The organism is Cupriavidus phytorum (assembly GCF_003254285.1).
GTDB lineage: Bacteria > Pseudomonadota > Gammaproteobacteria > Burkholderiales > Burkholderiaceae > Cupriavidus > Cupriavidus phytorum.
This window is the reverse complement of sequence record NZ_QKZN01000001.1, coordinates 1,013,582-1,071,252: the sequence shown is the minus strand read 5'-3', so window position 1 is coordinate 1,071,252 and position 57,671 is coordinate 1,013,582. Positions and strand designations below refer to the sequence as shown.

Annotated in this window: 44 protein-coding genes and 2 tRNA genes (1 of these 46 cut by a window edge); 16 read left to right on the top strand and 30 right to left on the bottom strand. The window is 69.5% G+C overall.

Annotated elements, in window-relative coordinates; all coding sequences use genetic code 11:
- From treS to treY, 7 genes are all read left to right on the top strand, one after another.
- Positions 1-2,476, top strand: partial view of a maltose alpha-D-glucosyltransferase gene (gene treS, locus C7416_RS04590; protein ID WP_111517311.1) — the 3' portion only. The gene continues 878 nt to the left of window position 1, outside the view; only the last 2,476 of its 3,354 coding nucleotides appear in the window; its start codon lies off the left edge, out of view; its stop codon occupies positions 2,474-2,476.
- Complete coding sequence (glgB, locus tag C7416_RS04585) at positions 2,473-4,776, top strand: 1,4-alpha-glucan branching protein GlgB (RefSeq protein WP_240988289.1); 2,304 nt, start codon at positions 2,473-2,475, stop codon at positions 4,774-4,776. The genes treS and glgB overlap by 4 nt, the downstream gene beginning before the upstream one ends.
- Positions 4,773-6,968 (top strand): glycogen debranching protein GlgX, encoded by a 2,196-nt coding sequence (gene glgX, locus C7416_RS04580; protein WP_111517310.1) that lies wholly within the window; start codon positions 4,773-4,775, stop codon positions 6,966-6,968. The genes glgB and glgX overlap by 4 nt, the downstream gene beginning before the upstream one ends.
- Positions 6,965-9,217, top strand: a complete 2,253-nt coding sequence (gene malQ / locus C7416_RS04575) for a 4-alpha-glucanotransferase (protein WP_111517309.1) — start codon at positions 6,965-6,967, stop codon at positions 9,215-9,217. The genes glgX and malQ overlap by 4 nt, the downstream gene beginning before the upstream one ends.
- Positions 9,218-9,337: 120 nt before the next feature.
- A complete protein-coding gene (locus C7416_RS04570; RefSeq protein WP_111517308.1) occupies positions 9,338-11,881 on the top strand; it encodes a glycogen/starch/alpha-glucan phosphorylase in 2,544 nt (847 codons plus the stop codon).
- Between the two features lie 198 nt (positions 11,882-12,079).
- A complete protein-coding gene (locus tag C7416_RS04565) occupies positions 12,080-14,092 on the top strand; it encodes a malto-oligosyltrehalose trehalohydrolase (protein ID WP_111517307.1) in 2,013 nt (670 codons plus the stop codon).
- Positions 14,089-16,758 carry a malto-oligosyltrehalose synthase gene (gene treY, locus C7416_RS04560; protein ID WP_111517502.1) on the top strand — a complete coding sequence of 890 codons (2,670 nt, stop codon included), beginning with the start codon at positions 14,089-14,091 and terminating at the stop codon, positions 16,756-16,758. The genes C7416_RS04565 and treY overlap by 4 nt, the downstream gene beginning before the upstream one ends.
- Before the next feature lie 8 nt (positions 16,759-16,766).
- Here treY and C7416_RS04555 read toward each other — a convergent pair whose 3' ends face one another.
- Complete coding sequence (locus C7416_RS04555; protein ID WP_111517306.1) at positions 16,767-17,333, bottom strand: malto-oligosyltrehalose synthase; 567 nt, start codon at positions 17,331-17,333, stop codon at positions 16,767-16,769.
- Between the two features lie 469 nt (positions 17,334-17,802).
- Here C7416_RS04555 and C7416_RS04550 point away from each other — a divergent pair, with 469 nt between their 5' ends.
- The 3 genes from C7416_RS04550 to C7416_RS04540 are packed head-to-tail and all read left to right on the top strand — an operon-like array spanning position 17,803 to position 18,893.
- A complete protein-coding gene (locus C7416_RS04550; protein ID WP_111517305.1) occupies positions 17,803-18,174 on the top strand; it encodes a BON domain-containing protein in 372 nt (123 codons plus the stop codon).
- A 47-nt stretch (positions 18,175-18,221) separates the two neighbouring features.
- Positions 18,222-18,452, top strand: a complete 231-nt coding sequence (locus C7416_RS04545) for a hypothetical protein (RefSeq protein WP_025585081.1) — start codon at positions 18,222-18,224, stop codon at positions 18,450-18,452.
- Positions 18,453-18,494: 42 nt separating this feature from the next.
- Positions 18,495-18,893: a hypothetical protein gene (locus C7416_RS04540; RefSeq protein WP_111517304.1), complete on the top strand. Its 399-nt coding sequence runs from the start codon at positions 18,495-18,497 to the stop codon at positions 18,891-18,893.
- A gap of 71 nt (positions 18,894-18,964) precedes the next feature.
- Here C7416_RS04540 and C7416_RS04535 read toward each other — a convergent pair whose 3' ends face one another.
- From C7416_RS04535 to ribA, 15 genes are all read right to left on the bottom strand, one after another.
- Complete coding sequence (locus tag C7416_RS04535) at positions 18,965-19,648, bottom strand: BON domain-containing protein (RefSeq protein WP_111517303.1); 684 nt, start codon at positions 19,646-19,648, stop codon at positions 18,965-18,967.
- Positions 19,635-20,522, bottom strand: a complete 888-nt coding sequence (locus C7416_RS04530) for an endonuclease/exonuclease/phosphatase family protein (RefSeq protein ID WP_111517302.1) — start codon at positions 20,520-20,522, stop codon at positions 19,635-19,637. Before C7416_RS04530 ends, C7416_RS04535 begins: the two co-directional genes overlap by 14 nt.
- A 35-nt stretch (positions 20,523-20,557) precedes the next feature.
- On the bottom strand, positions 20,558-20,926 hold the full coding sequence (locus C7416_RS04525; RefSeq protein WP_111517301.1) for an endonuclease: 369 nt from the start codon (positions 20,924-20,926) through the stop codon (positions 20,558-20,560).
- Between the two features lie 102 nt (positions 20,927-21,028).
- Positions 21,029-26,899, bottom strand: coding sequence for an excinuclease ABC subunit UvrA (gene uvrA, locus C7416_RS04520; RefSeq protein WP_111517300.1), 5,871 nt, complete (start codon positions 26,897-26,899; stop codon positions 21,029-21,031).
- Between the two features lie 163 nt (positions 26,900-27,062).
- Positions 27,063-28,094: a LacI family DNA-binding transcriptional regulator gene (locus tag C7416_RS04515; protein ID WP_373425119.1), complete on the bottom strand. Its 1,032-nt coding sequence runs from the start codon at positions 28,092-28,094 to the stop codon at positions 27,063-27,065.
- Between the two features lie 85 nt (positions 28,095-28,179).
- Complete coding sequence (locus tag C7416_RS04510; protein WP_111517298.1) at positions 28,180-29,163, bottom strand: tripartite tricarboxylate transporter substrate binding protein; 984 nt, start codon at positions 29,161-29,163, stop codon at positions 28,180-28,182.
- 39 nt (positions 29,164-29,202) lie between these two features.
- Positions 29,203-30,297 carry a porin gene (locus C7416_RS04505; RefSeq protein WP_111517297.1) on the bottom strand — a complete coding sequence of 365 codons (1,095 nt, stop codon included), beginning with the start codon at positions 30,295-30,297 and terminating at the stop codon, positions 29,203-29,205.
- 114 nt (positions 30,298-30,411) lie between these two features.
- Complete coding sequence (locus C7416_RS04500; RefSeq protein ID WP_111517296.1) at positions 30,412-30,753, bottom strand: cupin domain-containing protein; 342 nt, start codon at positions 30,751-30,753, stop codon at positions 30,412-30,414.
- On the bottom strand, positions 30,750-31,727 hold the full coding sequence (locus tag C7416_RS04495; RefSeq protein WP_111517501.1) for a quinone oxidoreductase family protein: 978 nt from the start codon (positions 31,725-31,727) through the stop codon (positions 30,750-30,752). The genes C7416_RS04500 and C7416_RS04495 overlap by 4 nt, the downstream gene beginning before the upstream one ends.
- A gap of 42 nt (positions 31,728-31,769) precedes the next feature.
- Positions 31,770-32,654, bottom strand: coding sequence for a beta-keto acid cleavage family enzyme (locus tag C7416_RS04490; protein ID WP_111517295.1), 885 nt, complete (start codon positions 32,652-32,654; stop codon positions 31,770-31,772).
- Positions 32,655-32,692: 38 nt separating this feature from the next.
- The gene (locus C7416_RS04485; RefSeq protein WP_111517294.1) at positions 32,693-33,442 is read right to left on the bottom strand and encodes an SDR family NAD(P)-dependent oxidoreductase; all 750 of its coding nucleotides are present in this window, start codon (positions 33,440-33,442) and stop codon (positions 32,693-32,695) included.
- Between the two features lie 41 nt (positions 33,443-33,483).
- Positions 33,484-34,422, bottom strand: a complete 939-nt coding sequence (locus C7416_RS04480; RefSeq protein WP_111517293.1) for a dioxygenase family protein — start codon at positions 34,420-34,422, stop codon at positions 33,484-33,486.
- Positions 34,423-34,760: 338 nt separating this feature from the next.
- On the bottom strand, positions 34,761-36,131 hold the full coding sequence (locus C7416_RS04475; protein ID WP_111517292.1) for a serine hydrolase domain-containing protein: 1,371 nt from the start codon (positions 36,129-36,131) through the stop codon (positions 34,761-34,763).
- Positions 36,132-36,176: 45 nt separating this feature from the next.
- The gene (locus tag C7416_RS04470; protein WP_111517291.1) at positions 36,177-36,656 is read right to left on the bottom strand and encodes a MarR family winged helix-turn-helix transcriptional regulator; all 480 of its coding nucleotides are present in this window, start codon (positions 36,654-36,656) and stop codon (positions 36,177-36,179) included.
- Between the two features lie 107 nt (positions 36,657-36,763).
- On the bottom strand, positions 36,764-37,360 hold the full coding sequence (ribA, locus tag C7416_RS04465) for a GTP cyclohydrolase II (RefSeq protein ID WP_111517290.1): 597 nt from the start codon (positions 37,358-37,360) through the stop codon (positions 36,764-36,766).
- Positions 37,361-37,623: 263 nt separating this feature from the next.
- On the opposite strand from ribA, the gene C7416_RS04460 reads away from it, so the two are divergent.
- Positions 37,624-38,154, top strand: coding sequence for a riboflavin biosynthesis protein RibA (locus tag C7416_RS04460; RefSeq protein ID WP_111517500.1), 531 nt, complete (start codon positions 37,624-37,626; stop codon positions 38,152-38,154).
- Here the strand turns inward: C7416_RS04460 and C7416_RS04455 are convergent, their stop codons facing one another.
- Positions 38,155-38,625: an Lrp/AsnC family transcriptional regulator gene (locus C7416_RS04455; protein ID WP_012356231.1), complete on the bottom strand. Its 471-nt coding sequence runs from the start codon at positions 38,623-38,625 to the stop codon at positions 38,155-38,157. It lies immediately after the preceding gene.
- Positions 38,626-38,776: 151 nt separating this feature from the next.
- On the opposite strand from C7416_RS04455, the gene C7416_RS04450 reads away from it, so the two are divergent.
- Positions 38,777-39,118 (top strand): AsnC family transcriptional regulator, encoded by a 342-nt coding sequence (locus C7416_RS04450; RefSeq protein WP_111517289.1) that lies wholly within the window; start codon positions 38,777-38,779, stop codon positions 39,116-39,118.
- A 16-nt stretch (positions 39,119-39,134) separates the two neighbouring features.
- Here C7416_RS04450 and C7416_RS04445 read toward each other — a convergent pair whose 3' ends face one another.
- Entirely contained in the window at positions 39,135-40,058 is a 924-nt protein-coding gene (locus C7416_RS04445) for a LysR family transcriptional regulator (RefSeq protein ID WP_111517288.1), read from the bottom strand.
- Positions 40,059-40,187: 129 nt separating this feature from the next.
- Between C7416_RS04445 and metE the strand changes: the two genes are divergently transcribed.
- Positions 40,188-42,578, top strand: a complete 2,391-nt coding sequence (gene metE, locus C7416_RS04440) for a 5-methyltetrahydropteroyltriglutamate--homocysteine S-methyltransferase (protein WP_111517287.1) — start codon at positions 40,188-40,190, stop codon at positions 42,576-42,578.
- Between the two features lie 90 nt (positions 42,579-42,668).
- Here metE and C7416_RS04435 read toward each other — a convergent pair whose 3' ends face one another.
- The 4 genes from C7416_RS04435 to C7416_RS04420 all read right to left on the bottom strand — a co-directional run bounded on the left by C7416_RS04435 (position 42,669) and on the right by C7416_RS04420 (position 45,394).
- Positions 42,669-44,081 carry a DUF1254 domain-containing protein gene (locus tag C7416_RS04435; RefSeq protein WP_111517286.1) on the bottom strand — a complete coding sequence of 471 codons (1,413 nt, stop codon included), beginning with the start codon at positions 44,079-44,081 and terminating at the stop codon, positions 42,669-42,671.
- Positions 44,082-44,302: 221 nt separating this feature from the next.
- Positions 44,303-44,587 carry a muconolactone Delta-isomerase gene (gene catC, locus C7416_RS04430; protein WP_062802966.1) on the bottom strand — a complete coding sequence of 95 codons (285 nt, stop codon included), beginning with the start codon at positions 44,585-44,587 and terminating at the stop codon, positions 44,303-44,305.
- A 47-nt stretch (positions 44,588-44,634) separates the two neighbouring features.
- A complete protein-coding gene (locus C7416_RS04425; protein WP_092315624.1) occupies positions 44,635-44,931 on the bottom strand; it encodes a YciI family protein in 297 nt (98 codons plus the stop codon).
- An 85-nt stretch (positions 44,932-45,016) separates the two neighbouring features.
- Positions 45,017-45,394: a short-chain fatty acid transporter gene (locus C7416_RS04420; RefSeq protein WP_111517285.1), complete on the bottom strand. Its 378-nt coding sequence runs from the start codon at positions 45,392-45,394 to the stop codon at positions 45,017-45,019.
- A gap of 259 nt (positions 45,395-45,653) precedes the next feature.
- Here C7416_RS04420 and C7416_RS04415 point away from each other — a divergent pair, with 259 nt between their 5' ends.
- Entirely contained in the window at positions 45,654-47,351 is a 1,698-nt protein-coding gene (locus tag C7416_RS04415) for an MBL fold metallo-hydrolase (RefSeq protein ID WP_111517284.1), read from the top strand.
- An 80-nt stretch (positions 47,352-47,431) separates the two neighbouring features.
- Positions 47,432-47,508 (top strand) — tRNA-Arg (locus C7416_RS04410).
- An 84-nt stretch (positions 47,509-47,592) separates the two neighbouring features.
- On the opposite strand, the gene C7416_RS04405 is transcribed toward C7416_RS04410, so the two are convergent.
- Positions 47,593-48,513, bottom strand: a complete 921-nt coding sequence (locus tag C7416_RS04405; RefSeq protein WP_111517283.1) for a hydrolase — start codon at positions 48,511-48,513, stop codon at positions 47,593-47,595.
- A gap of 251 nt (positions 48,514-48,764) precedes the next feature.
- On the opposite strand from C7416_RS04405, the gene C7416_RS04400 reads away from it, so the two are divergent.
- Complete coding sequence (locus C7416_RS04400) at positions 48,765-50,591, top strand: GGDEF domain-containing protein (RefSeq protein ID WP_111517282.1); 1,827 nt, start codon at positions 48,765-48,767, stop codon at positions 50,589-50,591.
- Positions 50,592-50,712: 121 nt separating this feature from the next.
- On the opposite strand, the gene C7416_RS04395 is transcribed toward C7416_RS04400, so the two are convergent.
- From C7416_RS04395 to C7416_RS04365, 7 genes are all read right to left on the bottom strand, one after another.
- Positions 50,713-50,799, bottom strand: a tRNA-Leu gene (locus C7416_RS04395).
- Positions 50,800-50,895: 96 nt separating this feature from the next.
- Positions 50,896-52,182: an amidohydrolase family protein gene (locus C7416_RS04390; RefSeq protein ID WP_111517281.1), complete on the bottom strand. Its 1,287-nt coding sequence runs from the start codon at positions 52,180-52,182 to the stop codon at positions 50,896-50,898.
- A 32-nt stretch (positions 52,183-52,214) separates the two neighbouring features.
- A complete protein-coding gene (locus tag C7416_RS04385; protein WP_111517280.1) occupies positions 52,215-52,895 on the bottom strand; it encodes a TetR/AcrR family transcriptional regulator in 681 nt (226 codons plus the stop codon).
- Entirely contained in the window at positions 52,895-53,590 is a 696-nt protein-coding gene (upp, locus tag C7416_RS04380) for a uracil phosphoribosyltransferase (RefSeq protein WP_111517279.1), read from the bottom strand. The genes C7416_RS04385 and upp overlap by 1 nt, the downstream gene beginning before the upstream one ends.
- A gap of 72 nt (positions 53,591-53,662) precedes the next feature.
- Positions 53,663-54,955 (bottom strand): URC4/urg3 family protein, encoded by a 1,293-nt coding sequence (locus C7416_RS04375; RefSeq protein ID WP_111517278.1) that lies wholly within the window; start codon positions 54,953-54,955, stop codon positions 53,663-53,665.
- Entirely contained in the window at positions 54,952-56,190 is a 1,239-nt protein-coding gene (locus C7416_RS04370) for a GTP cyclohydrolase II (RefSeq protein ID WP_111517277.1), read from the bottom strand. Before C7416_RS04370 ends, C7416_RS04375 begins: the two co-directional genes overlap by 4 nt.
- Positions 56,191-56,455: 265 nt before the next feature.
- Positions 56,456-57,580, bottom strand: a complete 1,125-nt coding sequence (locus C7416_RS04365) for an acyltransferase family protein (protein WP_111517276.1) — start codon at positions 57,578-57,580, stop codon at positions 56,456-56,458.
- Positions 57,581-57,671 lie beyond the last annotated feature (91 nt).

Below are 57,671 nucleotides of genomic sequence, written 5' to 3'. Positions count from 1 at the left end.
GTACATGGCGATCGCGCGCGAGGACCGCTTCCCGATCACCGACATCATGCGCCAGACGCCGGAGGTGCCGCCCAACTGCCAGTGGGCGATCTTCCTGCGCAACCATGACGAGCTGACGCTGGAGATGGTGACCAGCAGCGAGCGCGACTACCTGTGGGAGGTCTACGCCACCGACCGGCGCGCGCGCATCAACCTGGGCATCCGCCGCCGCCTGGCGCCGCTGATGGAACGCGACCGCCGCCGCATCGAGCTGATGAACAGCCTGCTGTTCTCGATGCCGGGCACGCCGGTGATCTACTACGGCGACGAGATCGGCATGGGCGACAACATCCACCTGGGCGACCGCGACGGCGTGCGCACGCCGATGCAGTGGTCGCCCGACCGCAACGGCGGCTTCTCGCATGCCGATCCCGAGCGCCTGGTGCTGCCACCGCTGCAGGGCCCGCTGTACGGCTACGAGGCGGTCAATGTCGAGGCCCAGGCACGCGATCCGCATTCGCTGCTGAACTGGATGCGGCGCATGCTGGCGCTGCGGCGCAAGCACCGCGCCTTCGGCCGCGGCACGCTGCGCTTCCTGTTTCCCGGCAACCGCAAGATCCTGGCGTACCTGCGCGAGTTCGAAGGCGAGCACATCCTGTGCGTGGCCAACCTGTCGCGCGCGCCGCAGGCGGTGGAGCTGGACCTGTCGGCGTTCAACGGCCGCGTGCCGGTGGAGATGATGGGCGCGACGCCGTTCCCGGCGATCGGCACGCTGACCTACCTGCTGACGCTGCCACCCTATGGCTTCTACTGGTTCGTGCTGAGCGACGAGGCGCAGCCGCCGTCGTGGCACGTGGAGGCGCCCGAACAAATGCCAGACCAGATCACCCTTGTGATGCAGAACACCGGCCGGCCCGAACTGACCGAGGCCTCGCGCCGGCTGATGGCCAGCGAGGTGCTGCCGCACTACATCGGCAGGCGCCGCTGGTTCGGCGGCAAGCACGAGCGCATCGAACGCGTCGCGCTGGCCTACCTGCTGCCGTTCGCGCGCGGCAGCGGCGGCGAGGACATCTACCTGGGCGAGGTCGAGGTGGGCCTGCCCGGGCGCACCGAGCGCTACCAGCTGCCGGTGGGCATCCTGTGGGACCGCGAAAGCGCCGACGGGGTCTCGCAGCTGGCGCATGGCCTGTCGATGGCGCGCGTGCGCCAGGGCAGCCGCGTCGGGCTCGCCACCGACGGCTTCGTGGTCGAGCCGTTCGCGCGCGAGGTGGTGCGCGCGCTGCGCAACGGCCTGCAGGTCCACGCCGGGCACGACCTGATCCAGTTCCGCGCCGAGCCCGGTCTGGCCGCGCTGGAACTGGAGCGCGACCCGATCGAGTACATGTCGGCCGAGCAGTCCAACAGCTCGCTGTCGTACAACAACACCGCCGTGCTCAAGCTGGTGCGCCGGCTCTCGGGCGGCATCCACCCCGAAGCCGAGATGACGCGCTACCTGACCGCGCAGGGCTATGCCCACGCCGCCGCGCTGCTGGGCGAGGTGGTGCGCACCGGGCCTGACGGCGTGCCGCATACCATGATGCTGCTGCAGGGCTATATCCTGAACCAGGGCAACGGCTGGGACTGGACCCTCGATTACCTGGGCCGCGCCATCGACGATGCGCTGCCGTCGCAGGACAGCGAGGACGAGTTCGCCGAGGCCTTGAACGGCTACGCCGCGCTGGCCGGAACGCTGGGGCGCCGGCTGGCCGAACTGCACGCGGTGCTGGCGCGTCCCACCGACGATGACGCCTTCACGCCGCTGCCCGCCACCGACGACGATGCGCGCGCCTGGGCCGGACAGGCGATGGAGGCGCTGCAGCGCGCGCTGAGCCGCCTTCAGGCACGGCCCGCCGCAGAGACCGCAACCCCGGCCTTCGAGGCCGATGTGCAAACCCTGATGGCGGCGCGCGATGCGCTGCCCGGGCTGGTCGACAAGCTCGCCGCCGCCGCGCCCGGCAGCCTGCAGACCCGCATCCACGGCGACTTCCACCTGGGCCAGGTGCTGATCGCGCAGAACGACACCTACCTGGTCGACTTCGAAGGCGAGCCCGGCCTGCCGCTCGACTGGCGCCGGCGCAAGACCTCGCCGCTGCGCGACGTGGCGGGACTGCTGCGCTCGCTCGACTATGCCGCGGCCACGGTCGGCACCGACCGCCGCGAACGCACCCACAGCGAGCTGCCGCCGCAGCTGGCGGAACGGCGCGCGGTGCTGCTGGAGCGCTTCCGCACCACCGCCAATGAAGCCTTCCTGAACTGCTACCGCCAGCACATGGAGGCCGCGCCCGTGCCATGGGTCGCGCCCGACCAGCTGCAACCGCTGCTCGACCTGTTCCTGCTGGAGCGCGCGGCGTATGAAGTCGATTACGAAGCCGCCAACCGGGTCGCGTGGATCGACCTGCCGGCCAGCGGGCTGGCGCGCCTGCTGCGCAAGCTGGCGCCGCAGGGAGATCAGCCATGAGCCCCTCCGCCAGTACCGGCAGCACCGGTACCACCACGCGCGCTGGCAAGCAGGCCGCAGTGCTGCCTGGCCATGAACTCGACGCCCTGCTGGGCGGCCGCCATCCCGATCCGTTCGGCGTGCTGGGACCGCATCCGGATGGCGACGCCACGCTGGTGCGCGCCTGCCTGCCCGGGGCGGCGTCGGTGCAGCTGGCCGATGCCGGCGGCGCGCCGCTGGCGGAGATGGAACGGCTGCATGGCGGCGGCGTGTTCGCCGCGCGCTTGCCGCAGGCAACAGGCGCCGGCGCGGCGGCCTACCGGCTGCGCGTGCAATGGTCCGACGGCACCGAGCAGTGCAGCGCCGACCCCTACGCCTTCGGCCTGCTGCTGGGCGAGCTGGACCTGCACCTGATCGCCGAGGGCCGGCACTTCGAGCTGGGCGCGTGCCTGGGCGCGCAATGCCAGCGCGTGGACGGCATCGACGGCGTGCGCTTCGCGGTGTGGGCGCCCAATGCGCGGCGGGTCTCGGTGATCGGGGACTTCAACGGTTGGCACCCGGCGCGGCATCCGATGCGGCTGCGCCATCCCAGCGGCATCTGGGAGCTGTTCGTCCCGGCCGCGCTGGGGGCGCAGCCGGGCAGCCGCTACAAGTACGACCTGCTCGACCCGCATGGCACCGAGCTGCCCGACAAGGCCGACCCGCTGGCGCTTGCCGCCGAGCCGCCGCCCGCCACCGCCTCGGTGGTGACCGGTCCCGGCCAGGGGGCGCCGCCGTTCACCTGGCACGATGACGACTGGATGGCCCGCCGCCGGGAACGCGACCCGTACCGCACGCCGATGTCGGTGTATGAAGTCCACGTGCTGTCGTGGCTGCGCGCGGCCAACGACGCGCAGCATGGCTGGAACATCCTGGCCGACCGGCTGGTGCCCTACGTGCAGGAGCTGGGCTTCACCCATATCGAGCTGCTGCCCATCACCGAGCACCCGTTCGGCGGCTCGTGGGGCTACCAGCCGCTGTCGCTGTACGCCCCCACCGCGCGGCTGGGACCGCCGCAAGCCTTTGCCGCCTTCATCGACCGCTGCCACCAGGCCGGCATCGGCGTGATCCTGGACTGGGTGCCGGCGCACTTCCCCACCGATCCGCACGGGCTGGCGCAGTTCGACGGCACCGCGCTGTACGAGCACCAGGATCCGCGCGAAGGCTTCCACCAGGACTGGAACACGCTGATCTACAACCTGGGCCGCAACGAAGTGCGCGGCTTCCTGCTGGCCGGCGCGCTGCACTGGCTCGAGCACTTCCACGCCGACGGCCTGCGCGTCGATGCGGTGGCTTCGATGCTCTACCGCGACTACAGCCGCGAGCCCGGCCAGTGGGTACCGAACCGTTTCGGCGGCCGCGAGAACCTCGAAGCGGTGGACTTCCTGCGCGAACTCAACGCGGTGGTCCATGAACGCTGCCCGGGCGCGCTGACCATCGCCGAAGAGTCCACCGCGTGGCCGGGCGTGACCGCCAGCGTCGCCAGCGGCGGGCTCGGCTTCGACTTCAAGTGGAATATGGGCTGGATGCATGACACCCTGAAATATCTTGGCCACGAGCCGGTGCACCGCGCCTGGCACCACCAGAACATGACCTTCGGCCTGGTCTACGCCTGGTCCGAAGCCTTCGTGCTGCCGCTGTCGCACGACGAGGTGGTGCACGGCAAGGGCTCGATGATCGGCAAGGTGCCGGGCGACGACTGGCAGCGCTTTGCCGGCCTGCGCGCCTACTACGGCTTCATGTGGACGCATCCCGGCAAGAAGCTGCTGTTCATGGGCGGCGAGCTGGCGCAGTGGCAGGAATGGAACCACGACGCCGAACTCGACTGGCCGCTGCTGGACCAGCCCATGCACCGCGGCATGCACACGCTGGTGCGCGACCTGAACCGGCTCTACCGCGAGCTGCCCGCGCTGCATGCGCTGGACCACAGTCCCGAAGGCTTCGAGTGGGTGGTCGGCGACGACAACCACAACAGCGTGTTCGCATGGCTGCGCCGCGCGGGGGCGGACAGCCGCGAGGTGGTGCTGGCGGTGGTCAACATGACGCCGGTGCCGCGCCAGGCCTACCGTGTCGGCGTGCCCTGTGCCGGCACGTGGCGGGAATGCCTGAATACCGATGCCGCGGTCTACGGCGGCAGCAACGTCGGCAACGGCGGCGCCGTGACGGCCATCGACGTGCCTTCGCACGGTCAGCCGGCTTCGCTGGCGCTGACGCTGCCGCCGCTGGCCACGCTGGTGCTGCGCTTCGACCAGGGTGACGGCAGCGAAGGCGCCGCGACATGACGCGCCAGTTCGCAGACCGGCTGCTGCCCGGCAAGCCGTTTCCGCTGGGAGCCCACTGGGACGGGCTGGGAGTCAATTTCGCGGTGTTCTCGGCGCACGCCTGGCGCATCGACTTGTGCCTGTTCTCCGACAACGGCCGCAAGGAACTGGCCCGGCTGCCGTTGCCGGAATGCACCGACGAGATCTGGCATGGCTACCTGCCCAACGCGGCGCTGGGCACGCTGTACGGCTATCGCGCGCATGGTCCTTACGATCCCGGCCACGGGCACCGCTTCAACCCGCACAAGCTGCTGCTGGACCCGTATGCGCGCCAGCTGAGCGGGCCGGTGCGCTGGTCCGACGCGCTGTTCGGCTACCGGCTGCAGAGCGCGCGCGGCGATCTCACGCCGGACCGCCGCGACAGCGCGCCGACCATGCCCAAGGCGGTGGTGGTGGACGAGAGCTTCCACTGGGGCGACGACCGGCCGCCGGCCGTGCCCTGGCCCGCCACCGTGATCTACGAAGCCCACCTGCGCGGCCTGTCGATGCTGCGCGACGACCTGCTGCCCAACCTGCGCGGCACCTTCGCCGCGCTGTGCGACCCGCGCTTTATCGACCACCTGGTGCAGCTGGGCGTCACCACCATCGAGCTGCTGCCGGTGCATGCCATCCTGCAGGACCGCTTCCTGCTGGAGCGCGGCCTGCGCAATTACTGGGGCTACAACACGCTGTCGTACTTCGCCCCCGAGCCGGCCTACCTCGGCACCGGGCAGTTGCAGGAATGCAAGGTGGCGATGCGGCGCCTGCATGCCGCCGGCATCGAAGTGATCCTGGACGTGGTCTACAACCACACCTGCGAAGGCAACGAGCTGGGGCCGACGGTGTCCTGGCGCGGACTCGACAACGCCAGCTACTACCGGCTGATGCCCGGCGACGAGCGCCACTACATCAACGACACCGGCTGCGGCAATACGCTCAACCTGTCGCACCCGCGCGTGCTGCAGATGGTGCTGGATTCGCTGCGCTACTGGGTGCATTGCTACCACGTCGACGGCTTCCGCTTCGACCTGGGCAGCACGCTCGGGCGCGAAGGCAACGGCTTCGACGCGGGCTCCGGCTTCTTCGACGCGCTGATGCAGGATCCGGTGCTGAGCCGCGTCAAGCTGATCTCCGAGCCCTGGGACCTGGGCCCGGGCGGCTACCAGCTCGGCAACCATCCGCCCGGCTTTGCCGAGTGGAACGACAAGTTCCGCGACGTCAGCCGCCGCTTCTGGCGCGGCGACGCCGGGCACCGCGGCGAGATGGCGGCGCGGCTGGCGGCCTCGGCCGACCTGTTCGACCGCCGCCGCCGGCGCCCGTGGGCCAGCATCAACTTCATCACCGCGCACGATGGCTTCACCCTGGCCGACCTGGTCAGCTACAGCGCCAAGCACAACGAGGCCAACGGCGAAGACAACCGCGACGGCACCGACGACAACGCCAGCGCCAACTGGAGCCCGGACGGCAGCGTCGAAGGGCCCACCGACGACCCCGACATCCTGCAGCGCCGCGGCCGCGTGGCGCAGGCGCTGATGGCCACGCTGCTGCTGGCGCAGGGCACGCCGATGCTGACCGCCGGCGACGAATGGGGCCGCAGCCAGGCCGGCAACAACAATGCCTATTGCCAGGACAACGAGCTGTCGTGGCTGGACTGGAAGCAGGCCCAGGCGCCCGGCGCGCAGCCGATGCAGCAGATGGTGCGCCGGCTGCTGGCGCTGCGGCGCAGGCTCCATGCGCTGGGCGGCGACCGCTTTGCCCACGGGCGCGAAGAACCGGCGCCGGGCATTGCCGACATCGCCTGGTTCGACACCGACGGCAAGCCGCCGACGCCTGAAGAATGGGCCGATCCGGAGATCCGTACGCTGGCGCTGCGACGCGCCGCCGCCCCGCCGCAGCCGGAGCGCCCGCTGCTGGCTTCGCTGGCGCAGGCCACGCCGGGCGATGCGCACGCGGTGCAGGTAACCCTGCTGCTGCTCAACGCCGGCGACAGCGATGCCACCTTCCAGCTGCCCGAGCCCGCGCTGCCGTGGGCCGTGCTGTTCGACAGCAGCCGCCCCGAGGCCAGCGACGCCGAGCTGGCCGGCACACAGGTGAACGAATCCCAGCCGGTCGCCGCCCACTCTCTGGTGCTGCTGGCCGCGCAGGCGCCCACGCCGCGGGAGGACCAGGCGTGAGCCGCGCTGGCACGACTTCGCCGCTGCAGGCGCTGGCGCTGCGCGCCGGCCTGCAGCCGCACTGGACCGATGCCTGGGACCAGCCGCGCGAGGTCGGCGACGCGGCCCTGCGGCGCGTGCTGGAAGGACTGGGCCTGCCGTGCGGCAGCCCCGGCCAGTGCGCCGCCTCGCACGCGTGGCTGGCCGCCGACGACGCGGCGCATGCACTGCCGCCGCTGCTGACCGCCGAGCGCGGCCAGCCGGTCGCGGTGCCGTGGCCGCATACCGTGCCGCAGCGCGCCTACCGGGTGACGCTGGAAGACGGCGCGATCATCGCCGGCACCGCGGTGCGCGGCGCGGGTGCCGATGCCGCGCTGATGCAATTGCCCGCCATCGACGTCTGCGGCTACCACCGGCTGGAGCTGGGCAATGCCCATGCCACGCTGGCGGTGGCGCCGCGGCGCTGCTACGGCGTCGCCGACGCGCTGCGGCATGCCGGCCGGGCCACGCAGAGCAACGGCGAAGGCGCGCCCACGCCACCATGGGGCCTGGCGGTGCAGCTCTACAGCCTGCGGCGCGGCGTGCCCTGCGGCATGGGCGACCTGACCGCGCTGGCCGAAGGCTGCACCAGCGCCGCGCGCGCCGGCGCGGATGCCATCGCCATCAACCCGCTGCATGCGCCCTTCGCCGCGCTGCCCGAGCGCTACAGCCCGTATGCGCCCTCGAGCCGCCTGTTCCTGAACCCGCTCTATGCCGACCCTGCCACGGTGTTCGGCCAGCCCGCGGTCGACGCCGCCATCGCCGACCTGGGCGCGGGCGACACGCTGCAGGCGCTCGACGCCCGCGGCGAGATCGACTGGATCGCGCTGGCGCCGCTGCGCTACGCCATCCTGCGCTGGCTGTGGCAGCGCCGCGAGTCCCTGCTGCCGCGCGCGGCGCTGGACGACTATGCCGCGTTCCGCGCGCGCGGCGGCACGGCGCTGCATGCACATGCCTGCTATGAGGCAATCCAGGCCCAACGGCTCGGCGACAGCGCCAACGGCAACAACCAGCAGGCCGCGCCGGACTGGCGCTGCTGGCCGGTCACGCTGCGCTCCCCGGCCGATGCCGCGGTGGCCGCGTTCGCGCAGGCTCACGCCGACGACGTGGCCTTCCACGCCTTCCTGCAATGGCTGGCCGACGACGGCCTGGCGCGGGCGCAGCGCGCGGCGCGGGACGCCGGCATGGCCATCGGCATCATCCGCGACCTTGCGGTCGGCGCCGACCCCGGCGGCAGCCAGGCCTGGACGCGCCAGCCCGAAACCCTGGCCGGCTTCCATGCCGGCGCGCCGCCCGACCTTTACAACCCGCTCGGACAGGACTGGGGCGTGGCGGTGTTCTCGCCGCGGGGGCTGCGCCGGCACGGCTACGCGGCGTTCCTGGAGATGCTGCGCGCCAACCTGTCGCACGCCGGCGGACTGCGCATCGACCACGTGCTGGGCCTGGCGCGCATGTGGCTGGTGCCGGCCGGCGCGCCCGCCAGCGACGGCGCCTACCTGCGCTATCCGCTGCAGGACTTGCTGCGGCTGGTGGCGCTGGAGTCGTGGCGGCATCGCGCCATCATCATCGGCGAGAACCTCGGCACGGTGCCGCCGGAGCTGAATGCCGCACTGTCGGCGCGCGGCGTGCTGGGCATCGACGTGCTGTGGTTCCAGCGCGAAGCACAGGCGCAGGACGACGCACGGGATGAGGCAACGGAAGAGACCGCCGACCTGGCCGGTCAGGAGGCAGACACAGCGGCCTTCATGCCGCCGCAAGACTGGCCCGCGGATGCCGTCGCCACCACCACCACGCACGACCTGCCCACCGTCGCCGGCTGGTGGGCCGGCCAGGACCTGGCGTGGCGCTACCGGCTGCAGCTGCTGGCGCCGGGCGAAACCCTGGCCCAGGCGCAGGCCGGCCGCGCGCGCGAGCGCGTGGCGCTGTGGCAGGCCTTGTGCGACGCCGGACTATGCAGCGGCGCGGTCCCCGCGCCGGACCAGGCCCCGCTGGACGCGGTGCTGGCCTGGCTGGGCACGGCGCGCACCGCGCTGCGGCTGCTGCCGGTGGAAGACCTGCTCGGCCTGCCCGAGCAGCCCAACCTGCCCGGCACCACCAGCGGCCATCCCAACTGGCAGCGCCGGCTCGATACGGAGGTGCGTGCGTGGTTCGGCACCCCGGCGCTGCGCGCGCGCGCCGATGCATGGCGTGGCATCCGCCCCGGCGCACGCCATCCGCCGGCGCAGCGATGAGGGCTACAAGCCTCACCGCATCCACCAATGTGCTGTGTCCGAAACCGCCGTCCGCATCGATCGTGCAACCGCCTTTCGATCCGCTAAGCTTGACCCACCCCCATGCGCAGGAGCCCCGCCATGAACGAAGCCATCCGGCCCGAGCATGCCGATGACACCCGCACCGCCCTGTCCGGCGCCAGCCTGCGCCAGGCCTTTCTCGACCACCTGTTCCATACCCAGGGCAAGCTGCCCGGCCACGCCAGCGAAAACGACCTCTACCAGGCCGCGGCGCATACCGTGCGCGACCGCCTGGTGCAGCGCTGGATCAGCACCGCCGAAGCCTACCTGGGCCAGCCGTCGCGCACGGTGGCCTACCTGTCCGCCGAATTCCTGATGGGCCCGCACCTGGGCAACAACCTGATCAACCTGGGCATCTTCGAGGAAGTCTGCGAGGCCATGGAGGCGGCCGGGCTCGATCTCGCGCGCATCCTCGACCAGGAAGTCGAGCCAGGACTCGGCAACGGCGGCCTGGGCCGGCTGGCGGCGTGCTTCATGGATTCGCTCGCGACGCTGGAGATCCCCGCGCTCGGCTACGGCATCCGCTACGAGTACGGCATCTTCCAGCAGACCATCATGGACGGCATGCAGGTGGAGAAGACCGATACCTGGCTGCGCAATGGCAACCCGTGGGAGATCCAGCGCTCCGAATGGGCGGTGCAGGTGCGCCTGGGCGGGCACACCGAGCACTACACCGACGACCGCGGCCACTACCGCGTGCGCTGGGTGCCGGCCAAGACGGTGGTCGGCGTGCCGTTCGATTCGCCGATCCTGGGCTACCGCGTCAACACCGTGAACACGCTGCGGCTGTGGCGCGCCGACGCAACCGAGGCGTTCGACTTCCACACCTTCAACCGCGGCGACTACCTTGGCGCCGTCAGCAAGAAGGTGACCTCCGAGAACCTGACCAAGGTGCTCTACCCCAACGACGAAACCACGCAGGGCAAGGAGCTGAGGCTCGAGCAGCAGTATTTCTTCGTCGCCTGCTCGCTGCAGGACATGCTGCGGCTGCTCGCGGTCGACGGCATCCCGGTGACGCGCTTCCACGAGAAGTTCGCGGTGCAGCTCAATGACACCCACCCCGCCGTGGGCATTGCCGAACTGATGCGGCTGCTGGTCGACGAGCACGACCTGCCCTGGAACGAGGCCTGGCACATCACCCAGAACGCCTTTGCCTATACCAACCACACGCTGCTGCCCGAGGCGCTGGAGCAATGGCCGCTGCCGCTGTTCGGGCGGGTGCTGCCGCGCCACCTCGAGATCATCCTGGAGATCAACGCGCGTTTCCTGGACGAGGTGCGGATCCGCTTCTACGGCGACGAATCGCGGCTGGCGCGGCTGTCGCTGATCGACGAGCATGGCCAGCGCCACGTGCGCATGGCCAACCTGGCGTGCGTGGGCAGCCATGCCGTCAATGGCGTGGCCGAGCTGCACTCGCGCCTGATGCGCGAGGACGTGCTCAAGGACTTCTACGAGATGTGGCCGGAGAAGTTCACCAGCATCACCAACGGCGTGACGCCGCGGCGCTGGCTGGCGCTGTCCAACCCGCGGCTGACGCGGCTGGTATCCGATGCGATCGGCGATGGCTGGATCTCTGACCTCGAACAGCTGCGCGCGCTGGAGCCGCATGCCGAAGACGCCGGCTTCCGCGACTCGTGGCAGGCCGCGCGGCTGGCCAACAAGACCGACCTGGCGCAGCTGGTGCGCGACACCACCGGCGTGGTGATCGACCCGTCGTCGATGTTCGACGTGATGGTCAAGCGCATCCACGAATACAAGCGCCAGCACCTGGCGGTGCTGCATGTGATCGCGCTGTACCACCGCATCAAGTCCGACCCGGGCGCGCAGATCCAGCCGCGCACCTTCCTGTTCGGCGGCAAGGCCGCGCCCGGCTACGCCTATGCCAAGCTGATGATCCGCTTCATCACCTCGGTGGCCGACGTGGTCAACCGCGACCCGCAGGTGCGCGACCGGCTCAAGGTGGTGTTCCTGCCCAACTTCAACGTCACCTACGGCCAGCGCATCTACCCGGCGGCGGACCTGGCCGAGCAGATCTCTCTGGCGGGCAAGGAAGCCTCGGGCACCGGCAACATGAAGTTCGCGATGAACGGCGCGCTGAATATCGGCACCATGGACGGCGCCAATATCGAATTGCGCGAAGCGGTGGGCCACGACAACTTCTTCCCGTTCGGCCTGACCGCGCCCGAGGTCTATGCGCTGCGCGACAGCGGCTACGACCCGGCCGCGTACTACCACAGCAACCCGCAGCTGCGCGCGGTGATCGACCTGGTGCAGCAGGGCTTCTTCTCGCGCGGCGAGCCCGGCCTGTTCCGCCCGTTGTTCGAGCCGCAGCATGGGCACGATCCCTACCTGCTGATGGCGGATTTCGCCGCCTATATCGATTGCCAGCAGAAGGTGTCGGCCGCGTATGCCGATCAGGCGCGCTGGCAGCGCATGTCGGTGCTGTCGTGCGCGCGCTCGGGGCGCTTTTCGTCGGACCGGGCCATCCGCGAATACTGCGAGCGCGTCTGGCATGTCGCGCCGGTGCCGGTGCGGCTGCTGCACCGCGCCAGCGGCGAGCCCTGGCAGGTGGAAGCCGGCGTGAGCGGGCCGCGCGCGGCCTGAGGCGCGCAACAGTTGCCCGCGCCGATGGCATGGGCGAAGGCGCAGGGTAGTTTCTACAATGCCACAGGTAACAAAGCCCGCGCCGCGCTGCCCCGCGGGCTTGCCGGTGGCGCCCCGAATGCGCCGTTCTGCTGGCATGGAGTTCGCATTGCGCAAGGATCCTATTCCCCCAGAACCCTCAGAAGGCAGGAGCCGAATTTGAACGCCGACCCCTTTCTCCTCGCTCCCGGCACGCGCTCTGCCGTGCCGCCGCTGGCGCCGTTCGACTGCTTTGCCGCGCCTTCGGCATCCCCCTTCTGCACCCACGACGAACCCACGCAGGACTACCTGTTCGGGCCGGCCTGGCTGCCGGACGGACGGGTACGCTTCCGGCTGTGGGCGCCAGACGCCGCCGAGCAGGGCCACGCCGTGCGCGTGGAGATCGCCGGGCTGGGGCCGGTGCCGATGGCGTGCGGGCCCAACGGGTGGTTCGAGGCGATCGTGCCGGGCTGCGCGGGCGCGCGCTACTGGTTCCGCCTCGACGACGGCACCACCGTGCCCGACCCGGCCTCGCGCTGGCAGGCCGACGATGTCCACGGCCCCAGCATCGTGCCGGCACGCGATGCCGCCAGCGCGTTTGCGTGGACCTGCCCCGACTGGCGCGGCCGCCCCTGGCACGAAGCCATCGTCTATGAAATGCACGTCGGCCTGTGCGGCGGCTACGCGGGCGCCGCGCAGCAACTGCCGCGGCTGGCGGCGCTGGGCTTCACCGCGGTCGAGCTGATGCCGGTCGCCGAGTTTCCCGGCACGCGCAACTGGGGCTATGACGGCGTGTTGCCGTTTGCGCCGGAGTCCGGCTACGGCACGCCCGACGACCTGCGCGCACTGGTCGACCGCGCCCACCAGCTCGGCATGATGGTGCTGCTGGACGTGGTCTACAACCATTTCGGGCCGGAGGGCAACTATCTGCACCGCTACGCCAGCGCCTTTTTCCGCGCGGACCGCCAGACCCCGTGGGGGCCGGCCATCGATTTCCGCCGGCCGCAGGTGCGGCGCTTCTTTACCGAGAACGCACGCTACTGGCTCGAGCAGTTCCGCTTCGACGGCCTGCGCCTGGACGCCGTGCATGCCATCGAGGACGAAGGCTGGCTGGCGGCGCTGCCGGGCGAACTGCGCACCGCGCTGGCCGATGGCGATGGCCCCCGCCGCCATGTCCACCTGGTGCTTGAGAACGACAACAACGACGCCGCGCTGCTGGCCGCCGGCTACGACGCGCAGTGGAACGACGACGCGCACCACGCGCTGCACGTGCTGCTGACCGGCGAGGACGATGGCTACTACCGGGACTACAGCGCGGCGCCGGATACGGGCGATGGCGGCAGAGGCGGCAATGGCGACAGCGCCGCCGCCGCGCGCGGCGTGCCTGCGCTGCGCCACCTCGCGCGCGTGCTGGGCGAAGGCTTTGCCTACCAGGGCGAACGCTCGGCGTTCCGCTCGGCCGCGCTGCCCGCGGTGGCAGAGGGCGTGCGGCGCGGCCAGCCCAGCGCGCACCTGCCGCCCACGGCCTTTGTCTGCTTCCTGCAGAACCACGACCAGACCGGCAACCGCGCCCTCGGCGAACGGCTGGCGCAACTGGCCGACCGCGAGGCGCTGCGCGCGGCCATCGCCATGCAGCTGCTGTGCCCGCAGGTGCCGCTGGTGTTCATGGGCGAGGAAACCGGCAGCGCGCAGCCGTTCCTGTATTTCACCAGCCATCCGCCCGAGCTGGCCCGCGCCGTGCGCGACGGACGCCGGCGCGAGTTCGCCGCGACCGCCGCGTTCAGCGACGAGGCCCGTGCGGCGGCCATCCCCGATCCCAACGACCCGGCCACGTTCGAAGCCTCGCGCCCGCGCTTCGACGATGACGGCGACTGGACCCCGTACTATCGCGAACTGCTCGCCGTGCGGCGGCGCGAACTGCTGCACCGGCTGGCCGGCTGCCAGAGCGCCGGCGTCGACGTGCTGGGGCCGGCGGCGCTGTGCGCGCGCTGGCGGCTGATGGACGGCGTCGAGCTGAGCCTGTGGCTCAACCTGGGCAACGAAGCCGTGCCGTGCACGCGGCCGTGCCACGATCGCAGCACCGCGCTGCATGAGAGCAGCGCCGGCGCGGCAGCGGCCCTGTCGGCCGGGCTGCTGCCGCAGCGCTCGTGCGTGGCCACCGTGTGCGAGCCCGCCGCGGCCCGCGCGCGATGATGCCTGACGGCGCGCCGCAAGCGCTGCCACGCGCAACCGCCCGGCTGCAGCTGCACCCGGGCTTCACCTTTGCCGATGCCGCCGCCGTGGTCGGCTACTACGCCGCGCTGGGCGTCAGCCACCTCTACCTGTCGCCCATATGCGGCGCGCGGCCCGGCTCCACCCATGGCTATGACGTCACCGATTTCACCGCGGTGCGCGACGAGCTGGGCGGCGAGCCGGGCCTGAAAGCGCTGGCCGCGCGCGCCCGCGACGCCGGCCTCGGCCTGATCGTCGACATCGTGCCCAACCATATGGCGGCCGACCCGACCCACAACGGCTGGTGGCGCGACGTGCTGGCACATGGCCGCGGCAGCCCGTACGCGGCCAGCTTCGACATCGACTGGACCCCGCGCGACCGGGCACTGCATGGCAAGGTGCTGCTGCCGATCCTGGGGCAATCGTACTGGGACACCGTGGTGGCCGGCGAACTGCGCTGGGTGCCGGCCAGCGACGATGTCCCAGCCCATCTGCGCTATTTCGACCACACCCTGCCGCTGGCGCCGGGCAGCGTCGACGCCGAAGCCGAACGCGACGGCCAGGCCTGGTACGACGCCACGCGTGCCGACGGCCGCAGCCGGCTCCATGCCCTGCTGGAACGCCAACACTACCGGCTGGCCTGGTGGCGCACCGCCGCCGCCGCGCAGAACTGGCGCCGCTTCTTCGAGATCAGCGACTTGGTCGGCGTGCGCGAGGAAGACGAGCGGGTGTTCGACGCGGTCCATGCGCTGGTCCTGCGCCTGCTGCGCGAAGGCTGGATCGACGGCGTGCGCGTCGACCACGTCGACGGCCTGGCCGATCCCGCCGGCTATTGCCGCCGGCTGCGTGCCGAACTGGACCGCCATGCCGCCGCGCGCCCGCCCACGCTGCGGCTGGAGCGTCCGTGGCTGGTGGTCGAGAAGATCCTGGGCCCGCGCGAGCGCCTGGCGCCGGACTGGCAGGTGCATGGCACCACCGGCTATGACTTCATGGACGAAGTCGCCGCGGTGCTGCATGACGGCGACGGCGAGACCCCGCTGGACGCGCTGTGGGCGACGGTCAGCGGCGATGCGCGCGGCTTTGCCGAGCATGTCGAGGCCGCGCGGCGCCAGGTGCTGGAGCGGCACCTGGTGACGGAATTCGAAGGCGCCGCAGCGTGCCTGCGCGACTGCGCCGAGCAGGAGCCCGGCACGCGCGACCTGACCCGGGCAGCGCTGCGGCGCGCGCTGGCCGCGCTGATGGCCGCGGTGCCGGTGTATCGCAGCTACTTCGATGCGCATCCGGCCGAACGCGACGCGGCCGCGGCGCTTGCCGATGACGCCATGCTCGAACAAGCCATGCGCGCGGCCCGCGTCGGCCTGGCGCCCGACGAAGCGGTGGCGCTGGCCTTTATCGGCGGCTGCCTGCGCACCGCCGCGCCGGCCGACAGCGAAACCGGCGCACTGCGCCGCCGGCTGCAGCAGCTGATGCCGGCGCTGGCGGCCAAGGCCGGCGAGGACACCGCGTTCTACCGCTACGGCCGGCTACTGTCGCGCAACGAAGTCGGCAGCGATCCGGCCCGGCTGGCGATGCCGCCGGCGCAATTCCACGCCCGCATGGCGGCGCGGCGGCTGGCCTGCCCCTACGCCATGCTCGCTACCGCGACCCACGACCACAAGCGCGGCGAAGACGCACGCATGCGCCTGGCGGTGCTGAGCGAGGTCCCGGGCGCGTGGGCCGATGCCGTGGCCGCGTGGGAGGCCGCGTCGGCCGGGCTGCTGGCTACCTTGCCGCAAGCGCCGGACCCGGGCGACCGGCTGATGCTGTACCAGACCCTGGTCGGCGCCTGGCCGATGGAAGACCTGGACCTTGCCGACGACGCCGGCGCCGCGCAGCCCTTGCTGGAGCGCGTGGGCGCGTGGCAGCGCAAGGCCATCCGCGAAGCCAAGCGCCACGGCAACTGGACCTGCCCCGACACCGACTACGAAAGCGCATGCGAGGCCTTCCTGCACGGCCTTTCCGCACATGCGCCAGCCGGCGGAGCCGGCAGTGTGCTGGCGCAGATCGGCCAGTTCGTGCAGCGCATTGCCGCGGCCGGGGCCCTGAACAGCCTGGCGCAGGTGCTGGTGCAACTGACCGCGCCCGGCATTCCGGACCGCTACCAGGGCTGCGAAGGCTGGGACCTGAGCCTGGTCGATCCCGACAACCGGCGCCCGCCCGACTACGCCCGGCTGCAGGCCCGGCTGAGCTGCAGCGCGGGCTGGGCCCACTGGCTGGCGCACTGGCGCGACGGCCGCATCAAGCAGCAGCTGGTGCGGCAGGTGCTGGCGGTGCGCCGCGCGCATGCCGCGCTGTTCGCCGACGGCCAATACAGCATGCTCGCCGCGCAGGGCGCGCTGGTGCCGCAGGTGCTGGCGTTCGCGCGCAGCGCCGACGGGCGCCAGGCCATCACCGTGGTGACCCGGCTTGCCGCGGCGCGCGTCGACCCCGCCCTGCCGCGCATTCCGCAAGCGGCCTGGGGTGATACCACGCTCAACGTGGGTGCGCCGCAACCGAGCCGCTGGACCGATGCCCTGACTGGCCATGTCATCGACGCACCCATGGGCCGCCTGCGGCTGCGCGAAGTGCTGGGCGGCCTGCCGGTGGCGCTGCTGCTGCGCGAGCCCTGAGGCGAGGCTCAGGAGCGCGGCGGCGCCGTGGATGGCAATCCGATCGGCGTGAGCGGTGCGTGCGACGCCTGGGTCGGCGAGGCGCTGCGTTCTTGCGGCAGGTAGGGCCGGATCACCACGGCCACGTAGTCGTCTTCCTTGGGCGTTACCACGATGTACGCGAGCCCCGACATCACCAGGCCGACCTCGCCGAGTTCGGTGGCGATGCGCGCAACGATAAAGCGCTGCAGCAGCATCGGATTGACGCTGTCGTCGATCGCAAGCGCGGCGGTGCAGATGGTCAGGAAGCAGCGTTCGACCTCGCGGCACACCACCACCACTTCATCGATGGCATAGCCGGCGCGGCTGGCCCGCACCAGCACCGACACCCCCGCACTGGGCGCGGCGCGGTGCCATCCCGGCTTGACCTTGAAGCTGGGCAGGGCCAGGCCGGAGCCGGTGTCCTGCGCGACGGTGTTGAAACGCTGGGCGAAGTCCGAAGGCGTGATCGCAAGCAGCTGGCGCTCGACCGGTGCCGACGACACCGATACCGACGAGGCCAGGACCACGGTGGACAGAATGCTGGCTAGGTTCATAGCTTCCTCGCAACGGCTATACGCTCCCCCGCGCTGTCGGGCCCGGCAGCACACGGCCGCAAGCTGCGCCGCGGCGGGAAGGCCGGCGTTGCGGGTGCTCGCCGGCACTTGCCGCACGCCAGTTGTTGCCAGCATTTCCTTCACTATAGACAGGACCGCACGCCAGCACAGGACGGAACGCAAGCGGCACGCCAGGGGCCGCGCCGAGGCTCATCGCAGCGCTGCCAGCGCACTGCGGCGCGTCGGCCACGCGCGCCATGCAGTTTCTGCAGCGCCTGTAAAAACTACGGCGCATGCGGCACCGCGCCGCGCCGGCGGCGGCGCCGCATCGCGCACAGTCCGCGCCGTGGGGCAGCATCGGCCGGCTGGTGGCAGTGCCCGCGCCCCTGGCCATGCGGGAACGGAGCTTGCAGGCAAATTGCAGGTGCGGGCTGAACCGCAGGCCCGCCAGCATGTACAGGAGGGCCTCATGACCGCACGCTATCGTTTCCGCATCGCCGCGCTGGCGTTGCCGCTGGCAGTGCTGGCCACGGCTGCCTCCGCGCCGGGCACCGCGGCACCGACCGACGCGCCCGCGGCGCCGTCTTCCACGGGCCGCACCGCGGCACCGCGCGACACCGCTGCCGCCAGCGACCGCGCCATCACTGCCGAGGTGCAGGCGCGCCTGGCCAATGCGCGCACGCTGGACCCCGCCAGGATCCGCGTTTCGACCACCGACGGCGTGGTCAAGCTCGAAGGCACCGTGCGCGACGACAAACAGCGTACGATGGCCATGGAACTGGCGCGTTCCGTGCGCGGCGTCAGCGCGGTTTCGGATGAACTGCGCGCCGGCACCGATTGACGACCTCGCCTGTCCGGCAGCGCCATGCCAACCTTGATGGAGACGTGATGAGCACCCATCGCCAGCCCGACCACGACACCACCCGCCGCCGCAGCGAGCCCCGCGACCCGCACAAGGGCGGCCCCGACACCGAGCACGAGCGCGGCAAGCCGGGGCGCGACCGGCGCCACGATGTCGAGCGCGAGCACGACATTCCCGACGAGAACGGCGAGCCGCCCTCGGTCAGGCGTCCCGGCGGCAAGCCCGAGGAAAGCGAGCCGCCGGTCGAGAACTACTGAACCGCGGCGACCCGCCTTGCACCCAACCGAACAGGAGACATGATGAGCAAGACCGTACGTACCGGACCCACCCGGCATGCCGGCACCCGCACCGATCGCGTGGGCAGCCCGTCAGCGGGCCGGCGCGAAGGCGCGCAGGCCGCCTCCGGCCGCGGCCGTTCGCCCCGGAACACGGCCACCGGTGCGGCGCGCGCCGAGGCCGGCAACATCCCCAGCACGCTGGATCCGGACCTCGACCAGGAGACCAACGATATCGAGGACGAACTCGAGCAGCGCGACGAGGATGCGCACAGCCCCGAGGAAGAGGAAACCCCCGAGGAAGAGATTGCCGATGAAGTGGTGCGCGCGGCCGAGGCCCTGCCCAGCGACGTGCCGGTCGACAAGGCCGACCGCACCGACGAGCGCGAAGAGAATCCGCCGCGCCCGCCCCGGGTGGATTGACCCGGCACCGCGCGGCGCGGCTTCGCAGAACCACAAGCGGGGCGGCTCCGGAGGCTACGGAGCCGCCCTGGTCATTCGGACGCCAGGATGCCGTAGGGCCGCACCCGGATGTGGTTGATCACGTCCTGCACGCCGAACACGCGTTCGGCAATCTCCTCGATGTCGTACTTGCTGCGGCGGTCGCCGACGTGGCCCTCCAGCGTTACCAGGCCGTCCTGCACCCGCACCGTGACTTCGCTGACATCGAGCTCCTGCGCATGCGCGAGCCGGTCGCAGACTTCATCATGGATGCGGTCGTCGCCGCGGCGGTAGTTTTTCGGGCCGCCCCGGCGGTAGCCCCGGTACGCAGGCACATCCCAGTCGTCGGCGCCATAACCGCCCGCGCCGCCCGCGCTACCGTATGGCGCGCCGGCAGGCCCGCCATACCAGTCGCGCCGGCCCTCCCAGCGCTCTTCGCCATACGGTACGCGGCGCCGCGACCATTCGTCTTCATAGCGGGCCTCGTCCCAGGGTTCGGTGGCGGGCCCCGAGCGCCAGGATTCGCCCCCCCTGCCGTACCAGCCTTCGTCCGCGCCTTCGAACGGACGGGTGTCATCACGCGGCAGGCGCTCGGCGGTATTGCCATAGCGGCCCGCGGTCAGGTTGCGCTGCCTGCGGTTGCGCGCCTGTGCGGGAATGCCGCTATAACCCTGGTCGTTGCTGCCGTACTGGTGATCGGGGCGCCTGCGCAGGTATTCATCGTCACGGTGTTTCATTGAAGTCCTCCTTCACGTGCGCAGTGGTACGCCGCTCATTCCACCCGCCTTCCGGCACCTCGAAACAGGCCACCAGCGGCAGGTGGTCCGAGGCCACGCGCGACAGCGGCGAGCGGTGGCTTGCCACCGACACCAGGTGCGCGCGCGGCGATACCCAGATGCGGTCCAGCGCGAACAACGGCAGCCGCGATGGAAAGGTCGCCGTGTGCGGCGTGTGTTCGAAATACGCGTGCAGCCAGCGCAGCGGCCGGCCCCACAAGAACCATTCGTTGACGTCGCCAAGCAGGATGGTCGGCAACGGCGGCGCCGCGGCGACGTAGTTCAGCAACTGCTGCACCTGGTGGCGGCGCTCGCCCGGGCGCAGGCCCAGGTGCGTGGCGATCACGCGCAGCGGATTGGCGCAGCCAGAGGCGGTGCAGGCAACGGTGGCGTCGATGGCGCCGCGCGGCTCGCAGCCCTTGACGGTCAGGTCGATCTGGTTCACGGCCTCGGGGGCGAAGCGCGTCAGCAGCGCATTGCCGTAGTCGGCGCTGCCGCGCACCCGGGTAAAACCCGACACTACGTGCATGCCGGTATGTCCGGCCAGGTATTCCAGCGTATGGTCGTTGCTGCTGCCCGATTCCACCTCCTGCAGCGCAACGATGTCGGCATCGAGTTCCGCCAGCACGGCGGCAATGCGGTCGGGGCGATAGCGGCGATCGGTGCCGACGGCGCGGTGGATGTTGTAGCTGACCACCGTCATCTGGGCCAGGCCCGCCGCGCGCGTCGGCGGGCAATGCAACGCCGCCGGTTCCCCGGCCACGGCCGGGGTATCGCCGGGCTCACGCGCGTGGGCAGGATTTACAAGGGACGGTAAGTCCGGTTGCATTCGCATGACCGGTCTCGGTGAGGGGTTGGAAAGCGGTACCCTCAGGCCCCGTCGAGGAACTGGTTGGGCCTGCCGATGCGGCGGCCCAGGTCAGGGCTTTCCCAGCGGGCGCCTTCCATATACGGGTCCGGCGTGCGCTGCATGGTGGTGCCTGGGATGCCAGGCTGCGCCGGCACGGTCGACGGCTGCGCCTCCGGCGCGGTGGCCGCAGGTGCAGTCGGGGCGAGGTCGGTACGCGTCGGCGCGTTGGCGCCTTGCGTGTAAGGGTCGAACTTGTCGGTGCTGCGCGCGCCCTGCGAATACGGGTCGTAGGAGCCGCGCGGCGTACCCGGCGTCTGTGCCATGGCGGGAATGGCGGCCGCCGCCACGGCGATGGCAGCGAGCAGTCGGCTGGTGCGGATATGCTTCATGGTTACCTCCGTTGGGGCGCGATGTGCGCGCCAGTAACCATGGGCAAGCGAAAGGCGTGCCCGTACGCCTTTCGCGCCGCCGCTTTCCTGACCTGGCCGGCCTCAGGCGATACTCACCTTGCCCGCGTCGGCGTTGCCGCGCGACAGCACCGGCACCAGCGCCGCGCCCGTATGGCTGGCGCGGTTGCGCGACAGCGCTTCGGGATCGGCCGCGCCGACGATGGTGCCGCCGCCCGCGCCGCCTTCGGGACCCAGGTCGATGATCCAGTCGGCCTCGGCAATCACGTCGAGGTCATGCTCGATCACCACCACGCTATGGCCGCCGTCGGTGAGCCGGTGCAGCACGCGGATCAGCCGCGCCACGTCGGCCATGTGCAGGCCCACGGTCGGTTCGTCGAGCACGTACAGCGTGTGCGGCGCCTTCTGGCCGCGCCGCGTGATGTCGTCGCGCACCTTGCTCAGCTCCGTCACCAGCTTGATGCGCTGCGCCTCGCCGCCGGACAGCGTCGGCGACGGCTGGCCCAGGGTCAGGTAGCCCAGGCCCACATCCTTCATCAGCTGCAGCGGATGGGCGATGTTCGACATGGCCGAGAAGAACTCCACCGCCTCGTCGATCTCCATGGTCAGCACTTCGCCGATATTCTTGCCGCGCCAGGTCACGGCCAGGGTCTCAGGATTGAAGCGCTGGCCGTGGCAGACATCGCACGGCACCTTCACGTCCGGCAGGAAGCTCATGCCGATGGTGCGCACGCCCTGCCCCTCGCACGCCGGGCAGCGCCCGTCGCCGGTGTTGAACGAGAAGCGCGACGCAGTGTAGCCGCGTGCGCGCGCTTCCAGCGTATCGGCGAACAGCCGGCGGATGGTGTCCCATACGCCGATATAAGTTGCCGGACAGGAGCGCGGGGTCTTGCCGATCGGGGTCTGGTCCACTTCCAGCACGCGGTCGATCGATTCCCAGCCGGTAATCGCCTCGCAGCCATGCCAGTTGTGCTGGACGTTGAGCGGCTTCCTGGCACCGGCCTTGCCCGCGCTGTTGTCATCCTTGGCCGCATTGCGCGCGCGCCGGGTGGCCGGCGACGACAGCACCGAGCGGCCCACCGCATCGAGCAGGTTGGTCATCAGCACATCGCGCGCCAGCGTCGACTTGCCCGAGCCCGACACCCCGGTGATCGCCACCAGCCGCGACAGCGGCAGGCGCGCGGTCACATTGCGCAGGTTGTGCAGCGACGCGCCGTGCACCGTCAACCATTCCGGCGGATCGGCCGGCTTGCCCGCGGCGCCGGGCCTGACCTTGCGCCGCGGCTGCAGCGGATGGACGATCGGGTTGGCCAGGAACTGGCCGGTGGTGGAGGCCGTCGCCGCGGCCAGCTCGGCCACGCCGCCCTGCGCCACCAACGTGCCGCCGCGCTTGCCCGCGCCCGGGCCGATATCGATGATATGGTCGGCGCGGCGGATGGTGTCTTCGTCGTGCTCGACCACCACCAGCGTGTTGCCCTTGTCGCCCAGCTTGCGCAGCGCGTCCAGCAGGATCTGGTTGTCGCGCGGATGCAGGCCGATGGTGGGCTCGTCCAGCACGTAGCAGACGCCCTGCAGGTTGCTGCCGAGCTGCGCCGCCAGCCGGATGCGTTGCGCCTCGCCGCCGGACAGGCTGGGCGCGGCACGGTCCAGGCTCAGGTAGCCCAGCCCCACTTCTTCCAGGAACTGCAGCCGGCTGCCGATCTCGCTGACCACGTCGCGCGCGATCTCGGCATCGCGCCCGGCCAGGCGCAGCCCGTCGACCCAGCGACGGGTTTCCGATACGGTCCACTGCGCCACGTCGACGATCGCGTTTTGATCGAAGGTCACCGCGCGCGCGACCGGGTTCAGGCGCGTGCCGTGGCAGTCCGGGCACGGCGTGTCGACCACGCCTTCGGGCTCCTGCTCTTCCGACGGCAAGCTCTGCTCGCGGCCGCGGTTGTCGTCGGCCAGCACGGTGTCGTCGAAGGCCGCGCGCTGCTCGCGCGTCAACGCCAGCCCGGTGCCGACGCAGGTGCCGCACCAGCCGTGCTTGCTGTTGTACGAGAACATGCGCGGGTCCAGCTCCGGATAGCTGGTGCCGCATTGCGGGCAGGCACGCTTGGTCGAGAACACCTTGACTTCGCCCACGTGCGCGGTGCCGCCGTTGTGCATGGCATGGTCGAGGCCGTCCAGCGGCGCCAGCAGGTGCATCACGCCCTTGCCGGCCTCTAGCGTCTGCGCCAGCAGCGCGCGCAGTTCGGCCTCGTTCTCGGCCGACACCACCAGGTCGCCGACGGGCAGCTCGATGGTGTGCTCGCGGAAGCGGTCCAGCCGCGGCCACGGGTCCACCGGCAAGAATTCGCCGTCGACGCGCAGGTGCGTATTGCCGCGTGCCTTGGCCCACTTGGCCAGGTCCGTGTAAACGCCCTTGCGGTTGACCACCAGCGGCGCCAGCAGCCCCACGTGCTGGCCGCGATGGTCGCGCAGCAGCTGCGCGGCGATCGATTCGGGACTCTGCGAGGTCACCGGCGCGCCGTCGTGCACGCAGTGCTGGATGCCAAGCTTGACGTACAGCAGGCGCAGGAAGTGCCAGACCTCGGAGGTGGTCGCCACCGTGCTCTTGCGGCCGCCGCGCGACAGGCGCTGCTCGATCGCCACCGTCGGCGGGATGCCGTAGACCGCATCGACTTCGGGCCGGCCCGCGGGCTGCACGATCGAACGGGCATAGGCGTTGAGCGATTCCAGGTAGCGGCGCTGGCCCTCGTGGAACAGGATGTCGAACGCCAGCGTCGACTTGCCGGAGCCCGACACGCCGGTGACTACGTTGAACTTGCCGTGCGGGATGTCGACGTTGAGCGCCTTCAGGTTGTGCTCGTGCGCATTGACGATGCGCACCACGTCCTCGCCTTCCACCTCGCGGCGCGCGCGCCGCGCCTGCAGCGCGGCCTGCAGCGGCACGCCTTCGGTCTCGGCGCGTTCGGCACGTTCGGCGGCCAGCGTGCCGGCTTCAACAAGCGCCGCGTCATAGTGGATCAGCGCCTGGCCGGTATGCGACCCGGCGCAGCGCTTGACCTCTTCGGGCGTGCCGGTGCAGACCACGCGCCCACCCGCGTCGCCGCCCTCGGGGCCCAGGTCGATCAGCCAGTCGGCGGCGCGGATCACGTCGAGGTTGTGCTCGATCACGATCAGCGAATGCCCGCCGTCGAGCAGCTTGCCGAACGCCTGCATCAACTTGGCGATATCGTCGAAATGCAGGCCCGTGGTGGGCTCGTCGAACATGAACAGCCGGCGCGGCATGGTGCTGGGCCGGGTGCGCGACGGCGTCGCCTGCGCGGCTTCGGCGAGGAAGCCGGCCAGCTTGAGGCGCTGCGCCTCGCCGCCCGACAGCGTCGGCACCGGCTGGCCCAGCTTCATGTATTCGAGCCCGACATCGACGATGGGCTGCAGTACGCGCAGCACCGCCGCATCGCCGGCAAAGCAGGCCGCGGCCTCGCTGACGGTAAGTTCCAGCACGTCGGCAATGCTGAGCAGGCGTGGCGGCTGGCCGGGGGCGGCGCGCTCGATCTTTACCTCGAGCACTTCGGGACGGTAGCGGGTGCCGTCGCAGTCCGGGCAGCGCAGGTAGACGTCGCTGAGGAACTGCATCTCGACGTGCTCGAAGCCGGAGCCGCCACAGGTCGGGCAACGCCCGTCGCCGGAGTTGAAGCTGAAGGTGCCCGCGGTATAGCTGCGCTGCAGCGCCAGCGGGGCCCTGGCGAAGAGCTTGCGGATCTCGTCGAAGGCGCCGACATAGCTGGCCGGGTTGGAGCGCGCGGTCTTGCCGATCGGCGACTGGTCGACGAAGACCACGTCGTCGACCAGGTCCGCACCGGTCAGCTGGCGGAACGCGCCCGGCGACTCGGTGGCCTTGCCGAAGTGCCGCGCCATGGCGGGATACAGCACGTCCTGCAGCAGCGTGGACTTGCCCGAGCCGGATACCCCGGTCACGCATACCAGCCGTTGCAGCGGGATCTCCACCGTGACGTCCTGCAGGTTGTGCTCGGTGGCGCCCTCCAGCACGATGCGCGGCTGCTTCGCGTCGACGGGGCGGCGCTGCCAGTGCGAGGCATCGGCCACGCGCCGGCGCCCGCCCAGGTAGTCGCCGGTCAGCGTGCCGGCCTGGCGGATATCCGCCGGGGTGCCGTCGAAGATGATGTTGCCGCCGCGCTCGCCGGGACCTGGGCCCATGTCGATCAGGCGGTCGGCGGCCAGCATCACCGACGGATCATGCTCGACCACCACCAGCGTATTGCCCGCGTCGCGCAGCCGGTGCATGGCCTCGACGATGCGGTTCAGGTCGCGCGGGTGCAGGCCGATGCTGGGTTCGTCCAGCACGAAGAGCGTGTTGACCAGCGACGTGCCCAGCGCCGTGGTCAGGTTGATGCGCTGCACCTCGCCGCCGGACAGCGTGCGGCTCTGGCGGTCCAGCGTCAGGTAGCCCAGGCCTACGTCGCACAGGTACTTCAGGCGCGTGCGCACCTCGGCCAGCAGCAGCTTGAGCGCGTCGTCCAGCATCGCGCTCGGCAGCGACAGGTCGTCGAAGAAGCGGCGGATCCGTTCGATCGGCAGCAGCATCAGGTCATGCACGGTCAGGCCCGGCAGCGCTTCCAGCCGGGTGCGGTCCCAGTCGACGCCGCGCGGCAGGAAGCGGCGCTGCGGCGCCAGCACGGCGTCGGCATTGTCCTTCGAGCCCAGGCGCCACAGCAGCGACTCGGTCTTCAGGCGGGCGCCGCCGCAGGTCTCGCATGGCGTGTAGCTGCGGTACTTCGACAGCAGCACGCGGATGTGCATCTTGTAGGCCTTCGACTCGAGGTAGTTGAAGAACCGCATCACGCCGTACCACTGCTTGTTCCACTGCCCGTTCCAGTCCGGCGAGCCATGGATGACCCAATCGCGCTCGGCCTCGGTCAGCTCAGCCCAGGGCGTGTCGCGCGGGATGCCGGCCTTGCCGGCATAGCGCATCAGGTCGTCCTGGCATTCCTTCCAGGCCGGTGTCTGCATCGGCTTGATCGCGCCGCCGCGCAGCGTCTTGCGCGCGTCGGGAATCACCAGGCCCAGATCGACCCCGATCACGCGGCCGAAGCCGCGGCAGGTTTCGCAGGCGCCGTAGGCCGAGTTGAAGGAAAACAGCGCGGGCTGCGGGTCGGCATAGCGCAGGTCGCTGTCCGGGCTGTGCAGGCCGGTGGAATAGCGCCACACCGGGCCATCGTCGCCATCGGTCAGCACGTAGATGTTGACACGCCCGCCACCCCGCTTCAGCGAGGCCTCGATGGCCTCGACCACGCGCACCTTCTCGGCATTGCCGATGCGGAAGCGGTCCGCGACCACGTCGAGCAGCTTGCGCGCGCCGGTGGGCGACTGCACCACGCGCTGCGCCTGCACGCGCGTATAGCCGCTGACCGACAGCCACTGCTGCACTTCCTCGTCGGTGGCCGATTCCGGCAGCTCCACCGGGAACGTCACCACCAGCCGCGCGTCGTGGTGCGGCTGGCCGGCGGCCGTGCGCGCGACCAGATCGGCGTAAATGGTTTCGGGCGAGTCATGCCGCACCGGCTGCGCGGTCTGCTTGTCGAACAGCTCCGCGGCGCGCGCATACAGCAGCTTCAGGTGGTCGTTCAGCTCGGTCATCGTGCCGACCGTCGACCGCGAGCTGCGCACCGGGTTGGTCTGGTCGATGGCAATCGCCGGCGGCACGCCATCGACGCGCTCGACCTGAGGCCGGTCCATCCGGTCCAGGAACTGGCGCGCGTAGGCGCTGAAGGTCTCGACGTAGCGGCGCTGGCCTTCGGCATAGAGCGTGTCGAACACCAGGCTGGACTTGCCGGAGCCAGACGGCCCGGTCACCACGGTCATCTCGCCGGGGCGCAGGTCGAGATCGACATCCTTGAGGTTGTGCTGGCGGGCGCCGCGAATGCGGATTAGCTGCTTGCTCGACACGGTTTCTCTTTCGGATCAGGACGTTAAGGGAGTGCCGGGAGGGCCCCGGACCACTGTACATCCATACAGTCTATCAGGTTGGAAAGGAATTCGTATCGAGTGCTGTGATTCCTGGAGCTGCCGCGATGGCGCCGAGACTGGCCCGCCGCCTCGGGGCGGCGTTTCACCCCTGGCGCGGCGCCGCCGTGGATCCCCGCACGATGAGGTGGGGCTGCAATTGCACCGTGACCGGATCGGAGGCCGGCTTGCTGATCTTCCTGAGCAGAAGGCGCGCCGCCTCCTCGCCCATCTCGTGCACGGCGATCCGGATCGTCGTCAGCGGCGGCGTCAGTGCGTCGACGAATGGCATGTCGTTGTGACCGATGACCGAGACGTCATCGGGACAACGCAGGCCCTGCTCGCGCAGGTAGTCATAGCAGCCCATCGCGACCAGGTCATTGGCCGCCGCAATCGCGGTCAGCGCAGGCAACGCGGCCAACAGCTGCGCGCAGGCGACCCGGCCCGCATTGCGGGAATAGCTGGATGCCTCGACCACGTGCCAGTCCGCGCGACGCAGGCGATGGCGCCTGACGGCCTGGACAAAGCCCTCGCGGCGCAGGTAGCCGGTCGACAGCGATGCCGGCCCGGCAATATGTCCGATGCGCCGATGACCCAGTTCGACCAGGTGGTCGACCGTCAGCTGCATGGCGCGCGCGCTGTCGCTTACCACCGCGGACACGCCGCCCGACCCTTCGCCGCGATTGACCATCACCACGGGGACATGCCGTGCCAGGCAGTACTCCAGCACCGGGTCTTCCCGTTCCGCGGTGGCCAGCACCAGCCCTTCGACCTGCCGCCCGAGCAGCTGGTCGATCACAAAGCGTTGCCGGCGCTTGTCGCTGCCCGCATTGACCACGATCGGCACGTAGCTTTGCTGCGCAAGCACGGCCTCGATCCCGGCCAGGATCGGCGGGAACACCGGGTTGGCGATATCGGGCAGCACCACGCCGATCAGCCCGGAGCGCTGGGTGCGCAGGCCGGCGGCGATGCGGTTGGGAGAAAAGCCGTGCGCCTCGGCAACGGCCAGCACGCGCGCCGCCACGTCCTCTGCCACGAGATGCCGCGTCGCCGGATTCATCACCCGCGACACGGTCGAGTAATGCACGTCGATCTCGGCAGCCAGGTCTTTGAGGGTGAGGCGCTTGCGCTCGGGCATGGAGGGTGATGGCGGGGAAGGATGGGAGTACGCCATTTTAAGCCAGCGCGCACCCCGTGCTCCGGCGCCCCGCCCGCGCCAGGCGCTACTGCCCCGCAAGCGCCCCGGATTGACGGATGACCGGCGCCAGCTTGCCGATCTCTGCCTGGATATACGACGCGAATTCCTGCGGTGACGAGCGCTTCGGCTCCGCGCCCTGCGCTGCCAGGCGTTCGCGCACGTCCGGCGCGGCCAGCGCCTTGCCGATTTCGGCGTTCAGGGTATCGACGATCTCCTTCGGCGTACCGGCCGGCGCCAGGATGCCGAACCACGAGTCGAAGGCATAGCCCGGCAAGCCGGACTCCGCCACGGTCGGAATATCGGGCAGCGAACTGCTGCGCCGGGCCGTGGTGACCGCCAGCGCGCGCAGCTTGCCTTGCCGCACGAACGGCATGGCCGACACCGTCGGGGCGAACATCATGTCGCCGCGGCCAGCCATGACGTCGGTCAGCGCCTCGCCAGTGCCCTTGTACGGGATATGGACGATATCGATGCCGGCCTGCAACTTGAACATCTCACCGCTGAGGTGGGTGGAACTGCCGGAGCCGGCCGAATCGAAATTCAGTGTCCCGGGCGCCGCCTTGGCAGCCGTCACCACGTCGCGCACCGCCTTGTATTTGCTGCCAGCGTTGACGACCAGCACGTTGGGCACCGTCGCCACCAGCGACACCGGCGTGAAATCCTTGACCGTGTCATAAGCCAGCTTGGGGTACAGCGTGGCATTGATCGCATGGCCAACCGACACCAGGATCAAGGTGTAGCCGTCGGGCGCGGCCTTGGCGACAGCGGTCGCGCCGAGCGTGCCACCGGCGCCGGGACGGTTGTCGACGATGATCTGGTAGGCGCCGCCTTCTGCCATCTTGGTCCCAATGATGCGAGCCAGGATGTCGGTGGCGCTGCCCGCGGAAAACGGCACCACCAGACGGATGGGCTTGCTGGGGTACTGCGGTTGGGCCATCGCGGCGGGTGCCGCGGCAAGCATGAATGTCGAGCTCAGCGCCAGGACGGCGCCTCGGATGTATCGGTTCATGGTCTGTCTCCTCACTCCGGTTGGGTCGATGCGGCGAACTTAGAAGACGTGCCGCATGCCAAGGGCAAAGGTCTGTGGATCGGCGCCGGCGCTGACGCCCAGTTCGTTGATGGCAAAGTCGTAGATCGCATTCCGCTTGTTGTTGATGCGGCTGTAAAAGGCGTATAGCGCGGTGCGCTTTGACAGCGGATAGTCGTAGCCCACCGTTAGCTGCGTGGCGCCAGTTTCCCCGCCGCTGCGGAAGAATCCCACTGTCTCCGTGGCATTGCCGGCGCCATTGCCGGCCAGCGCAAAGCCCACGCGCATGCTCCCCGGCCCCAGCTTCTGCACCAGCGATGCGTAATAGCCGTTGCGCGTCAGATCCCCGGTGGCCGTGCGGTAGTGCAGCCGCTCATAGATCAGCGCGACGGTGGTGCTGGGAAACTTGTACGACACGCCAGCCTTCATCGCGTCGTCATGGCGGCCCGCGGTCTGGTAGTGCTGATGGAGTTCGTAAGCCAGCACCACGTTGAGCGGGCCGTTGTCATAGGCCGCGGAAAAGGAGTACAGCCCCGGATTGCGCGGCACGCTGATCTTCTCCTCGTTGATGCCCCAGGCCGCCGCGCCGCTGAACCCCGCCAGCGACGGCGTCTTGTAGACCAGGATGTTTTTCTGGCGACGGTCGAATGAACTGGTGTCCTGCACGTTGTCCGTGCTCGACGCCGAGCCGTTGCCCATCAGCGCCATGTATCCGGCGGTGGTGGGGTAATACGGGTCGTAGCCCGCGGTCGCCTCGGTATAGGGCGTCTGCCAGTGGCCCATGAACAAGGTCCCCGCCTTGCCCTGCAGGCCGATGCGCGAATTGCGGCCAGCGATCTGGCCCTGGCCGCTATCCAGCGACAGATTGCTCTCGATCTGCCAGATCGCCTTGAGGCTGCCGCCCAGCCCTTCTTCTCCACGCATGCCGAAGACGGAGCGATTGTTGGTCAGCCGGCCGGTGCCGCCAAGATGCGTGCCGTCGGTGGCCGTGTTGGCGCGGGCATATTCCAGTGCCGTGTTAAGGCGCCCATACAGGGTTACGGTGGACTGAGCGCCAGCCTGCCCGGCCCAGCACGCCGTGGCACTGGCTGCCAGCAGCCAGGCCCTTTGGCGCATGGGGGCGATTGTCATGGTTGTCTCCTTTTCCTTGTTGTGGTGGTCGTGGTGGTCGTGGTGCCTGGTCGGCGGAGCTTCCGTCTCTGCAATCGTTTGCAAAACTGACCGAAAAAATCAGCTTTTCGCCAACGGCATCGCCAGCAACAGCATCGCCGGACGATTGCCCGGATTCGATACCTGGCGCGCTTCGCCGGGCGCAAGCCGGACCGAATCGAACTGCCCCAGCAGCACCGTTTGTTCCGACGTGCGGATGCAGACCTCGCCTTCCAGCACGACGTAGTGCTTTTCCACCGCCGAGGCATCCAGCGCGGTATGCCCGCCCGGCAGCAGCACCGAGACGCCGAGCCACAGCGACACCGCGGGCCCCGCTTCATGGCCTTGCAGGCGCAGGCAATGCATGCCCTCATGATTCGCCGGAAAGTACGCCGGCGCCTGGGCGAACCGGGTGACGTTCATGGCTTGAGCACCACGCGTTCCACCGCGCCCTCCAGCACGGCACGGTAGGCCTCCCTGGCCTGCGTCAGCGAGTAGGTGTAATCGGGCAGTACCGGGAACGGCCGCAGCTTGCCGCTGGCGAACATCGGCGCCAATTGGTCCAGGATCCCGGCGCAGGCGCTGCTGTCGAGCGCCAGCGTGTCCACGCCCACATAGGTATGCTGGCCGCGATAGAAGGCGAAGATATCGAACGGCACCGGCTTCTCGATGGTCGAGATGAAGATCTGCGCGGCGCCGATCGCCATGCTGCGGTTGGCCTGCTCGAAGTACGGACTGCCGACGGTGTTGTAGACGATGTCCGCGCCGTGCCCGCCGGTCTCTTCGCGCACGACCTCGGCAATCGGCTCGCGGCTGGCATCGATCATGCGCACCGCGCCGCTCGCATGGCCGCGGTAAGGCTGGGCCGTGCGTTCCACGGCAAAGACACGCGCGCCCAGCGCCGTGGCGATCTGGATGGTGGCCTGCCCGACCTTGCCATTGCCTCCACACACCAGCACGGTGCTGCCGGGCTGCGGCATGCCCGCGCGGCGCAGTCCTTCATAGGCCGTGATGAACGGCACGCCCACCGCGCCCGCTTCCAGCAGCGATACCGATTCCGGCTTGGCGCGCACCGCGGCCGCGTCAATGCGCAGATACTTGCCATGGGTGCCGTCGCGGCGAATGCCCAGTTCGCCGCCGCTGCCCCACACCTGCAGCCCCAGCAGTTGCGACGGGCCATCGACCACCAGGCCGGCATAGTCGCGGCCGGGCGTGCGCGGCCAGACCGCATGTGGCATCAGGCCCAGCGTCGCTTTCACGTCGCTGGGGTTGACCCCGGCACTGGCGACTTCGATGATGCACTGATCAGCCGTCGCTTGCGGACGCGGCATGCCTTGCAGTTCCAGCTGCAGGGTCTCGATATCGTTGGCTTTCTGCGTAACTCGGATAGCGTTCATGATGGCTTCGGTTAGGTTGAAATGTGGCATGCGGCAGTTGCTTCACGCCTCGCGCAGGCCAAGCGTGCGGCGCGCCTCCGCCGGGGAGGCAAGCTCGCCGCCGAGCGAGCGGACAATGTCGCGCGCCTTGGCGACCAGCGCGGCGTTGTCGGGCGCGAGCACGCCCTTCTCCAGGTAGATGTTGTCTTCCAGACCGACGCGCACATGGCCGCCGGCCAGCCACGCCTGCGCGACGATCGGAAATTCCGCGCGGCCGATGCCAAAGGCGGACCAGTGCGCGCCGGCGGGCAGCATGTTGCGGGCGTAGAAGATCGTTTCCGGCGTGGGTGCAAAGCCGTACTTGACGCCCAGCACGAAGGTCCAGAGCCCGGGGCCGTCCAGCACCCCTTCGCGGATGAAATCGAGGGCCATGTTGAGGTCGCCGGAATCGAAGATCTCCAGCTCCGGCATCACGCCGGCGGCACGGATGATGCCTGCCATCTTGCGCACGTTGGCGGGCGTGTTGATGACCACGTCGGCGCCGGAATTCATGGTGTTCAAATCGAGCGAGCATACGTCCGGCCGCAGCGCTGCAATGTGCTCGACACGCTTCGACGGGTGCAGCAGCGTGGTCCCTGGCGCGGCCACGCGGGGCTCGTCCTCGCTCGGCACGAAGCGCCCGCCCGGCCCGGTGGTGAGGTTGATGAAAAGCGCGCGGTTGCGCTTGCGGATGCGGTCCATGACGTCGGCGTAATAGTCGAGCGACATCGATGGGCGTCCGGTCTCGGGGTCGCGCACATGGATATGGGCGGCGGCGGCGCCGGCTTCGGCGGCTTCAAGCGCAGCCTCGGCGATCTGTGCCGGCGTGACCGGCAGGCCGGGATGCTGTTCTGGGGTGACGATGTTGCCGGTCACCGCGCAGGTGATGATGGTCTTGCGTGCATGCATGGTGTGTTCAGAACGTGGGTGATTGGCTTGGCTGCGGCCTAGCCCAGCTGGCGGCCGCCATCGACGACGATGGTGGTGCCGGTGGCGAAGCGCAGCGAGGTGGCACAGGCGGCGATGGCATCGGCCACGTCTTGCGCCTGGCCGATGCGGCGCAGCGGCGTGGTCCGGGCAGCGCGCTCGTTGAAGCTGTCATCGCGCCCCGGCACGAATCCGGTGTCGACCACGCCCGGCGAGACATTGAGCACGCGGATCGCGGGCGCCAGCGCCCGCCCCAGCGACATCGCCATGACGTCGAGGCCGGCCTTGGCCGCGCAGTAGGCTACGTTGCTGCCCTGCCCGGTGCGGCCCGCGATCGAGCCGACATTGACCACCAGCCCGTCGCCGTTGGCCCGCAGCAGCGGCGCAAAGGCGCGGATCGCCGCGAACTGGCCGCGCCAGTTGATGGCGAACAGTTCGTCGATCAGGGCGTCGTCCAGCGCGTCGAGGTCGGCATGCGGAATGGCCCGCGTAAAGCCCGCGCTGTTCACCAGGATATCCACGCGCCCGTAGTGGTGGCTGGTTTCGTCGGCCAGCCGCCGCAGCGATGCGCTGTCACCGATCTCGGCCACCGCGGCCAGATGGTTGCCGGCCGGCAGCGCGGCAGCGGCGCTGGCGGTCTTGTCGGGATCGCGGCCCGCCAGCACGATGCTGGCGCCCAGGCGCGCCAGCGTCTCGCCGGCTGCAAGGCCAATGCCACCGCTGCCTCCGAGGATCACGGCTACCTTGCCGGAAAGAGAAGATGCGCTCATGGTTTCGATGTGGGTAGTAAGGGATGATGCGCAAGCCGCGCTCAGTCGATGGGCGGCTTGGGAAAGGTCTGCTCGCCTGGCTCGAGCGTGAAATCGAACTCGAGCGTAAAGAACGGCGCCGGCACGTCGCCCCACGGGCTATACCCCTGGTCGTGCCGCTGCAGTTGGCCGACGAGTTGCCGGTGCACGCCAAAGGTGACATCGGATGCGAGCTGGGCCGGTTCGTCGGCGAATACCTGCGTCACCAGCGTGCGGTAGCCCGGCGCCGCGACGATGAAATGGATATGTGCCGGCCGGTACGGATGGCGCCGCTGCGCGGCAAGCAGGGTGCCCACCGGCCCGTCGGTCGGCACCGGATAGCCTGCCGGGCGCACGGAGCGGAAATGGTAATGGCCGCCTTCATCGGCATGGAAGCAGCCGCGCAGGTTGCGGTCGGGCTGGGACGGATCCTGGTTGTCGTACAGGCCCACCGGTGAAGCCTGCCAGATTTCGACCAGTGCACCCGACAGCGGCGTGCCATCGGTGGCGCGCACGGTGCCGCTGACGAACAGGGGCAGCCCAGGCGGGTTGTCCTGCACCACACAGTCACCGCACGCATAGCGCGGCGCGCTGGCGCGGTAGAACGGCCCCAGCAGCGCCCCCGGCGTGCGTCCGTGCCGCGTGCCGTTGTTCATCACCGTCACCAGGGTCGACAGCCCGAGCACGTCCGCGGCCAGCACGACTTCGTTGTGCGTGGCATGCGTGGCCTGGCCCAGGCGGGCCACGAACTCCAGCGCGAACTCGAATTCCGCATCGGTCAGGCGCGCCTCCCTCAAGAAGGCGTGCAGATGCCTGACCAGCGCACCCATGACAAAGCGCAGGCGCGGGTCGGAGGTATTCGCCATCGCGGCCTCGACGATGCGGGTGACCGACTGCTCGTCTTCGACCAGTGAAAGCGGACCGTTCGGGGATTGCTGCGCGTGTTCTACGTAGGTTTCCATCTGCCCTCCATTGCAAACGTTTGCAGTGGTTGGCATTATCGTCGCCAGCGAGATTCGGTCAAGGTGGTTTTCGCTGCGCAGTGCCGGCCAAACGGTGCGTCCGCGGCGGTTAGCTCAATAAATTCAAGGTGCTACGGCGCGGAGGTGGGACAAACCCGTAGGCATGCCAATGTGCGGGGATCGCAACCGGCTTGTGACCCGACGCGCTCGGGAAGAATGGCGTCCTTGTCCATGTGGCGCGAGGCCGACTGGAGGACGAACCGGTACCGGTGCGGAGCTCATCCGCAAGCAGAGCATCAAGGCGGAATGATCGATGTCACCCCGCCCCGTGCGCCGCGCTAGCGCGACAGCGATTCCGCCACGGCCCTGAAGGCCCGGAACGTGATCGCGTTGTTGGCCGCATTGCCGGCCACCGGGTGCGAGGCGTAGCGCACGATGGTCAGCTCGGCTTGCGGGTCGATGTAGATCCGCTGGCCATGGATGCCGGCGGCCTGGAACATGCCGTGGCTGTCGTGCGAGACCCACCACATATCGCGATAGCTCCAGCCCGGCAACACCGCTGCGCTGCCGGACCTGGCGAACAGCTCGCGGCTGCCGCCGCGGCGGATATCGGCCACCACCGACGCCGGGATGATCTGCTTGCCGTTGAAGCGCCCGTTGGCGCGGATGGTCTCGCCAAAGCGCGCGAGATCGCGCAGCGTGGTGTTGAGCCCGCCGCCGCCGGATTCGGTGCCGATGCTGTCGACGGTGAAATACGCGTCCTGCTCGGCGCCCATCGGCTGCCAGATGCGCTCGGACAGCAGCTTCGCCAGCGACTGGCCCGAGACGCGCCGCACGATCCACGCCAGCAACTCGGCATTGACGGTCTTGTAGGCGAACGCGGCATCGTGGCTGCCCTCCTTCTGCAGCGTCTTCAGGAAGTCATAGAACGTGCCGGGGCCGTTGTAGTTGGCCGGGCGCGCCAGCATGCCGCCGGCGCGCGCGTAGTCCCAGACCTCGGCCTTGGGATCGGCATAGTCCTCGGAGTAGCGCACGCCGATGGTCATGTCCATCACCTGACGCACCGTGGCATCGCCATACGCGGTACCGGCCATCTCTGGCAGGTAGCGCGTCACCGGCGCGGCCGGGTCGAGCTTGCCTTCCGCCGCCAGCATGGCGGCGAGCGTGCCGACGAACGACTTGGTCACCGACATCGCGATATGCGGCGTATGGCTGTCGAGCGCGCCGAAATAGCGCTCGTAGATGACCTTGCCCTGGTGCATCACCAGGATGCCGTCGGTATAGGTCAGCGCCAGCATCTCGTCGAAGGTGCGGCGCGTACCGTCGGCATCGGTGAACGGGATTGCGCCGATGGGCTGCTCCGCGCGCGGCAGCGTGCTGGCCGGTCCGGGTCCGCGCCATACCGATGCAGTCGGCCCCAGTTCGCGCACATGCGAGAACAGCCAGCGGTTGCGCGGAAACCGGTTGCCCCCCGGCACATGGGTGATCAGTTTGTCTGGCGGCGGCGGAAAGCCCTGCATCCAGCCCATCAGGTTCGGATCGGTGGCCAGCGCCGCCGCCACCGTCGTGGCCGGTACGGCGGCCGGAGGCGCTGCGCTGGGCGCACTGGCGGCGGGCTGGCTCCACGCCGGCAAGCTCGCCGCGAACAGGGTCACGCCAGCCAGGCGGCGCCATGACCGCGGGGATTTCCAATGGGGTTTCAACGACATGCTGTCTCCTTGCATTATTTTTGATCGGGGGTCGCTGCCCTCGCCTCAGTCCGCCAGTGCCTGCGTGCCCTGCTGATGTGCGATCAGGGCGTTGGTGAGCTTGTCGATGCAGCGATCCAGCGTCTTCACCTCGGCCTCGGTCAGCACCGACAGGAACATCTTCTCCAGCACGTCGCCGCGCTGGTAGGTCTGGGCCACCAGCGCTTCGCCGGCAGGCGTCAGGTACAGGTTCAACTGCCGGGCATCGGCCTCTCCGACTTCCCGACGCAGCAAACCCCGCTTTGCCAGCGCGGTGACCAGCTTCGATGTCACTGTTTTCTCCAGCAGCACCAGTTCCATCAATCGCGTCAGCGTCAAGCCGGGTTCCAGCCCGGCAAAACGCAGCACACGCAGTTCGCGCAGGCCGATGCCGAATTCCCGCTCGTAGAAGCCGGAGGCCGAATTCTTGGTCATTTCGCAGAGCCGGTTCAGGCGGAACGACATGAATTCGAGGATCGAATGGGTGGAGCCGGTTGCGTTGGACATGTAGGCAGTATGTGGGGCGGCCGATGGATTCTATGGGCAATAGTTGCCATTGGCAACTATATGGACCAAGAAATGCCCCTGCCGGGGCAACACACGCGCAAGCGCGTTCAGTCGAGCAGATGCCCCATCCGCGTGCGCTTGGTCGCCAGGTATTTCTCGTTTTCGGCGTTGGACGGCACGATGTGGCGCAGTTGCTCAGTGACGGTAATGCCCGCCTTCTCGAGCGCGGCGGCCTTCAGCGGGTTGTTGCTCATCAGGCGCACGGATTTGACGCCCCACTGGTGCAGCAGGTCCGCCGCAAAGGCGTAGTTGCGGGCGTCGATGGCCTGGCCCAGGGCCAGGTTGGCGTCGACGGTGTCGAGGCCGCCGTCTTGCAGGCGGTAGGCGCGGATCTTTTCCGCCAGGCCGATGCCGCGCCCTTCGTGGCCGCGCAGGTACAGCAGGATGCCGCGGCCCTCGGCGGCGATCTTTTCCATGGCGAGTTCGAGTTGCGGTCCGCAATCGCAGCGGCAAGAGCCGAACACGTCACCGGTCAGGCATTCGGAATGCATGCGGATCAGCACGTTGTCGCCCGCCACATCGCCCACGCTGAGGGCCAGGTGTTCGATGCCTGAATCGGCGCCCTTGAAGGCGTGCGCCGTGAAGTCGCCGAATCGCGTCGGCAGGCGCGCCGAGTCGATCAGCTCAATTTCTGTGTCGTTCATACCGGAATTCTTGGTCAAAAGGCGGGGGCGCAGCCCGGCACCGCCGACATTATGAGCGGAATCGGGCGTTCGCGCTGGAATTCCCCCGCCGGGCCTGGCTGCGGGGGTGGTCGGCCAATTCCTACAAGCGCAAGCGCCGTCGACTTATGCAGCCGCTTCAAATGGGTCTCTAGACTCGGTTTACAGGACATGGGTCGTCCCCGGCGGGCACGGAAACCATGCGCACCACCCGCCTCGCGGCACGGCCGCAGCAGGAGTTCGCCATGACAGCCAATCCATTGAGTGCCGAGGCCGCAGGCACCAAACTCGCCGCATTGTTCGACACCAAGCTCGCCGCCAGCAGCGCCGCCGAGCGCGTTTGCTACGAGGCGCACCTGAAGCGGGGGCAAGTGCGGCTGGTGCATCCGTACGAGGCCCATTTCGGCCGCAAGCTCGAGCCCGAAAACGACGGCATCGTCTACACCGCGGTGCGTTCGCACCTGATCATGGCGGCGTTGGGCGCCATTGTCGGCCTCGCCGTGGTCGGCATCCTGCACCGGCAGGAAGTCGACGCGGTGATGCAGAGCCCGGGCCTGGCGGCCGGCGCGGCGATCTTCCTGGGAGTGATGTTCGGCATGCTGCTGGCGGGCCTGATGACCGCGCGGCCGGACCACCAGCTGGTGATCACGCCGGTGCGCGAGGCCGTCCAGCATGGCCGCTGGGCGGTGCTGGTGCACCCCACCACGCCGCAGCAATGCAACGAGGCCCTGCGCGCGCTGCGCAACACCACCAGCGAAGTGCTCAGGACCGCCTGATCACGGCTCGACCGAAGTCTCGCGCTTGAGCGTGCGCAGCACGAAGGTCGAACGGCTGTGGCGCAGCCCGGGCAGCTTGTAGAGCTTGTGCCGCAGGAACTCCTCATAGCCCTGCGTGCCGGCCACCGCCACCTTGATCAGGTAGTCGTATTCGCCGGTCAGCAGGTAGGCCTCCATCACCTCGGGCAGTTCCGCCAGCGCCTTGCCAAAGCGGTACAGCATGTCGTCGTCGTGCCGCTCCAGCGTGACCTCGATCAGCACGGTGTCGGGCAAGCCCAGCGCCTTCTGGTTCAGCAGCGCGGCATAGCCTTCGATCACCCCGCTTTCTTCCAGCGCGCGCACGCGGTTCCAGCACGGCGTGGCCGACAGGCCCACCTGCTCCGCCAGCCGCGCATTGGAAAGGCGGCCGTCGCGCCGCAGTTCGCGCAGGATGCGGCGATCGGTGTCGTCGAGTTTGGGGGACTGTGCCATCAAACACTGCCTATAAGGGGTATTCTTCCGTAGATTCTATCAAATGAAGATGGATCTACTGATATCGACCCTGATATGGAGAAAATTAGGAAGCCCATTCCGGGGCGCGGCTGGTAAATTGACTACATAGATCGACTGCCGAAAACCACACATGCCAGCCTCCCAAACTCTCCCCACCCTGCGCCTCTCGCTGCGTCTCGCGTCCGCCGACCTGTTCGGCGCCATGGAATGGGTGCTGGCCAATGCCCGTCGTACCGGACTGGCGCCGCGGCAGCTGAGCTTCGACGCCGCCCCGCAGGCCGTGATGCATGCCACGCTGACGGCAGACGATGCCGGCCTGCTGTGGTTGTTCCTGCGCCGCCTCGACAACGGCTTCGACGTGGAGCTGCTGGTCGCGGACGTGGAGGATCCGGACGATGACACGGTGGCGGAACCGGCGCCGCGCGCCGCTGCCCGCCGCGACCGGCCCACCGAACTGATGCTGATGGCCTGAATCGATCCGCGCGCCGCTACGCCGCCGGCGCCAGCAGCTCGATACCGTCGAGCTGCGCCGCGCAGGTATCGCGCACGATCGCGACAAAATCCGCCACGTAGGGCCGCCGCGCCATCGCCGCCGGCACGGTCGCGTAGAGTTCGCTCCACAGCCCCCTGGCGCCGATGCGCTTGGCCAGCACGTAGTCGTGGTCGACGTAGTTCTTGACGCCCCAGTTGGGCAGCGCCGCCACGCCGCGGCGGCTGGCCACCAGCTGCAGCACCGCCACCGTCAGTTCTGCGGTGCGCCGCTCCAGGTGGATGCCGGCGGGTTCGAGCACCTCGCGGATCAGGTCGATGCGTGACTCGGGCACCGGGTAGGTAATCAGGGTTTCGCCGGCAAGGTCGGCGGCCTCGATGCGGCGCTTGTTGCGCAGCCGGTGTTCGTTGGCGATGACCGCGAGGATCTCGAAGCGGAACAGCGGCGCCACCTCCAGCCCGCGCCGCGCCGCCGGCTGCGAGCCGATCACCATGTCGGCGCGGCCGTTGCGCAGCAGCGCGATCGGATCGGCATGGAAGCCCGCGACCAGGTCCACCTCAACCTCGGGCCAGCGCCGGCGGAATTCGTCCATCACCGGCATCAGCCAGTCAAAGCACGTATGGCATTCCAGCACCACGCGCAACTCGCCGCGGGTGTCGCCCTTGAGCCGTTCGATATCGCGCTCGGCCCCGCTGACCGCGGCCAGCACCTCGCGCGCCAGCGCCAGCAGGCGCTCGCCCGCCGGCGTAAAGCGCAGGCCCTGGCGGGTGCGGTCGAACAGCGGCAAGCCGTAGTGCGATTCGATCGCCTTGATCTGGTGCGACAGCGCCGACTGGCTGACATGCACGCGCTCGGCCGCGGTCGCGAGCTTGCCCGATTCGGCAATGGCCACCAGCGAACGCAAATGGCGCACTTCGATCATGCACGGCTCCCACGTTGCCACTTTTTCGTGTTGATATGAAATCGATTCATATAATGTTTAAAACTTGTCGCTTGATTCATTTTAAGGGCAAACCGACACTGTGCGCCAGACCTCTACCGGAGCAACACCATGGCACGCACCCATATCCTCGGCTTTCCCCGTATCGGCGAACGCCGTGAACTGAAATTCGCACAGGAAGCGTTCTGGCGCGGCGAACGCACCGAGGCCGAACTGCGCACGGTGGCCGCCGAACTGCGCCGTCGCCACTGGCAGCTGCAGGCCGAGCGCGGCCTGGACACCGTCGCCACCGGCGACTTTGCCTGGTACGACCAGATGCTGAGCCTGACCGCGCTACTGGGCGCGCTGCCGCGCCGCTTCGGCTTCGACCCGGCACAGCTGACGCTGGGGCAGTATTTCGAACTGGCGCGCGGCAACCGCGAGCAGCCGGCGATGGAGATGACCAAGTGGTTCGACACCAACTACCACTACCTGGTCCCGGAGCTGGACGCCGACACCACCTTCGATGGCGGCCCGCAATGGTTCCTCGAGGAAACCGATGAGGCGCTGGGGCTCGGGTTGCGCGCCCGTCCGGCGCTGATCGGCCCCGTCACCTACCTGTGGCTGTCGAAGAGCCATGTGCCGGGCTTCGACCGGCTGTCGCTGCTGCCGCGGCTGCTGCAGGCGTATCGCCGCATCCTGGGCCAGCTCAAGGCACGCGGCATCGAATGGGTGCAGATCGACGAGCCGGCGCTGTGCCTGGACCTGGAACCGGCGTGGCTCGATGCCTTCGACACCGCCTATGCCGCGCTGCACGAGAGTGGCCCGGCGGCACGTCCGAAGCTGCTGCTGGCGACTTACTTCGACAGCGCCGCCGACCATGCACAGCGCGCGGCCGCGCTGCCGGTCGACGGCTTCCATATCGACCTGGTGCGCGCCCCCGAGCAACTGGCGGCATGGCAGGCCGTGCTGCCCGAGCATGCGGTGCTGTCGCTGGGCGTGATCGACGGCCGCAATATCTGGCGCACCGACCTGCGTCGCGTGCTGGGCCTGCTGCGCCCGCTGCACGGCGCGCTGGGCGAGCGCCTGTGGCTGGCACCGTCGTGCTCGCTGCTGCATGTGCCCGTGTCGCTGGCGCAGGAAGTGCGGCTCGATGCCGAGCTGAAGTCGTGGCTCGCCTTCGCCACCGAAAAGCTGGACGAACTGTCGGTGCTGGCCCGCGCGCTGAACCAGGGTGACGGAGCCGTCGCCGACGCCCTGGCCGCGTCGGACGCCGCACAGGCGTCGCGCCGGGCCTCGCGGCGCGTGGTCAATGCGCGCGTGCAGCAGCGCCTGGCTGGCGTGGATGAGGCGATGGCGCATCGCGCCAGCCCCTTCGCCGAGCGCATCGAGCGGCAGCGCAAGGCGCTCGCGCTGCCGCTGCTGCCGACCACCACCATCGGCTCGTTCCCGCAGACCACTGCGATCCGCCAGACCCGGGCGGCGTTCAAGCGCGGCGAGATCGGCGCGCTGGAATACCTCGAGCGCATCCGCGCCGAGATCGCGCTGGCGGTGCGCAAGCAGGAAGCTCTGGGGCTGGATGTGCTGGTGCACGGCGAGGCCGAGCGCAACGACATGGTCGAATACTTCGGCGAGCAGTTGTGCGGCTATAGCTTCACCGAGAACGGATGGGTGCAGAGCTACGGCTCGCGCTGCGTCAAGCCGCCGGTGATCTACGGCGATGTGTACCGCCCGGAACCGATGACGGTCGACACCGCCCGCTACGCGCAGTCGCTGACCGAGCGGCCGATGAAGGGCATGCTGACCGGCCCCATCACCATGCTCCAGTGGTCCTTCGTACGCGACGACCAGCCGCGCGCCACCACCGCGCGCCAGCTCGCGCTGGCGATCCGCGACGAGGTCTGCGATCTCGAGCAGGCCGGCATCCGCGTGATCCAGATCGATGAACCAGCGCTGCGCGAAGGGCTGCCGCTGCGCCGCGCCGACTGGGACGCCTACCTGGACTGGGCGGTGACCGCGTTCCGCCTGTCGGCCAGCGGCGTGCGGGACCAGACCCAGATCCACACGCATATGTGCTATGCCGAATTCAACGACATCCTGCCCGCGATCGCGGCGATGGACGCCGACGTGATCACCATCGAGACCTCGCGCTCGGCGATGGAGCTGCTGGAAGGCTTTGGCGATTTCGACTATCCCAACGAGATCGGGCCGGGTGTCTATGACATCCACTCGCCGCGCGTGCCGTCGGTGCAGGCGATGGAGCGGCTGCTGGAGCGCGCCTGCGAGGTGGTGCCGCCGCAGCGGCTGTGGGTCAATCCCGACTGCGGGCTGAAGACGCGCGGCTGGGAGGAAACCGAGGCGGCGCTGGCCAACATGGTCAGCGCGGCCCGCGCGCTGCGCCAGCGATTGTCGGCGCCGGAAATCGCGGCGTGGAAGCGCGTCGAGCGCGCTGCCGCGGCCGGCACCGCCCCGGTTCCGCATACGGCCGGCACCTGCACTGCCTGCGCCACGCACGCACACTGACCGCCAGCCCCGCGCACACCGCGGCGTAAAAAAACAGGCCGCATGCCCGTTGTGGGCATGCGGCCTGTTTGCCTGCCAGCGCCAGGCGGATCAGTTCACGCGCATCACCGGCGGCGGCATCCAGCTGCCGTCCAGCAGCGCCTGTTCCGGCCAGTACGCGCGCAGCATCATGTTCAGGCCGTCGGGCGGCGCCGGCAGCCAGTTGGCGGCCTTGGCGCCGGCCGGGCGCTCATGCTGGATGTAGATGTCGAGCGAGCCGTCGCGGTTGTAGCGCAGGCGGTCGCGGCTGCCGATGGCATAGCGCTGGATCGGGTTCGGCACAAAGGCCTGGCGTTCGTTGTACAGCGTCAGCGACCAGAACGCGCGCGCCGGCGGCAGCTGGTTCTTGTCGAAGTGCAGCACGTAGCGTGCCCCGCCCTGCAACGGCTTGCCGTTGGCATCGGTGCGGGTGGAGGCGTAGATCGCATCCTCCGGCAGGTTGGCGCCCAGCCCCACCCACGCGGTGACCGCGCGGCGGCCATAGCTGGTGCCGTAGGTGCCGAGGTCGCGATGCATGACCCAGCCGTTGCCGGCATCGGCGTTGCCCTTGCGCGCCGCCTGCTCGATCGCCGCCAGCGCGGCCGTGGCCCCTTCCTGCACGGCCCGCGCGGTGGACGGCTCCATCACCGTGGTCTTGAACGGCACGCCGGGGCGGATGCCCATGCGGCGCATTTTCTCGACCATGGAGGCGTCGGCCGGCGCCGGCGGGTTGGCCGGCAGCAGCGCGGCGAAACGCGTGAAGAACGCCTGGGCGTCCATGGCCGCCACCTGTTCGACCGGGGCGCTGTTGGGGTCCAGCGCTGGGCGCGCGGCGGCCTTGTCCGGTATGCGACGGCCTCCACCCCAGGCCGACAGCGGCGTCAGCCGGTACTGGTCCTGCAGCCGGTGCACCGCCGGGAAGTCCTGCTTGCCGCTGGCCTGGGTGCGGCCGATCAGCCAGACCATCGACGTGGGCGAGCGGATCTCCTGCACGCCCCTGGGCAGCGTGCCGCGCCAGTCCGGCCCGGTGATGGCGAAATTGCCGCGGCGGGTGCCGGTGGTGCGCTTGCCCGGTGCGGCGAACACATTGGTCCAGGCATCCATCAGCGGCATCAGGTAATAGCGCCCGCGCGTATCGGGCACCGACAGGATCACCGGCTCGCGCGACAGGTCCAGCCACGCCGACGAGTACAGCGTGTCGGCGTTGGGGCTGACCACATCGGTGAAGGTCGCGTCCGGGAAGGTGCGCTTGTGGCTGAAGGTGTTGGCGGGCGTGCGCAGCGTCATCAGCTCGCGCGTCACGTCCATCAGCACCATCGGATAGGCAAAGGTAAAGACCTCGGCGGACAAGGCCTTCATGGCCTGGTCGGAGGGCGGCTGCTCGACTGCCGCCGGGTTGCCGGCATAGTCAGGCCCGCTGGCGCAGCCGGACAGCATGACGGCGAGCGTGACCGCGCCCGCCACTTGACGAAAGATAGGCTTCATGACCCCGATTCCCAAAGTTCTTGCGTGTTCTCCGGGCATTTCGGCTATGACTGCCGGCATGTCGTCCCGGAGGCGCATCTGTCCGTCGCATCTTGTGCGCGTGCTACGACCCTGTCAATGACTCGAATGCGGGGATCCGAGATCGGGCGCACCAACGGCAGGGCACTACGACAAAGGGGTGCATGATAAGCCACGCGACCGGGCTACGGAAAGGTGGTCGCTCAGTTCTGCGCGATGGCGGAGCCGTGCTGGGCCAATGGCGTGACCCGGATCTCCATGTACGGGTACAGCGGCAGCGCGGTCAGCAAGGTGTGCAGTTCATCGTTGTCGCTGACGTCGAAGATGCTGACGTTGGCGTACTGGCCCACCACGCGCCACAGGTGGCGCCACTTGCCTTCGCGCTGCAGGCGCTGCGACATGGCTTTTTCATCGGCCTTGAGTTGCTCGACCAATTGCGGGTCGAGCGATGCGGGAATCCTGACGGTCATTTCGGCCATGAACAGCATGGGGTCTCCGGGTGTTGGGTGGCGATGGGCAGCATGCGCGGCCCCCCTCAGAGGCGGCAGGTGCCGTCGAGATAGGCCTTGCGCCAGCGCACGATGCGCACCTCGGCAAACAGGCCCGCCGCGGCGAACGGGTCGGCGTCGATAAAACGCTGCGCGGCCTCTCGGCTGTCGACATCGACGATATAGACGCCGCCGCCGGCGTCGGAGCCGTCATCGTTGAGCTTGGCGCCGCACGCCAGCAGCAGCGCCTTGTTGGCGTCGAGATAGTCCAGGTGGCTGGCGCGGGTGGCCTGGCGCACGTGCTGGTGGTCGGGCTTGTCGACGGTTTCGATCAGGTATGGCATGCGGTTCTCCTTTCAGCCTTGCGGCCTTGCATCAAAGTCTGGCAATCTGCGCGCCCCACATCAGCATCGCAGCGATATAGACGGCTCAGTACCGCATCTGGACATCGTCGACCTTGCCGGTGCGCGCGTTGTACAGGCAGGCGTAGTGGAAGCCGATCGCGGCCGAGCTGTCGTCCGGCTCGAACACGCCTTCGCCGTTGACCGAGGTCTGCGCGTTGGGGCGCTGGTAGTACTGTTCGCGGTCTGCCATCAGCATGACGCTGCCGGGCTGCGGATAACGGCGCTGCAGCGCTTCCGCCACCGCCGGCTCGCAGGCCGCGGAAGCCGCCCGGGACATGGCCTGGGGATCGACGGTGATGCGGGTGGTGGGCGGCGGCACCGGGCGCGGAGCCAGCTGCGGCGGCGTCTCGCAGGCCGCCACCAGGCACGCAACCGTCAGGCACAGGTAAGAAGCTCGGATCACGCGGACCTCCTCCGATGGGAGCGCCGGCGGTGGCGCCCCGAAAAGTGAAGCGGAGCTATCAGGTTACTGCCTGTGGCCGGAAAAGCCAAAGCCCGCCCGCTCGTGCCCGCCGGCTCGGACCACCGTGGCAGCGGCCGCGGCGCCGGGATTCCCCGGACTTTCGAATCCGCGAACGCGGCTAAACTAGCGCACGCGGCCGCGCCCTGGCTGGTCTGCCTTGCCTCCGGCGTGCCGCGCGTACAACCCACGATGCCGACCAATGACAACCACAGAGACAAGCGGCAACCGCCCCGCCAATCCCACGCCGCTGTTGCGCACGGCCGCCAGCCTGCTGGTGGTGCGCGATGCGCCCGCCGGCATGGAAGTGCTGCTGGTGCGCCGCGTTGAACGCGCCAACGACCGCAGCAGCGGCGCCTATGTTTTTCCCGGCGGCACCCTCGATGCGCAAGACCGGCACCTGCACGCGCACGCCCACGGCCTCGATGACGCGATCGCCAGCGAGCGCCTGGGCCTGCCGGCCAGCGGCCTGGACTTCTACCTCGCCGCGGTGCGCGAATGCTTCGAAGAGGCCGGCCTGCTGTTCGCCTGCGATCACCAGGGGCGCCTGCGCGCGCCGCACGAACTGGACGCCGCGCAGCAGGCGCTGCTGCGCGAGGCCGTGCAACGCGGCGGCCCCGGACTGGCCCACGCCTGCGAGCGGCTGGGCCTGCGCCTGGCGGCGGACCGCCTGGCCTATCACAGCTACTGGCTGACGCCGCCCGGGCTGCCCAAGCGTTTCGATACCCGCTTCTTCGTCGCCATCGCTCCGGAGGGCCAGCTGGCCGTACCCGATGGCACCGAGATCGTCGAGCACCGCTGGGTGCGCCCGGCCGACGCCGCCGACCCGGCCAGCGGCCTGCCGATGATGCATGTCACGCGCCGCACGCTGGGCTCGATCGCGCAATTCGAGACCGCCGCGGCCTGCTTTGCGTATTTCTCGCAGCTGCGCGGCATCGCCTGCATCATGCCGCGGCTGGCCACGGGCGCGGCGGGCGTGCGCCCGGTGATGCCGAACGAGCCCTGCTACGCCGAGATCGGCCGCATCGATCCGGACGGCAAGGTACACGGCCGCTACGAGCTGGCGCCCGGCGTGCCGGTGCAGTTGTCGCAGCGGGTATGGCGCGTCACGGCCAACAACGGCAGCGTGATGACCGGCCCGGGCACCAACACCTACCTGGTCGGCGGCGGCGCGCGCAACGAATGGGCCGTGATCGATCCGGGCCCGGACGATGGCGAGCAGGTGCGCGCCATCCTGGAAGCGGCGCCCGGGCCGATCCGCTGGATCCTGGCAACGCATACGCACCTGGACCATTCGCCCGCGGCGGCGGCATTGCAGGCCGCCACCGGCGCCACCGTGCTGGGGCGCGCCGCTCCCGCCGGCCCCTGGCAGGACACCACCTTCGCGCCGCAGCGCGAACTGCAGCACGGCGAACGCCTGGCCCTGGCCGACGCTTGCACGCTGCGGGTCTGCCACACCCCCGGCCATGCGTCCAACCACCTCTGCTACCTGCTCGAGGAAGAAAAGACGCTGTTCACCGGCGACCACGTGATGCAGGGTTCGACGGTGGTGATCGGCCCGCCCGATGGCGACATGCGCGCCTACCTCGACTCGCTCGCCGCGCTGCAGGAAGAAGACCTGGAGTGGCTGGCGCCGGGACACGGATTCCTGATCGCGCGCCCGCAGGACGCGATCCGCATCCTGGTGCGGCACCGCCTGCAGCGCGAGGCCAAGGTCGCCGGCGCGCTGCGCGAACTCGGCGCGGCCGCGCTCGGCGAACTGGTGCTGCGCGTCTATGACGATGTGCCGCCGCGCATGCATCCGGTGGCGCAGCGCTCATTGCTTGCGCACCTGATCAAGCTGCGCGACGAAGGCAAGGCGCGGGAGGCGGATGGCGTCTGGTCGGAGGCCGCAGGCTGAGGCTGGATGCGTCCGTTGAAGATTTTTCGGCAGGGGGCTTGCGCAAATCAATAATTGCGATACAATTGCGCCTCTCGTGTGCGGCTGTAGCTCAGTTGGATAGAGTACTTGGCTACGAACCAAGGGGTCGTGGGTTCGAATCCTGCCAGCCGCGCCACCTATGCAGAAAGAAAAAGGGCTTCCGGAAACGGAAGCCCTTTTTTGTTGTCGCGCGCCTTGCGCGCGACTGCCCCCACCACCCCTACCATCGATATCTCGCGCCGACGGTGCCGCTCGGGTTGCGCCCCGCCCTGACCTTGAACCACAGCTTGACGCCGGTCTTGGTATTGCCATGCGCGCCGATATTGAACGAGAACAGTCCGCGCAGCAGGTCGGCATCGATCTTGGTGCCGTTGATATTGATGACCTGCTTGCGGCTCTCCTGCCACCAGTCGGCCTCGACGAACGGATAGATGCCGGCCAGCCGCGTCGGCTGCGCGCCGTACAGGCGCACGCCGATGCCGGTGGCGCTGGCATCGCCGGGCATCGCCTGCGCCAGCTTGTTCGGGTCCGCGCTGGTGCCGGGCTGGTAGGCCAGCTGCAGCCGCGGCTGGATGGTCAGCCCGCCGGCGCGCGGCACTACGGCATCGACCGCCAGCGCCATGGTGCGCACGCGATTGTCGGCAAAGCCGCTGGCGGTGGTGATGTCGTCGAGATGCAGCGACAGACGGCGCGCACGCTCGGGCATGGCCGCGGTCTCGCGGTCCACGGCGGCGAGGCCCGGGGCATCGTCATCGGGACCGGCACCAAGCGCGCGCGGCAATGCGGAAGAAGATGGGGATGCGGATGGCGGCGCCACCGCCGCGTATTCGACCACCACCGGCTCCGGCGGCTGAACCATCCAGCCGCTCGCTTCAGAGCCGTCGGCCGGCGGTCCGGAAGCCTGCGCCGGCTCCGCCGGACCGGTTTGCGCCAGGCTTGCCTGCAGCGGCGGATCCGCGGCAGAAACGCCGTGGAAGTCCGGCAAGGCTTCGTCTGCGTGTGCCAGCGCACACATCAGCATGGCCAGCAGGGCGCAGTAATGCAGGTGATGGTGGACGATGCCGGGATGCGCGGCACAGCCGTGCCATCCGGGGCTCGTCCCCGCCTCCCTCTCTCTCGATGATGACAAGACCACAGTCATGGCAACCACCTTCGGGACGTTATAAATGCCTGCCCGATGAGCTTGAGCATAGGTCAAATGCCCCGCCAGCGTTAGCCGCGTATGTTCGGCTGCGCGCGCCCGCGAAAGCCTGCCGCACAGCGGCCGGCGCCGGTGTCGCCGGCGCAAATCGCGGAAGATTTGGACAGCTGCCGCGGCCTTTTCGTCAATAATGTCGGGATTGACAGAATTTTCACGCATGGCCCGGCCACTGGCAGCCGGGTGGAGACAGCATGGCCCTGCGGCAACGCGCCCGACAGCTTGATCCCGGCAACCGCACTGCCCTGACCGCCGGCAACGGACCGCGCCGCAGCCTGCAGCGCAAGCTGGCGGTGGCGACCACGGTGGGCGGCCTGTGCACGGTGGTGCTGGCGGCGCTGGTGATCGCCGCCTCGTACGGCGACTTCGCCGCGGCCCGGCAGAACCTGTACGACATCTCGGCGTACCGCGACGTGCTCGACGCCGCCAACACGCTGTCCGCCGAACGCGGGCCGGCCAACAGCGTGCTGGGCGAACCGCCCTCGCCCCACAGCGCGGCGCGCGAGCGCCTGCAGGCGTTCCGCGCCCGCAGCGACGCGGCGCTGGCGCGGCTGTCCGCGCCGCCTCCCGCCCCCTTCGGCCTGCACAGCCATCACCTGCCACCGCTGATGGTCGAGCGCGTGCGCGAGCGCCTGGCGCGGGCGCGCGCCGAAATCGACGAACTTGCCGCGCGCGCGCCGCAGCAGCGCGACATGGACGAGATCCGCCACGCCATCGAAGCCATGTTCGAGGTCGTCGACGCGCTGCAGCCCGCCATCGCCTGGCAGGTGCGCGAGCTGTCCGTTTGCGATGACGGCCTGGCCGCGCCGGCGCTGACCGGCAAGATGCTGGGCGACCTGCGCGAGTACGCCGGGCGCATGGCATCGCAGATCATGGCGCCGGTGGCGGCGCGCCAGCCGATGCCGGTGCAGAGCCTGGTCGACGCGACCCGCTCGCGCGGACGGCTGCTGGAGCTGTGGCAGTTGGCCGGGCCGGCGTACAACATGTTCGGCGCTGCGCCGGCGCTGGAACAGGCCTATGCCGACGCCGGCCACCAGTTCTTCGGCCGCGGCGTGGCCATGGTCGACAGTCTGGTCGCGCAGGGGCGCATCTCTGGCAACTACTCGATGACGCCCACCGAACTGACCAACCGCTATGTGCCCACGCTGGAGCCACTGGAGCGGCTGCGCAGCGTGTTCCTGGACGAGGTGGTGGCGCATTTCACCAGCACGCGCGAGCGCGCGCTGCGCCGGCTCGCTGCCGCGTGCGGCACTTCGGCGCTGATCCTCGCGGTGCTGGGCTACATGCTGGTGTTCGCGCGGCGCGCGGTGTTCCTGCCGCTGCTGCGCGCGCGGGCGGAGGTGATCGCGTTGGCCGAAGACCGCGGTCAGCCGCACCAAACCCCGCCATCCGAGGCCGCCATGCAGGCCAGGCGCATGGGCCAGGCCGCGGAGATGCGGCGCCTGTTCGATGCCATCGACATCCTGCGCCGCAAGCTGCGCGAGCGCGCCGCCCTGACCGCGCAGCTGGAGCAGCAGGCCCGCACCGACAGCCTCACCGGCCTGCCGAACCGGCGCGCGCTGGAACTGGTGGCGGCGCGGTACGGCGCGCACGAGCACGCCAGCCTGGTGCTGATCGACGTAGACCGCTTCAAGCAGATCAACGACCGCCACGGCCATGCGGCAGGCGACCAGGTGTTGCGCAATATCGCCGCGCAGATGCGCGCGCTGGTGCCGGCCGAGGGCGTGCTGGCCCGCTTCGGCGGCGAGGAGTTTGCACTATGGCTGCCGCACGGCCGGCCCGGCGAAGCCGCGGCGCTGGCCGAAACGCTGCGCGCGGCCATTGCGTCGCGGCCGGTCTACCTGTCCGGCACCACGCAGCTTGGCGTGACCGCCAGCTTCGGCGTGGCCGTCGGCCATGGCGGCGCGAGCCACTGGCAGCGCCTGTTCGGCGCGGCCGACGCGGCCATGTATCGCGCCAAGGCGGAGGGCCGCAACTGCGTGCGCGAGGCGCAGGACCTGGAGGGAATGCCGGCACGCTGAACCACCGCGCCAGCCAGATCAGAAACCACGGACGAAAAAAAGCCCGCTAGCGCGGACGTGGTTGCCATGGAGCATGGCCTGAAACGAAAAAAGGCTCGCTTGCGCGAGCCTTTCCGAATTTTGGTGCCCAGAAGAGGACTCGAACCTCCACAGTGTTGCCACCGCTAGGACCTGAACCTAGTGCGTCTACCAATTCCGCCATCTGGGCTTCGTTTCACTGCATTGCTACAGCGATGCGAAGAACGAAATTATGCCGAGTGCTACGAGCCCTGTCAACACCCGCCTGCAAAAAACTTTGTGCCGGCTATGCCGCACCGCCGTCGCGCCGGAAATCCACCTGCGCCGGCCGTCCAGGCAGCGCCAGCGCCGCGGTCGCCGCCGGCATGGTGGCAATGGTCTTGCCGGCGCGCAGCACGCGCAGGCGCGTGGCGCGCAGCCGGATCGCCTCGACCGGGTCGCGCGCCTGCAGCAGCACCAGGTCGGCGCGGCAGCCCGGCGCCAGGCCATAGCCCTCCAGCCCCAGGATGCGCGCCGGCGTGGCGGTGACCGCGTCGAAGCAGGCGCGCATCGCTTCCTGCCCTGTCATCTGCGCCACATGCAGGCCCATGTGCGCCACTTCCAGCATATCGCCGGAGCCCAGGCCGTACCACGGGTCCATCACGCAATCGTGGCCGAACGCCACCGGCACGCCGGCCGCCATCAGCTCGGGCACGCGCGTCATGCCGCGGCGCCTGGGGTACGTATCGTGCCGACCCTGCAGCGTGATGTTGATCAGCGGATTGGCAATCGCCGCGACGCCGGCCTCGCGCATCAGCGGGATCAGCTTGGACACGTAGTAGTTGTCCATCGAATGCATCGAGGTCAGGTGCGAGCCCGCCACCCTGCCCTGCAGGCCCAGCCGCACGGTTTCGCTGGCCAGGGTCTCGATATGGCGCGACAGCGGATCGTCGCTTTCGTCGCAATGCATGTCGACGCGCAGGCCGCGTTCCGCCGCCAGCTCGCACAGCAGCCGCACCGACTCCGCCCCCTGCGCCATGGTGCGCTCGAAATGCGGAATGCCTCCGACCACGTCGACCCCCCGCTCCAGCGCGCGCTTCAGGTTGGCGAGCGCGCCGGGCGCGCGCAGCACGCCGTCCTGCGGGAACGCCACCAACTGCAGGTCCAGGTATGGCCGCACGCGTTCGCGCACGTGGAGCAGCGCCTCCACCGCCAGCAGGCGCGGATCGCACACATCCACATGCGAGCGGATCGCCAGCAGCCCGCGCGCCACGGCCCAGTCGCAATAGGCAAGCGCGCGCTCGACGATAGCCTCCTGCGTCAGCAACGGCTTCAGTTCGCCCCACAGCGCAATGCCTTCCAGCAGCGTGCCCGACTGGTTCACGCGCGGCAGCCCGTACGACAGCGTCGAGTCCATATGGAAATGCGCATCGACGAACGGCGGCGTCACCAGCTGGCCGGCGGCATCGATCTCTTCGCCCGCGCGCGCGGCCAAGGCCGGCTCGACCGCGGCGATGCGCCCTTCGGCAATGCCGATATCGATGCCGGTGCGCCCGTCGGGCAGGTTGCAATGCCGCAGGATCAGGTCGAGCATGGGTCGTGTCGTGTTATCCGGTATGGAGAAGCTCAGGCCAGCGGAGCCGGCGCCAGGCCGCAGCCGCGCAGCAGCATCACCACCACATGCTCGGTGGCGTGCGCATAGTCCTGCGGCTGCAGCCGGCTGATGCCCAACACCGCGCAGACCTGCGATTCGAAGTCCGCGTAGGTCTGGGTGGCGGCCCAGATGGTGAAGAACAGGTGCTGCGGATCGACCGGTGCCATCTGGCCGCGGTCGATCCACTGCTGCACCACCGCGGCCTTGCGCGACACCAGCTCGCGCAGGGCGTGGCGCAGCACCTCGCCGATCTCGGGCGCGCCATGCAGCAGCTCGTTGGCGAACACCCGCGACGCATCCGGATGGCTGGACGACAGCCGCATCTTGGCGCGGATGTACTGCTCCAGCGCCACCTGCGGCGGCAGCTCGGCGCGGATCACGTCGGCCTCCGACAGCCACAGCTGCAGCGTGTGCGCCAGCACCGCGCGGTACAGCGCCTGCTTGGTGCGGAAGTAGTAATGCAGGTTCGACTTGGGCACCCCCGCGCGCATGGCGATCTCCGCCATGGTGGCGCCGGCAAACCCGGCGCGCGCGAACACGTGCTCGGCCGCGCGCAGGATCATGGCCTGGTTCTCCTGCCGGATGCGGCCGCCCGCCGCCGCGCGCGCCGGCGGCGCGCGCAGTGTCGGCGCAAGGCCGGCGCGCGAGTCCATCAGCGCGTGCCGTACAGGCGGTCGCCGGCGTCGCCCAGGCCCGGCACGATATAGCCGTGCTCGTTGAGGGTGTCGTCGATGGCCGCGGTGACGATGCCGACGTCAGGATGCGCAGTGCGCAGCGCGCGCAGGCCCGGGCGCGAGGCGATCAGGCATACATACTTCATGGTGGTGACGCCGGCCTCCTTGAGCCGGTTCAGCGCCGCGATGGCCGAATTGCCGGTGGCCAGCATCGGGTCGACCACGATCACCATGCGCTCCTGGATGTCCTCGGGCATCTTGAAGTAATACTCGATCGGCTCCAGCGTCTCGGGGTCGCGGTACAGGCCGATATGGCCGACGCGCGCCGCCGGCAGCAGGTCGAGCATGCCGTCGATAAAGCCGTTGCCCGCGCGCAGGATCGATACCAGGCACAGCTTCTTGCCGGACAGCACGCGCGACTGCGTGGCCGCGATCGGCGTGCGGATGGCGATGGTTTCCATCGCCAGGTCGCGCGTGGCCTCGTACGTCAGCAGCTGGCTAATCTCGCGCACCAGGCGGCGAAAGTTGTCGGTGGTGGTCTCCTCGCTGCGCACCAGCGTGACCTTGTGCTGCACCAGCGGATGGTCGACCACCATCACGCCGGACAGGCTGGCAGGGTCGGCGGGGTCCGGCGCGCGCGCCTCGACTGCGGGAACAGCGGTCATGTCGTTCATGGTGACGCTCCTGAAGCCACGTTGCACAAGCCTTCCCTGCTTGCAACGCCGCCCGCGGCGCGGGCGGCGCGTTCAGAACACCGTGCCGTCGCTGGTGATGGCAAACGGCGGCGCGCCGCCGGGCCGGCGCTTGGCGGCGATGCGCCGCCCCGCCGCCCAGGTGCCGCCTTCCAGCACGCGCGCCAGCGGGAACTGCGCCTCCTCCAGCCCCAGCGCCTGGCGCACGCAATCGGCCACCAGGTCCAGGCCGCTGACGGTCAGCGCGCGCCATTCGACGATGACGGGCTCATCGACCGCATGTGGTTCTGCGGAAAAGCCGGGATCGCGCGGCACCATCAGCTCGAAGTCATACAGCAGGCCACCGTTGCGGTACTCGGGCAGGCCGGTCAGCGCGTCGAGGCCGGTCACGGTCAGGCCAGCGTCCTCGAGCGGCTCCAGCAGCGAATAGGTCAGCCACTGGGTCAGCTTGTGGAACGGCACCAGCCCGCCCGGGGCCGCCGGATGGCGCCAGCAGTCGCCCAGCGACACGCCCTCGACCACGATGCGCCCCGGCCACACCGGCCCGAGGCCCACCAGCAAGGTGCGCAGCAGGAAGCCGGCATCGAGCTGGCCGCCGACGGCGTGCGCCTTCAGGTAGTCATAGAGATTGCCCAGCCGCGCCGGCCGGCCGAACAGCGCCGGGGTCGCGTCCATCACCTCGCCCAGCCGGCGCAGCAGCCCGGCGCGGCCTTCCAGCCCCACCAGCGGGTTGTGCTGCGCGACCTGGAAGGCATGGGCGATGCTGTCGGCATCGATGCGCTGCAGGCGCTCGGCATCGGCGCGCAGCGGGTCGCCCGGCGCCGCGGAGAAGCCGCCACGCGCGAACAGGTCGAAGCTGGCCGCGCCAAGGCCTTCCGAACGCGTCAGCACCAGATCGCTGGCCGGATCGCGGTAGCGCCACTCCGGCCCGGCGCCCGCATCCAGCAGCACGCTGGGGATCACCAGGTCGATGCCGATGCGGGCGCGCTCCTCGCGGTGTTCGGGCCCGCTCAGCGCGGCGCGCTCGCACAGCACCTGCCAGCGGTCCGTGCGCTGGTCGCCCGCGCCGCTTTCGAAATGGCGCCAGCGGCTGTGATAAGGGACCTGCAGGTCCGGATAGCGCTGCCGGATGGTGCTGGCGACGTAATCGGCTATCGCATGCACGCGGTCCGGGTGCCAGGTGAAGAGTTCGGACGCGCCGCTGGCCACGTGTTCGGTGACCGCCGCGCAATGGGTGCGCACCGCCTCGGCGCACAGCAGCGCCGCCGCGGGATGCCCTTCGGGCACCGGGCTCAGCCAGCCGTTGCCAGGGCGCTCGTTGGCACTGTCCTCGGGATACCTCGTCATTCGTTCAACCCCCTGCCCTTTGCCAGGGCCAGTTCGTTCGCATCCGGCGGCGTGTAGTGCGTGAAGTAGCCGGCGGCCACCTTGGCGTCGATCTCGACACGGGCGTCGGCGGGGATCAGCGCCTCGGGGATCGCCACCTGCTCGACCACCTCGATGCCCTGCGCCACCAGCGCGCCATGCTTCATGTTGCTCATCGACGCCCAGCGGTCGATGCGGCGGATGCCCAGCCAATGGAACACATCCGGCATCAGCTCCTGGAAACGCATGTCCTGCACGCCCGCCACGCATTCGGTACGGGCAAAATATGTCTCGGCGCGGTCGCCGCCAGCCTGGCGCTTGCGCGCGTTGTAGACCAGGAACTTGGTCACCTCGCCCAGCGCGCGGCCCTCCTTGCGGTTGTAGACCACCAGCCCGACACCGCCCTGCTGCGCCATCTCGATGCACACCTCGATGCCGTGTGCCAGGTACGGCCGGCAGGTACAGATGTCTGACCCGAACACATCCGATCCGTTGCATTCATCGTGCACGCGGCAGGCCACGCGGGTCTCGGGCTTGCCCAGCTGGCTGACATCGCCGAAGAAATACAGCGTCATGCCGCCGATCGGCGGCAAGAAAACCTTCAGGTCCGGCCGCGTCACCAGTTCCGGGAACATGCCGCCGGTCTGTTCGAACAGGCTGCGGCGCAGCACGCTTTCCTTGATGCCGAAGCGGGCCGCCATGCCGGGCAGGTACCACACCGGGTCGACCGCCGCCTTGGTCACGCGCACGTCGCCATTGGCATGCAACAGGTCGCCATCGGGCTTGAGCCGGCCCGCGGCGATGGCCGAAACCAGTTCCGGCATGTTGATGTGCGCGCGCGTCACCGCGATGGTCGGGCGGATATCGACGCCGGCGGCGATGCGGTCAGCAAAGACGGTGGAGACCAGGTGCCCCCACGGGTCGAGGGAGACGATCTTGTCCGGGTCGCCCCACTGCGGATGCGGGCCGATGGCCTCGGCGGGCGCGGTGTCGGTCAGGTCGGGACGGTGGTCGCGCTGCAGCGTGCCGGAGGCGACCGCCAGTGCACGGTAGATGGCGTAGGCGCCGGCGTGGGTGCCGATCACATTGCGCTGCGCAGGATTGCCCAGGCTGGCGATCACCGGTCCGCGCTCCGCCGCCGTGGCGGCGCCCCAGTGGATCGGCTCGGCCGGCTTGTCGCGGCGCGCGTGCGAAGTCAGGACGATATGGTCGGACATGACACCCTCGGTTCCCGATGGAATCCTGACCAATCGGTCAGGTTTACGATTCCATACTAGGCAACCTTTGTGCCATCGCCCAATGCCCGTTTACGCCAGTGTTGCGCCGGTGTGTGTGGCGCCCAACGCAAGTCCGCGGCAGTGCATGCACGCCCGGCGTGCCGACGGCACCACGCCGGCGGCTTGCATGCACCGTGCGGATGCCGCGCGCGTCCACGTCACGCAAGCGCGCTCCGCGTACGGTGCGCGGCGATGGTTGCAAGGGTTACATGGTCGGGCGGCTCGCCGAGCCGGGGCCCGAATCGCCTGCCGCGTCACCGCGGCCGCCCAGCAATGCCCGCAATGCCGCGAACGGCTGCGCACTTTCGACGAAGCGGTAGAACACGGCACCCGCCACATTGCTCAGGACCCACGCCGACGCCATGCCGAGCGCGTTCAGCACCGGCTGCCCGGGCGCGAGATGCGACATCAGCGCATTGACCACCAGGCACACCGGGAAATGAACCAGGAACACGGAATAGGAAATGCGCCCGAAGTAGCCCACCGCGCGCGCCCGCGGCCAGCGTTCCAGCCATTCGCCGCGCCGGGCCAGCGCCAGCAGCAGCGCGGTGGCCAGTGCCACGGCAATGCGCACCCGGAAGTCCAGCACCAGCGCGCCCAGCGCCGCCGCGCCGAGCAGCGCCAGCGGCAGCAGCGGACGGCCCGGGGCGGACGCCCAGTAGGCCAGCGTGCCCATGCCATAGGCACCGAAGAAGTACACCGCCCAGATATCCCATGCAGCATCGCGGTTGAACCAGAACAGCGACGCCACCGCCGCGAGCGCGACCAGGCCGATGCTGAGCGCCACGCCCACCGGCGCCCTGCCGCGCGACACCACCCGCGCGGCCCACAGCGTGCCCAGCAGCAGCGCGAACAACTGCAGGTCGATGGCCACGTACCAGGCCCCGGCCGACAACGCGTCGACGTCGACGATGTCATGGAGCAGCGTCAGGTGCGCGAGCAATTGCCCCAGCGTGGGAGACGCCGGGATCGAGTCATGCGTCATCCAGTGCCGCGCCAAGGCGGCGCCGGCAATGCTGAGCAGGATCGCCGCGGCAAACGGCACCACCAGTTTCTGGTAACGGCGCCACAGCAGCGACAGCGGGTGCTGGCGGATCTCCAGCCGCCCGTCGGGCGCCAGGCTGCGCGCCGCCAGGAAGCCGCTGATCACCAGGAACACCTGCACCGCGATGCGGGCGTAGTCATAGAGCCAGTCCACCAGCCCTGGCGCCAGTTGGTAGGCTGTATCGGACATCGGTCCATAGAAGGCGAGGTGGTGCAGGACGATCAGTTGCGAACTGACGGCTTTCAGGGCGTCGATGCACGGCAGGCGCGACGGGCGGGAGCTCATTGTTATAGGGATGAGGCAAAGGGCACGGAAGGCGCGATTCTACCCGTTGCACTACCAAGCAATGTGGCGCAATGCATACATTGTGCGGCTT

What these genes read in the sequence shown, in the direction of transcription:
- glgB (WP_240988289.1), top strand. Translation starts at nt 2,473, where the DNA reads ATGAGCCCCTCCGCCAGTACCGGCAGCACCGGTACCACCACGCGCGCT.
- glgX (WP_111517310.1), top strand. Translation starts at nt 4,773, where the DNA reads ATGACGCGCCAGTTCGCAGACCGGCTGCTGCCCGGCAAGCCGTTTCCG.
- C7416_RS04570 (WP_111517308.1), top strand. Translation starts at nt 9,338, where the DNA reads ATGAACGAAGCCATCCGGCCCGAGCATGCCGATGACACCCGCACCGCC.
- treY (WP_111517502.1), top strand. Translation starts at nt 14,089, where the DNA reads ATGATGCCTGACGGCGCGCCGCAAGCGCTGCCACGCGCAACCGCCCGG.
- C7416_RS04555 (WP_111517306.1), bottom strand. Translation starts at nt 17,333, where the DNA reads ATGAACCTAGCCAGCATTCTGTCCACCGTGGTCCTGGCCTCGTCGGTA.
- C7416_RS04550 (WP_111517305.1), top strand. Translation starts at nt 17,803, where the DNA reads ATGACCGCACGCTATCGTTTCCGCATCGCCGCGCTGGCGTTGCCGCTG.
- C7416_RS04545 (WP_025585081.1), top strand. Translation starts at nt 18,222, where the DNA reads ATGAGCACCCATCGCCAGCCCGACCACGACACCACCCGCCGCCGCAGC.
- C7416_RS04540 (WP_111517304.1), top strand. Translation starts at nt 18,495, where the DNA reads ATGAGCAAGACCGTACGTACCGGACCCACCCGGCATGCCGGCACCCGC.
- C7416_RS04535 (WP_111517303.1), bottom strand. Translation starts at nt 19,648, where the DNA reads ATGAAACACCGTGACGATGAATACCTGCGCAGGCGCCCCGATCACCAG.
- C7416_RS04530 (WP_111517302.1), bottom strand. Translation starts at nt 20,522, where the DNA reads ATGCGAATGCAACCGGACTTACCGTCCCTTGTAAATCCTGCCCACGCG.
- C7416_RS04525 (WP_111517301.1), bottom strand. Translation starts at nt 20,926, where the DNA reads ATGAAGCATATCCGCACCAGCCGACTGCTCGCTGCCATCGCCGTGGCG.
- C7416_RS04515 (WP_373425119.1), bottom strand. Translation starts at nt 28,094, where the DNA reads ATGCCCGAGCGCAAGCGCCTCACCCTCAAAGACCTGGCTGCCGAGATC.
- C7416_RS04510 (WP_111517298.1), bottom strand. Translation starts at nt 29,163, where the DNA reads ATGAACCGATACATCCGAGGCGCCGTCCTGGCGCTGAGCTCGACATTC.
- C7416_RS04505 (WP_111517297.1), bottom strand. Translation starts at nt 30,297, where the DNA reads ATGCGCCAAAGGGCCTGGCTGCTGGCAGCCAGTGCCACGGCGTGCTGG.
- C7416_RS04500 (WP_111517296.1), bottom strand. Translation starts at nt 30,753, where the DNA reads ATGAACGTCACCCGGTTCGCCCAGGCGCCGGCGTACTTTCCGGCGAAT.
- C7416_RS04495 (WP_111517501.1), bottom strand. Translation starts at nt 31,727, where the DNA reads ATGAACGCTATCCGAGTTACGCAGAAAGCCAACGATATCGAGACCCTG.
- C7416_RS04490 (WP_111517295.1), bottom strand. Translation starts at nt 32,654, where the DNA reads ATGCATGCACGCAAGACCATCATCACCTGCGCGGTGACCGGCAACATC.
- C7416_RS04485 (WP_111517294.1), bottom strand. Translation starts at nt 33,442, where the DNA reads ATGAGCGCATCTTCTCTTTCCGGCAAGGTAGCCGTGATCCTCGGAGGC.
- C7416_RS04480 (WP_111517293.1), bottom strand. Translation starts at nt 34,422, where the DNA reads ATGGAAACCTACGTAGAACACGCGCAGCAATCCCCGAACGGTCCGCTT.
- C7416_RS04475 (WP_111517292.1), bottom strand. Translation starts at nt 36,131, where the DNA reads ATGTCGTTGAAACCCCATTGGAAATCCCCGCGGTCATGGCGCCGCCTG.
- C7416_RS04470 (WP_111517291.1), bottom strand. Translation starts at nt 36,656, where the DNA reads ATGTCCAACGCAACCGGCTCCACCCATTCGATCCTCGAATTCATGTCG.
- ribA (WP_111517290.1), bottom strand. Translation starts at nt 37,360, where the DNA reads ATGAACGACACAGAAATTGAGCTGATCGACTCGGCGCGCCTGCCGACG.
- C7416_RS04460 (WP_111517500.1), top strand. Translation starts at nt 37,624, where the DNA reads ATGACAGCCAATCCATTGAGTGCCGAGGCCGCAGGCACCAAACTCGCC.
- C7416_RS04455 (WP_012356231.1), bottom strand. Translation starts at nt 38,625, where the DNA reads ATGGCACAGTCCCCCAAACTCGACGACACCGATCGCCGCATCCTGCGC.
- C7416_RS04450 (WP_111517289.1), top strand. Translation starts at nt 38,777, where the DNA reads ATGCCAGCCTCCCAAACTCTCCCCACCCTGCGCCTCTCGCTGCGTCTC.
- C7416_RS04445 (WP_111517288.1), bottom strand. Translation starts at nt 40,058, where the DNA reads ATGATCGAAGTGCGCCATTTGCGTTCGCTGGTGGCCATTGCCGAATCG.
- metE (WP_111517287.1), top strand. Translation starts at nt 40,188, where the DNA reads ATGGCACGCACCCATATCCTCGGCTTTCCCCGTATCGGCGAACGCCGT.
- C7416_RS04435 (WP_111517286.1), bottom strand. Translation starts at nt 44,081, where the DNA reads ATGAAGCCTATCTTTCGTCAAGTGGCGGGCGCGGTCACGCTCGCCGTC.
- catC (WP_062802966.1), bottom strand. Translation starts at nt 44,587, where the DNA reads ATGCTGTTCATGGCCGAAATGACCGTCAGGATTCCCGCATCGCTCGAC.
- C7416_RS04425 (WP_092315624.1), bottom strand. Translation starts at nt 44,931, where the DNA reads ATGCCATACCTGATCGAAACCGTCGACAAGCCCGACCACCAGCACGTG.
- C7416_RS04415 (WP_111517284.1), top strand. Translation starts at nt 45,654, where the DNA reads ATGACAACCACAGAGACAAGCGGCAACCGCCCCGCCAATCCCACGCCG.
- C7416_RS04405 (WP_111517283.1), bottom strand. Translation starts at nt 48,513, where the DNA reads ATGACTGTGGTCTTGTCATCATCGAGAGAGAGGGAGGCGGGGACGAGC.
- C7416_RS04400 (WP_111517282.1), top strand. Translation starts at nt 48,765, where the DNA reads ATGGCCCTGCGGCAACGCGCCCGACAGCTTGATCCCGGCAACCGCACT.
- C7416_RS04390 (WP_111517281.1), bottom strand. Translation starts at nt 52,182, where the DNA reads ATGCTCGACCTGATCCTGCGGCATTGCAACCTGCCCGACGGGCGCACC.
- C7416_RS04385 (WP_111517280.1), bottom strand. Translation starts at nt 52,895, where the DNA reads ATGGACTCGCGCGCCGGCCTTGCGCCGACACTGCGCGCGCCGCCGGCG.
- upp (WP_111517279.1), bottom strand. Translation starts at nt 53,590, where the DNA reads ATGAACGACATGACCGCTGTTCCCGCAGTCGAGGCGCGCGCGCCGGAC.
- C7416_RS04375 (WP_111517278.1), bottom strand. Translation starts at nt 54,955, where the DNA reads ATGACGAGGTATCCCGAGGACAGTGCCAACGAGCGCCCTGGCAACGGC.
- C7416_RS04370 (WP_111517277.1), bottom strand. Translation starts at nt 56,190, where the DNA reads ATGTCCGACCATATCGTCCTGACTTCGCACGCGCGCCGCGACAAGCCG.
- C7416_RS04365 (WP_111517276.1), bottom strand. Translation starts at nt 57,580, where the DNA reads ATGAGCTCCCGCCCGTCGCGCCTGCCGTGCATCGACGCCCTGAAAGCC.